The organism is Aeromicrobium alkaliterrae, assembly GCF_039529015.1.
Taxonomy (GTDB): domain Bacteria; phylum Actinomycetota; class Actinomycetes; order Propionibacteriales; family Nocardioidaceae; genus Aeromicrobium; species Aeromicrobium alkaliterrae.
Map to the genome: position 1 here is coordinate 95,695 of NZ_BAAAME010000002.1, position 55,371 is coordinate 151,065.

General features: G+C 72.1%; 56 protein-coding genes (1 of these 56 only partly in view). 28 read left to right on the top strand and 28 right to left on the bottom strand.

Annotated elements, in window-relative coordinates; translation table 11 throughout:
- Together ABD127_RS01400 and ABD127_RS01405 are read left to right on the top strand one after the other, a co-directional pair.
- Positions 1-40 carry the 3' portion of an alcohol dehydrogenase catalytic domain-containing protein gene (locus ABD127_RS01400; RefSeq protein ID WP_344196932.1) on the top strand. 878 nt of this gene lie to the left of the window's left edge, so 40 of the gene's 918 nt are visible here — the last part of the coding sequence; its start codon lies beyond the left edge, outside the window; it ends in the stop codon at positions 38-40.
- Complete coding sequence (locus ABD127_RS01405) at positions 37-1,428, top strand: MFS transporter (protein WP_344196934.1); 1,392 nt, start codon at positions 37-39, stop codon at positions 1,426-1,428. Before ABD127_RS01400 ends, ABD127_RS01405 begins: the two co-directional genes overlap by 4 nt.
- Here the strand turns inward: ABD127_RS01405 and ABD127_RS01410 are convergent.
- Genes ABD127_RS01410 through ABD127_RS01420 form a run of 3 tightly spaced genes read right to left on the bottom strand, consistent with a single transcriptional unit; the run spans position 1,362 to position 3,428 of the window.
- The gene (locus tag ABD127_RS01410) at positions 1,362-2,132 is read right to left on the bottom strand and encodes an SCO1664 family protein (RefSeq protein ID WP_344196936.1); all 771 of its coding nucleotides are present in this window, start codon (positions 2,130-2,132) and stop codon (positions 1,362-1,364) included. The genes ABD127_RS01405 and ABD127_RS01410 overlap by 67 nt on opposite strands.
- Entirely contained in the window at positions 2,129-2,710 is a 582-nt protein-coding gene (locus tag ABD127_RS01415; RefSeq protein ID WP_344196938.1) for a DUF3090 domain-containing protein, read from the bottom strand. Before ABD127_RS01415 ends, ABD127_RS01410 begins: the two co-directional genes overlap by 4 nt.
- Positions 2,711-2,720: 10 nt before the next feature.
- A complete protein-coding gene (locus ABD127_RS01420; protein WP_344196941.1) occupies positions 2,721-3,428 on the bottom strand; it encodes a histidine phosphatase family protein in 708 nt (235 codons plus the stop codon).
- Between the two features lie 29 nt (positions 3,429-3,457).
- Between ABD127_RS01420 and ABD127_RS01425 the strand changes: the two genes are divergently transcribed.
- Entirely contained in the window at positions 3,458-4,225 is a 768-nt protein-coding gene (locus ABD127_RS01425) for a crotonase/enoyl-CoA hydratase family protein (protein ID WP_344196943.1), read from the top strand.
- Positions 4,226-4,409: 184 nt separating this feature from the next.
- Here ABD127_RS01425 and purT read toward each other — a convergent pair whose 3' ends face one another.
- Positions 4,410-5,621, bottom strand: a complete 1,212-nt coding sequence (purT, locus tag ABD127_RS01430; protein ID WP_344196946.1) for a formate-dependent phosphoribosylglycinamide formyltransferase — start codon at positions 5,619-5,621, stop codon at positions 4,410-4,412.
- A 17-nt stretch (positions 5,622-5,638) separates the two neighbouring features.
- On the opposite strand from purT, the gene ABD127_RS01435 reads away from it, so the two are divergent.
- A complete protein-coding gene (locus tag ABD127_RS01435; RefSeq protein ID WP_344196948.1) occupies positions 5,639-6,067 on the top strand; it encodes an NUDIX hydrolase in 429 nt (142 codons plus the stop codon).
- Here the strand turns inward: ABD127_RS01435 and ABD127_RS01440 are convergent.
- The gene (locus tag ABD127_RS01440) at positions 6,051-6,938 is read right to left on the bottom strand and encodes a VOC family protein (RefSeq protein WP_344196950.1); all 888 of its coding nucleotides are present in this window, start codon (positions 6,936-6,938) and stop codon (positions 6,051-6,053) included. The genes ABD127_RS01435 and ABD127_RS01440 overlap by 17 nt on opposite strands.
- Here ABD127_RS01440 and ABD127_RS01445 point away from each other — a divergent pair.
- The gene (locus tag ABD127_RS01445; protein WP_344196953.1) at positions 6,937-7,713 is read left to right on the top strand and encodes an MBL fold metallo-hydrolase; all 777 of its coding nucleotides are present in this window, start codon (positions 6,937-6,939) and stop codon (positions 7,711-7,713) included. The two genes, ABD127_RS01440 and ABD127_RS01445, sit on opposite strands and share 2 nt — an antisense overlap.
- On the top strand, positions 7,710-8,939 hold the full coding sequence (locus ABD127_RS01450) for a Fic family protein (RefSeq protein WP_344196955.1): 1,230 nt from the start codon (positions 7,710-7,712) through the stop codon (positions 8,937-8,939). Before ABD127_RS01445 ends, ABD127_RS01450 begins: the two co-directional genes overlap by 4 nt.
- Here ABD127_RS01450 and ABD127_RS01455 read toward each other — a convergent pair.
- Genes ABD127_RS01455 through ABD127_RS01465 form a run of 3 tightly spaced genes read right to left on the bottom strand, consistent with a single transcriptional unit; the run spans position 8,936 to position 10,585 of the window.
- Complete coding sequence (locus ABD127_RS01455) at positions 8,936-9,097, bottom strand: hypothetical protein (protein WP_344196957.1); 162 nt, start codon at positions 9,095-9,097, stop codon at positions 8,936-8,938. The two genes, ABD127_RS01450 and ABD127_RS01455, sit on opposite strands and share 4 nt — an antisense overlap.
- Before the next feature lie 14 nt (positions 9,098-9,111).
- Positions 9,112-9,888, bottom strand: coding sequence for a sulfite exporter TauE/SafE family protein (locus tag ABD127_RS01460; protein WP_344196960.1), 777 nt, complete (start codon positions 9,886-9,888; stop codon positions 9,112-9,114).
- A 1-nt stretch (position 9,889) separates the two neighbouring features.
- Positions 9,890-10,585 carry a FadR/GntR family transcriptional regulator gene (locus ABD127_RS01465; protein ID WP_344196962.1) on the bottom strand — a complete coding sequence of 232 codons (696 nt, stop codon included), beginning with the start codon at positions 10,583-10,585 and terminating at the stop codon, positions 9,890-9,892.
- Between the two features lie 96 nt (positions 10,586-10,681).
- On the opposite strand from ABD127_RS01465, the gene ABD127_RS01470 reads away from it, so the two are divergent.
- The 3 genes from ABD127_RS01470 to ABD127_RS01480 are packed head-to-tail and all read left to right on the top strand — an operon-like array spanning position 10,682 to position 14,656.
- Positions 10,682-12,013, top strand: a complete 1,332-nt coding sequence (locus ABD127_RS01470) for an SLC13 family permease (protein ID WP_344196964.1) — start codon at positions 10,682-10,684, stop codon at positions 12,011-12,013.
- Between the two features lie 2 nt (positions 12,014-12,015).
- Positions 12,016-13,227, top strand: coding sequence for a CaiB/BaiF CoA transferase family protein (locus tag ABD127_RS01475; RefSeq protein WP_344196967.1), 1,212 nt, complete (start codon positions 12,016-12,018; stop codon positions 13,225-13,227).
- A complete protein-coding gene (locus ABD127_RS01480; RefSeq protein WP_344196969.1) occupies positions 13,220-14,656 on the top strand; it encodes a carboxyl transferase domain-containing protein in 1,437 nt (478 codons plus the stop codon). Before ABD127_RS01475 ends, ABD127_RS01480 begins: the two co-directional genes overlap by 8 nt.
- On the opposite strand, the gene ABD127_RS01485 is transcribed toward ABD127_RS01480, so the two are convergent.
- Both ABD127_RS01485 and ABD127_RS01490 read right to left on the bottom strand, forming a co-directional pair.
- Positions 14,640-15,062: a hypothetical protein gene (locus ABD127_RS01485; RefSeq protein ID WP_344196971.1), complete on the bottom strand. Its 423-nt coding sequence runs from the start codon at positions 15,060-15,062 to the stop codon at positions 14,640-14,642. The genes ABD127_RS01480 and ABD127_RS01485 overlap by 17 nt on opposite strands.
- Positions 15,063-15,075: 13 nt before the next feature.
- Positions 15,076-15,471, bottom strand: a complete 396-nt coding sequence (locus ABD127_RS01490; RefSeq protein WP_344196973.1) for a superantigen-like protein SSL4 — start codon at positions 15,469-15,471, stop codon at positions 15,076-15,078.
- 123 nt (positions 15,472-15,594) lie between these two features.
- Between ABD127_RS01490 and ABD127_RS01495 the strand changes: the two genes are divergently transcribed.
- A complete protein-coding gene (locus ABD127_RS01495) occupies positions 15,595-16,164 on the top strand; it encodes an ABATE domain-containing protein (protein ID WP_344196975.1) in 570 nt (189 codons plus the stop codon).
- Positions 16,165-16,254: 90 nt separating this feature from the next.
- Positions 16,255-17,934, top strand: coding sequence for an FAD-binding dehydrogenase (locus ABD127_RS01500; protein ID WP_344196977.1), 1,680 nt, complete (start codon positions 16,255-16,257; stop codon positions 17,932-17,934).
- Between the two features lie 136 nt (positions 17,935-18,070).
- On the opposite strand, the gene ABD127_RS01505 is transcribed toward ABD127_RS01500, so the two are convergent.
- From ABD127_RS01505 to ABD127_RS01530, 6 genes are all read right to left on the bottom strand, one after another.
- On the bottom strand, positions 18,071-18,709 hold the full coding sequence (locus ABD127_RS01505) for a helix-turn-helix transcriptional regulator (protein WP_344196979.1): 639 nt from the start codon (positions 18,707-18,709) through the stop codon (positions 18,071-18,073).
- A 130-nt stretch (positions 18,710-18,839) separates the two neighbouring features.
- The gene (hisN, locus tag ABD127_RS01510) at positions 18,840-19,739 is read right to left on the bottom strand and encodes a histidinol-phosphatase (RefSeq protein ID WP_344196981.1); all 900 of its coding nucleotides are present in this window, start codon (positions 19,737-19,739) and stop codon (positions 18,840-18,842) included.
- 17 nt (positions 19,740-19,756) lie between these two features.
- Complete coding sequence (gene rsgA / locus ABD127_RS01515; RefSeq protein WP_344196983.1) at positions 19,757-20,749, bottom strand: ribosome small subunit-dependent GTPase A; 993 nt, start codon at positions 20,747-20,749, stop codon at positions 19,757-19,759.
- A 20-nt stretch (positions 20,750-20,769) separates the two neighbouring features.
- The gene (gene aroA, locus ABD127_RS01520; RefSeq protein ID WP_344196985.1) at positions 20,770-22,053 is read right to left on the bottom strand and encodes a 3-phosphoshikimate 1-carboxyvinyltransferase; all 1,284 of its coding nucleotides are present in this window, start codon (positions 22,051-22,053) and stop codon (positions 20,770-20,772) included.
- Positions 22,054-22,095: 42 nt separating this feature from the next.
- Positions 22,096-22,572 (bottom strand): DoxX family protein, encoded by a 477-nt coding sequence (locus tag ABD127_RS01525; RefSeq protein ID WP_344196987.1) that lies wholly within the window; start codon positions 22,570-22,572, stop codon positions 22,096-22,098.
- Between the two features lie 40 nt (positions 22,573-22,612).
- Positions 22,613-24,256 (bottom strand): sigma-70 family RNA polymerase sigma factor, encoded by a 1,644-nt coding sequence (locus tag ABD127_RS01530; protein WP_344196989.1) that lies wholly within the window; start codon positions 24,254-24,256, stop codon positions 22,613-22,615.
- A gap of 178 nt (positions 24,257-24,434) precedes the next feature.
- Here ABD127_RS01530 and ABD127_RS01535 point away from each other — a divergent pair, with 178 nt between their 5' ends.
- The 4 genes from ABD127_RS01535 to rsrA all read left to right on the top strand — a co-directional run bounded on the left by ABD127_RS01535 (position 24,435) and on the right by rsrA (position 26,870).
- Positions 24,435-25,085 carry a hypothetical protein gene (locus tag ABD127_RS01535; protein ID WP_344196991.1) on the top strand — a complete coding sequence of 217 codons (651 nt, stop codon included), beginning with the start codon at positions 24,435-24,437 and terminating at the stop codon, positions 25,083-25,085.
- Positions 25,086-25,102: 17 nt separating this feature from the next.
- Positions 25,103-25,843, top strand: a complete 741-nt coding sequence (locus ABD127_RS01540; RefSeq protein ID WP_344196993.1) for an SOS response-associated peptidase — start codon at positions 25,103-25,105, stop codon at positions 25,841-25,843.
- A gap of 104 nt (positions 25,844-25,947) precedes the next feature.
- Positions 25,948-26,574, top strand: coding sequence for a sigma-70 family RNA polymerase sigma factor (locus ABD127_RS01545; RefSeq protein ID WP_344196995.1), 627 nt, complete (start codon positions 25,948-25,950; stop codon positions 26,572-26,574).
- Positions 26,571-26,870 carry a mycothiol system anti-sigma-R factor gene (gene rsrA / locus ABD127_RS01550; protein ID WP_344196997.1) on the top strand — a complete coding sequence of 100 codons (300 nt, stop codon included), beginning with the start codon at positions 26,571-26,573 and terminating at the stop codon, positions 26,868-26,870. Before ABD127_RS01545 ends, rsrA begins: the two co-directional genes overlap by 4 nt.
- Positions 26,871-26,941: 71 nt before the next feature.
- On the opposite strand, the gene ABD127_RS19050 is transcribed toward rsrA, so the two are convergent.
- The 4 genes from ABD127_RS19050 to ABD127_RS01565 form a co-directional block, all read right to left on the bottom strand.
- On the bottom strand, positions 26,942-27,016 hold the full coding sequence (locus ABD127_RS19050; protein ID WP_369797015.1) for a 50S ribosomal protein bL37: 75 nt from the start codon (positions 27,014-27,016) through the stop codon (positions 26,942-26,944).
- Between the two features lie 42 nt (positions 27,017-27,058).
- Positions 27,059-27,406 (bottom strand): thioesterase family protein, encoded by a 348-nt coding sequence (locus tag ABD127_RS01555; RefSeq protein WP_344196999.1) that lies wholly within the window; start codon positions 27,404-27,406, stop codon positions 27,059-27,061.
- A 242-nt stretch (positions 27,407-27,648) separates the two neighbouring features.
- A complete protein-coding gene (locus tag ABD127_RS01560) occupies positions 27,649-29,409 on the bottom strand; it encodes an ABC transporter ATP-binding protein (protein WP_344197001.1) in 1,761 nt (586 codons plus the stop codon).
- Positions 29,406-31,112, bottom strand: coding sequence for an ABC transporter ATP-binding protein (locus ABD127_RS01565; protein ID WP_344197003.1), 1,707 nt, complete (start codon positions 31,110-31,112; stop codon positions 29,406-29,408). The genes ABD127_RS01560 and ABD127_RS01565 overlap by 4 nt, the downstream gene beginning before the upstream one ends.
- Positions 31,113-31,169: 57 nt before the next feature.
- On the opposite strand from ABD127_RS01565, the gene ABD127_RS01570 reads away from it, so the two are divergent.
- A complete protein-coding gene (locus tag ABD127_RS01570) occupies positions 31,170-31,949 on the top strand; it encodes a siderophore-interacting protein (protein WP_344197005.1) in 780 nt (259 codons plus the stop codon).
- Here the strand turns inward: ABD127_RS01570 and ABD127_RS01575 are convergent.
- Together ABD127_RS01575 and ABD127_RS01580 are read right to left on the bottom strand one after the other, a co-directional pair.
- A complete protein-coding gene (locus ABD127_RS01575) occupies positions 31,946-33,622 on the bottom strand; it encodes an acetolactate synthase (protein WP_344197007.1) in 1,677 nt (558 codons plus the stop codon). The two genes, ABD127_RS01570 and ABD127_RS01575, sit on opposite strands and share 4 nt — an antisense overlap.
- 20 nt (positions 33,623-33,642) lie before the next feature.
- Positions 33,643-34,557, bottom strand: a complete 915-nt coding sequence (locus ABD127_RS01580) for a DUF2785 domain-containing protein (RefSeq protein WP_344197009.1) — start codon at positions 34,555-34,557, stop codon at positions 33,643-33,645.
- Between the two features lie 30 nt (positions 34,558-34,587).
- Between ABD127_RS01580 and ABD127_RS01585 the strand changes: the two genes are divergently transcribed.
- Positions 34,588-36,000: a sensor histidine kinase gene (locus ABD127_RS01585; protein WP_344197011.1), complete on the top strand. Its 1,413-nt coding sequence runs from the start codon at positions 34,588-34,590 to the stop codon at positions 35,998-36,000.
- Between the two features lie 29 nt (positions 36,001-36,029).
- Here ABD127_RS01585 and ABD127_RS01590 read toward each other — a convergent pair whose 3' ends face one another.
- Complete coding sequence (locus ABD127_RS01590) at positions 36,030-36,281, bottom strand: WhiB family transcriptional regulator (RefSeq protein ID WP_229051518.1); 252 nt, start codon at positions 36,279-36,281, stop codon at positions 36,030-36,032.
- 237 nt (positions 36,282-36,518) lie between these two features.
- Between ABD127_RS01590 and ABD127_RS01595 the strand changes: the two genes are divergently transcribed.
- The 6 genes from ABD127_RS01595 to ABD127_RS01620 all read left to right on the top strand — a co-directional run bounded on the left by ABD127_RS01595 (position 36,519) and on the right by ABD127_RS01620 (position 42,985).
- Positions 36,519-36,965: a hypothetical protein gene (locus tag ABD127_RS01595; RefSeq protein WP_344197016.1), complete on the top strand. Its 447-nt coding sequence runs from the start codon at positions 36,519-36,521 to the stop codon at positions 36,963-36,965.
- Between the two features lie 177 nt (positions 36,966-37,142).
- Positions 37,143-38,351, top strand: coding sequence for an NAD(P)-dependent malic enzyme (locus ABD127_RS01600; protein ID WP_344197018.1), 1,209 nt, complete (start codon positions 37,143-37,145; stop codon positions 38,349-38,351).
- Between the two features lie 33 nt (positions 38,352-38,384).
- Complete coding sequence (locus tag ABD127_RS01605; protein WP_344197020.1) at positions 38,385-39,350, top strand: zinc-binding dehydrogenase; 966 nt, start codon at positions 38,385-38,387, stop codon at positions 39,348-39,350.
- A 4-nt stretch (positions 39,351-39,354) separates the two neighbouring features.
- Positions 39,355-40,359, top strand: a complete 1,005-nt coding sequence (locus ABD127_RS01610; protein WP_344197022.1) for a CdaR family transcriptional regulator — start codon at positions 39,355-39,357, stop codon at positions 40,357-40,359.
- Positions 40,360-40,466: 107 nt separating this feature from the next.
- Positions 40,467-41,630 carry a glycerate kinase gene (locus tag ABD127_RS01615; protein WP_344197024.1) on the top strand — a complete coding sequence of 388 codons (1,164 nt, stop codon included), beginning with the start codon at positions 40,467-40,469 and terminating at the stop codon, positions 41,628-41,630.
- A complete protein-coding gene (locus tag ABD127_RS01620; protein ID WP_344197026.1) occupies positions 41,627-42,985 on the top strand; it encodes a GntP family permease in 1,359 nt (452 codons plus the stop codon). Before ABD127_RS01615 ends, ABD127_RS01620 begins: the two co-directional genes overlap by 4 nt.
- Positions 42,986-42,994: 9 nt before the next feature.
- Here the strand turns inward: ABD127_RS01620 and ABD127_RS01625 are convergent, their stop codons facing one another.
- Positions 42,995-43,570, bottom strand: coding sequence for a helix-turn-helix domain-containing protein (locus ABD127_RS01625; protein ID WP_344197028.1), 576 nt, complete (start codon positions 43,568-43,570; stop codon positions 42,995-42,997).
- Positions 43,571-43,635: 65 nt separating this feature from the next.
- On the opposite strand from ABD127_RS01625, the gene ABD127_RS01630 reads away from it, so the two are divergent.
- On the top strand, positions 43,636-44,295 hold the full coding sequence (locus ABD127_RS01630) for a class I SAM-dependent methyltransferase (protein WP_344197030.1): 660 nt from the start codon (positions 43,636-43,638) through the stop codon (positions 44,293-44,295).
- Between the two features lie 225 nt (positions 44,296-44,520).
- Here the strand turns inward: ABD127_RS01630 and ABD127_RS01635 are convergent, their stop codons facing one another.
- The 3 genes from ABD127_RS01635 to ABD127_RS01645 form a co-directional block, all read right to left on the bottom strand.
- Entirely contained in the window at positions 44,521-44,697 is a 177-nt protein-coding gene (locus tag ABD127_RS01635) for a DUF6104 family protein (protein ID WP_344197032.1), read from the bottom strand.
- Positions 44,698-44,700: 3 nt separating this feature from the next.
- Positions 44,701-48,477 (bottom strand): multifunctional oxoglutarate decarboxylase/oxoglutarate dehydrogenase thiamine pyrophosphate-binding subunit/dihydrolipoyllysine-residue succinyltransferase subunit, encoded by a 3,777-nt coding sequence (locus tag ABD127_RS01640; RefSeq protein WP_344197034.1) that lies wholly within the window; start codon positions 48,475-48,477, stop codon positions 44,701-44,703.
- Positions 48,478-48,641: 164 nt separating this feature from the next.
- Positions 48,642-49,655 carry a DNA glycosylase AlkZ-like family protein gene (locus tag ABD127_RS01645; protein ID WP_344197036.1) on the bottom strand — a complete coding sequence of 338 codons (1,014 nt, stop codon included), beginning with the start codon at positions 49,653-49,655 and terminating at the stop codon, positions 48,642-48,644.
- A 53-nt stretch (positions 49,656-49,708) separates the two neighbouring features.
- Between ABD127_RS01645 and ABD127_RS01650 the strand changes: the two genes are divergently transcribed.
- The 4 genes from ABD127_RS01650 to ABD127_RS01665 all read left to right on the top strand — a co-directional run bounded on the left by ABD127_RS01650 (position 49,709) and on the right by ABD127_RS01665 (position 54,080).
- Positions 49,709-50,989: a glutaminase gene (locus tag ABD127_RS01650; protein WP_344197038.1), complete on the top strand. Its 1,281-nt coding sequence runs from the start codon at positions 49,709-49,711 to the stop codon at positions 50,987-50,989.
- A gap of 195 nt (positions 50,990-51,184) precedes the next feature.
- Complete coding sequence (locus tag ABD127_RS01655) at positions 51,185-52,396, top strand: TadA family conjugal transfer-associated ATPase (protein WP_344197040.1); 1,212 nt, start codon at positions 51,185-51,187, stop codon at positions 52,394-52,396.
- A complete protein-coding gene (locus ABD127_RS01660) occupies positions 52,384-53,211 on the top strand; it encodes a type II secretion system F family protein (RefSeq protein WP_344197042.1) in 828 nt (275 codons plus the stop codon). Before ABD127_RS01655 ends, ABD127_RS01660 begins: the two co-directional genes overlap by 13 nt.
- Complete coding sequence (locus tag ABD127_RS01665) at positions 53,208-54,080, top strand: type II secretion system F family protein (RefSeq protein WP_344197045.1); 873 nt, start codon at positions 53,208-53,210, stop codon at positions 54,078-54,080. Before ABD127_RS01660 ends, ABD127_RS01665 begins: the two co-directional genes overlap by 4 nt.
- A gap of 166 nt (positions 54,081-54,246) precedes the next feature.
- Here the strand turns inward: ABD127_RS01665 and ABD127_RS01670 are convergent, their stop codons facing one another.
- Complete coding sequence (locus ABD127_RS01670; RefSeq protein ID WP_344197047.1) at positions 54,247-54,543, bottom strand: DUF3892 domain-containing protein; 297 nt, start codon at positions 54,541-54,543, stop codon at positions 54,247-54,249.
- Positions 54,544-55,371: the final 828 nt, after the last annotated feature.

Sequence of the window (55,371 nt, forward strand, 5' to 3'; positions counted from 1 at the left end):
GGAGCGGCGGACGACCGGCAAGGTGGTGCTGATCCCGTGAGTCCCTGGTCGCGCCGCTACGCCTCGACGACGATCGGGGTCTTCTCGCTCGCGTTCCTGTTCGCGTTCGAGGCGCTCGCCGTGGCGACCGTGATGCCGGACGTCGTGCGTGACCTCGACGGCCTCGGGCTGTACGCGGTGGCGTTCGCGGCCCCGCTCGCGACGTCGATCCTCGCGCTCGTCGTCGCCGGGCCGGCCGCCGACCGGCTGGGCCCGCTGCCGGTGCTCAACGTCGGCCTGGTCGTGTTCTGCGTCGGCGTGGTCGTGGCGGGCCTCGCACCGACGATGCCGGTGTTCATCGCGGGACGCCTCCTCCACGGGGCCGGCGGCGGTGCGCTCGGCATCGCGCTCTACGTCGTGATCGCCGAGGCGTACCCCGGCGACCTGCGGCCCCGGGTGTTCGCGATCCTCACGAGCGCCTGGGTGCTGCCGGCCGTGGTCGGGCCGAGCATCGCCGCCGGCGTGGCAGCGGTGGCCGGCTGGCGCTGGGTCTTCCTCGCGGTGCCGGTCCTCGCGGTCGCCGCGTGGTGGATGGTCAGGTCAGCGGGGCTGGGACGGCGGGAGGCACCCGGTCCGTCGCCGCTCTCCAGCCGCGTGCTGTGGCTCGCCGTCGCGGCCGCTGGTGGCGTGCTCGCGGTCAGTGCCGGGGGACAGCGCGGCTTCACGGGATGGTGGCTCGTCGTGGCCGGAGGTGTGGTCCTGGCGGTCGGGGCCGGGCTGCGCCTGCTGCCGCGCGGCGCGTGGAGCGGGGCCCGTGGTGTGCCGAGCATGATCGGCACCCGCGGCGCCGTGGGGGCCTCGTTCACGCTCGCGGAGGTCAACCTCCCGCTGCTCCTGGTGCTCGGCCGCGACCTCCCGCTCGTCGCCGTCGGCGCGGTGCTGACCTCGGGCGCGGTCACGTGGTGCGCCGGCGCGATGCTCGCCGCACGCTGGGAGCGACTCGCCGACAAGGTCCTGCGGGTGCGCCTCGGCGCCGCGCTGGTCGCGGTCGGCATCGCTGGCTCAGCCCTCGCCGCGGTTGCCGCAGTGCCGCTGGCCGTGCCCGTCGCGTTCTGGGGTGTCGGGGGCCTGGGCATCGGCATGGCGTTCTCGACGATCTCGGTGCTGGTGCTCGACGCCGCCGACGGTGGCAGCTACGGCTCGAGCTCGTCGGCCCTGCAGCTCAACGACTACCTCGTGACCAGCACCGTGCTGGCGCTCGGCAGCGTCGTCTTCGCGGGCTTCGTGGACTCCGCGCCCGTCGTCGGGGCGACCCTGCTGGTCGGCCTCGCGGTGGTCGTCGCGCTCCTCGCCTCGGTCACGGCTGCCCGGATCCGGCAGCCTCAGAAGGGCGGCCAGGGCACGGCGGGCATGTGGCCGGTCGGTGCGGGGAAGACCGCCTCGTCGTAGAGCCGGTCGCAGCGGGCCGCGAGGGCCTCGACCTCCTCGGCCGTGACGTGCTCGGCCAGCGCCGTGCCGAGGTCGCCCATGAGGGCGCCGCGGACGCGGTCGACCCCGGCGAGCTCCTCGGTCGTCAGCGGCTCGCCGATCCAGCCCCACAGGACCGTGCGCAGCTTGTGCTCGGCGTGGAACGTGAGTCCGTGGTCGATGCCGTGGCGGTGTCCGCCGGCCATCTCGAGCACGTGGCCGCCCTTGCGGTCGGCGTTGTTCGTGAGGACGTCGAACACGGCCATGCGCCGCAGGGCCTCGGACTCCTCGTGCACGAGCGAGACCAGGTTCTCGTCGGCGTCCAGGCCGTCGATCACGTGGTGCCATCCGTCGGGCAGGTCCTCGGCGGGCACCAGCGTGACGGCCTCCTGCGCCGGGTCGGCCTCGCACCACAGCTGCACCATGCCGGGGCCGACCGGTCCGTCGCGCAGCCAGGTGCGGGGCACGACGTCCCAGCCCGTCGCCTCCGAGACGAGGTGGGCCGCGACCTCGCGTCCGGCGAGGGTGCCGTCAGGGAAGTCCCACAGCGGTCGCTCGCCCGAGACCGGCTTGTAGACCACGGCCGTGCCGTGCTCCGCGTCGCCGATGCGCCCGACGAGCGTGACGTTCGAGGCGGAGCGGATCTGCGCGACGAGCGTCAGCTCGTCCGTGAGCAGGTCGGTCACCGGAAGCCGTCGGGCAGCTCGCAGACGTGGTCGCCCTCCATCGGCTCGCCGCAGAGCGAGCAGACCGGTCGACCGGAGGCCACGACGTCGCGGGCTCGCTTGGCGAACGCACGGGCGCTGCCCACCGGGATCGTGACCCGCAGCAGCTCGTCGGGCTCGAGGTCGATCTCGAGGATCCCGTCGCGCAGCTCGAGCGCGTCCGGCTCGAGCGCGTCGACGTCGATCTCGGCGATCGCGTAGGCCTCGACCACGAGCTGCGAGATGTTCGGGTCCCAGCCGAGGCTCATCGTGCCCGCGCGGAAGAGGTCGTCGACGGGCTCGTCGAGCGGATCGGTGTCCTCGAGCTCGACCGGCGTGCCGCTCGGCACGCTGAACGGGTTGCCGTCCTCGGCCATCAGGGTGTCGAGCACCTCGTCGATGCGATCGGCCAGGGCGGACGCCTGCTGCTTCTCGAGCGACACGCTGACGATCTCCTGGCCCGTGCGGACCTGCAGGAAGAACGTCCGGTCGCCCGGGGTGCCGACCGTGCCGACCACGAAGCGGTCGGGCCAGTCGAACGCGTGGACGGTGGGAGCCATGTCCTCCATGCTAGGAGCCCTTCGGTGGAGTCGCGCCTGGTCCTGCCCCTCCGCCGACCGCGGCGTCCTCGCTGGGCGGGGTCGCCGCGAGCCAGGACAGGTCGCCGGCGTGGGTGTTGACGCTGACCACGTGGGGGCGGGAGCGTCCGTAGCGGATGATCGTGACCGAGGCCGGATCGGCCTGCACGCGCTGGAACAGGTCGAGGTGCATGCCGTACGCGTCGGCGATGACGGCCTTGATGATGTCGCCGTGGCTCACCGCCGCCCAGACGGCCTCGGAGCCGTGCTCGGCCGTGACGGCGGCGTCGTGGGCCCGGATCGCGGCGACCGCCCGTGACTGCATCGTGTGGATCGACTCACCGCCCGGGAACGCAGCCGCCGAGGGGTGCTGCTGGACGGTCTTCCAGAGGTCCTCGCCCGCCAGGTCGGCCAGCGAGCGACCCTGCCACTCGCCGTAGTCGCACTCGGAGATCGCGTCGTCGACGGTCAGGGGTGGGCGCGTCGCCTGACGTCGGGCGATCGCCTCGGTCGTCTGGCGGCAGCGCTCGAGCGGACTGGAGACCAGCGCGACGAGCGGCACGACGGCCAGGCGCTCGCCGGTCGCGTCGACCTGCTCCTCGCCGGTCTCGTCGAGCAGGACGCCCGGGGTGCGACCGGCCAGCAGGCCCGAGGCGTTGGCGGTCGTCCGGCCGTGCCGGACGAGGATGACGGTGGCCATGGACCGAGCCTAGGCGGCACCCTGTGGGGATGAGCATCGACGTCGAGCGCCGTGGTCCCGTCACGGTCGTCACGATCAACCGCCCCGAGGTCCGCAACGCGGTCGACACCGAGCACGCGCACGCGCTCCACGCGGCCTTCCGCGCGTTCGACGCCGACGACACGTCGTCCGTGGCCGTGCTGGCCGGGGCCGGCGGCACGTTCTGCGCGGGCGCCGACCTGGGCGCGGTGAGCGAGGGCCGCATGCACGTGGAGCCGCCGGGCGGCGACGACGTGCCGGGCCCGATGGGCCCGACGCGGCTGCTGCTCGGCAAGCCCGTCGTGGCGGCCGTCGACGGCCACGCGGTGGCAGGCGGGCTCGAGCTCGCGGTGTGGTGCGACCTGCGCGTGGTCGACCCTGCGGCGGTGTTCGGCGTCTACTGCCGCCGCTGGGGTGTGCCGCTGATCGACGGCGGCACGGTGCGGCTGCCGCGGCTCATCGGGCAGTCACGCGCGCTCGACCTGGTCCTGACGGGGCGGGCCGTCGAGGCCGACGAGGCGTTGGCGATCGGGCTCGCGAATCGCGTCAGCGAGCCGGGCGCCGTGCTCGAGGCCGCGGTCGCCCTGGCGGAGGAGCTGGCGGCGTTCCCGCAGACCTGCCTGCGCCAGGACCGCCTCTCGGTCCACGAGCAGGACGGCCTCGACCTCAACGCCGCCATCGCGGGCGAGTGGGACCACGGGGTGGTGTCGCTCCAGGAGGCGACGCGGGGTGCCGCCCGCTTCGCCGGCGGCGAGGGCCGCCACGGCACCTTTACCTGACCCCCACCGGAGACGGCTGCCGAATGTGACGGCGCGCCCCGGCCGGCCGCCCCTGGTCCGGGCGGCTTGGCCGTGGACGCGGGATTGGTCGCTTCCGGTGCCCTGCCACCGCGCGATGCCGTGGGGCGGTGAGTGTTTCACCTAGGGCGGTGCCTCAGCCACCGAATGGGGCCGTCATCGGTGGCTAACTCACCGCCCCTCCCGAGGCGACGGGGTGGACGCGGGAGGCGGCCTCGGTGGCGCGGGCGCGGGCCTCGTCGGTCGTGTCGCCGCCGGCGACGGCGACGCCCATGCGGCGGCGGGTGAACGACTCGGGCTTGCCGAACAGGCGCAGGTCGGACTCGGGGACGGCCAGCGCCTCGGCGACGCCCTCGAAGGCGATGCCGACGGCCTCGAGCCCGCCGTACACGACGGCCGAGGCGCCTGGGCGGCGCAGCGTCGGGTCGACCGGCAGGCCGAGGATCGCGCGGGCGTGCAGCTCGAACTCGTTCTGCCGCTGCGTCGCGAGCGTGACCAGACCGGTGTCGTGCGGACGCGGGCTGACCTCGGAGAAGATGACCTCGTCGCCGCGCACGAACAGCTCCACGCCGAACAGCCCGCGCCCCCCGAGCGCCCCCGTGATCCGCTCGGCCTGGTCGCGGGCCGCCGCGAGGGCCGCTTCGCTCATGGCCTGCGGCTGCCACGACTCGACGTAGTCGCCGTCGACCTGGCGGTGACCGATCGGGTCGCAGAAGAACGTCTCGACCTCGCCCGAGGCGCCCACCGCGCGCACCGTGAGCTGCGTGATCTCGTAGTCGAAGTCGACGAATCCCTCGACGATGACCCGGCCGGAGTCGACCCGCCCGCCCGCGGCGGCGTAGGCCCACGCGCCGGCGACGTCCTCGGCTGATCGCACGACGCTCTGACCCTTGCCCGACGACGACATGACGGGCTTGACCACGCACGGGAACCCGACGGCCTCGGCACCCGCGGCGAGCTCCTCGGCCGAGTCGGCGAAGCGGTAGGGCGACGTCGGCAGCCCGACCTCCTCGGCGGCGAGCCGGCGGATGCCCTCGCGGTTCATCGTCAGCGCCGTCGTCCGTGCCGTGGGGATGACGGTCGCGAGACCCTCGGCCTCGATCGCCAGCAGGGCCTCCGTCGCGATCGCCTCGATCTCGGGCACCACGAGGTGCGGCCGCTCGGCCTCGACCACGGCGCGCACGGCGGCTGGATCGGTCATGTCGACGACGTGGCTGCGGTGCGCGACCTGCATCGCGGGTGCGTCGGCGTAGCGGTCGACCGCGATCGTCTCGACGCCCAGACGCTGGAGCGCGATCGTCACCTCCTTGCCGAGCTCGCCGGATCCGAGCAGCAGGACACGGGTGGCGGACGGGCTGAGCGGGGTACCGATCGACATGGGGCCATCATGGTGCCGTGAGCGCTCCCGGAGACACCCAGCCTCCTGTCATCGAGGTCGTGGCCGCCACCGTGGTCGACCCCGAGGGGCGCACGCTGCTGGTCCGCAAGCGCGGCACTCGCGCATTCATGAACCCCGGCGGGAAGCCCGAGGCGGGGGAGTCGCACGTCGACGCGCTGGTGCGCGAGCTGGCTGAGGAGATCGGCCTGCTGGTCGAGCCGTCCGCGCTGCAGCCGCTCGGCACGTTCCGCACCGAGGCCGCCAACGAGCCCGGCCACGACCTCGTCGCGCACGCGTTCCTGCTCGAGCTGGGCTCGCCCGACCACCGGGTCGCGGCCGAGATCGAGGAGTCGCGCTGGGTCGACCCGGACGCGCCGGGTGACCTGCTGCTCGCACCGCTCGCGGCCGAGATCCTGCTGCCGTGGCTCGTCAGAAGTCGGCGATGACGATCTTGTGCATCGCCATGAGCTTCGCGTAGGCGTCCGGGCGCTGCATGAGCTCGCCCAGGTTCGCCGGGACGACCTGCCAGCTCACGCCGAACTCGTCACGGCACCACCCGCACTGCTCGGCCTCGGGAACCCGGGACAACCCGGCCCACACGCGGTCGAGCTCCTCCTGGCCGTGGCACGAGACCGAGAACGACACGGCCTCGGTGAACGGGGCGTCCATCTCGACGCCGGAGTCCATCGCCGACACGAGGCTGTCGCCCAGCAGGGCGTCGGCGTACATCAGGTCGCCCGCCGCTGCCGGGCCGCTCGGCTCCGGGTAGGGCGCCTGGACGCCGACCTCGCCGCCGAGGACGTCGACGTAGTGCCGCAGGGCGGCGCCGGCCTGGCCCACGGCGTCGCCGGCGAACAGCAGCGACGGCACCACGAACGGGCGCGGCCCGGCGTCGGCCGCGGCCAGCGACAGCTGCCACGAGAAGCCGTTGCGGTCCTCGACCCAGCCGTAGTACGGGTTGAACGGGTACTCGCCCAGGTCCATCAGCACGTGCCCGCCGTCGGACAGCGCGGCCCAGACCTGGTCGACGTCGGCCCGCTCGGCCAGGGCCACCCCGAACGAGATCGACGCGTTCGGCCGGAACGCCGGTCCGCCGTTGATCGCGGTGAAGGCCGTGTCGCCGAGGCGGAAGTCCATCGTCAGCACGGAGCCGGACATCGGCTCCTGGAAGTCGAGCAGCCCCTCGGTCGGGTAACGGCTCGTGGCCGTGACCTCGGCACCTCCGGGAGCGACCGGGTCGAACAGCGCCACGTAGGACGAGATCGACTCCTCGATGTCGCGCTCGAACCACAGGTTCGGGGTGATCGTCTGGCTCATGACTGGTCCCTTCGACGCGTCGTTGCTAGCGTCGCACGACATGTTCCGGATCGGGAAGGACGAGTTCTGCGTCGAGGGCACCGCCGTCAACTGGATCCTCCTGCGGGAGGGACGTGACCTGACGCTGATCGACGCCGGGTACCCGGGCGACGTGGCCGCCCTGGAGGCCTCGATCGCCGAGATCGGACACCGCCCCGAGGACGTGCGCGCCGTGCTCGTGACGCACGCGCACGTCGACCACGTCGGCGCCCTCAACCACCTGCACGAGCGCTACGGCACGCCCGCGCTGATGCACCCCGACGAGGTCCCGAACGCGACGGGGGAGCGGCACGAGAGCGCGACGCCCACGGACGTCGCCAAGCGGGCCTGGCGGCCTGCGGTCGCCCGCTGGTCGCTGCGGATCACGCGCGCCGGGGCGACGCAGCACCCGGTCGTGGCGCACGCGGCGGCGTTCGCGGCGGACGGTCCGCTCGACCTGCCGGGCAGGCCCGTGCCGGTCCACGTCCCGGGCCACACGTCGGGCAGCACGGCGTACCTCCTGCCCGAGGCCGGCGCCGTGGCGACGGGGGACGCGCTCGTGACGGGCCACCCGCTCCTGCGCCGTCCGGGACCGCAGCTGCTGCCGAGCTTCTTCGACCACGACCCGGACCGTGCCGTCGCCGCGCTCGACGTCATCGGGCGGCTCGACGCCGATCTCGTGCTGCCCGGGCACGGTGACCCGTGGCGTGGTGACCTGGCTCTCGCTGCCACCCGGGCTGCCAGACTGGACCGGTGACGATCCCCGACGCCGACCGCCCGCTCGACTGGGCGCCGCACGTCGACGAGGTCGTGCCGTGGACGCAGACCGTCCCGCAAGGCCCGCGGGCCGACCGGGCCGTGCGAGAGATCGTCGTCCGCCGGCCTCCCACGATCGCCGGGCTGTCGATGACGCACGACCGATCGCTCAAGGTCACGATGGACTCCGCCCTCGCCGGCCTGGCCCAGCTCGACCTGACCCACGGACGCAAGCTGGGAGCACTCGACCAGCTGCTGCTGCGCACCGAGTCGGTCTCGTCGTCGAAGATCGAGAACATCGAGGCCAGCCTCGGCGACTACGGCAAGGCCCTGCACGGCGGCCGCGCCAACGCCTCGGCGGTCTCGATGGCGGCCGCCACCCGGGCGCTGGCCGACGTCATCGGCGACGCCGGGCGCACGGGGCAGCTCCGCCTGGAGGCGATGCTCGCCGCGCACCACCAGCTCTTCGAGCGGCACCCCGAGATGCACACGAAGGCGGGCAGGACCCGCACGGTCCAGAACTGGATCGGCGGCAGCGACTACTCGCCGCGCAACGCGCTCTTCGTGCCGCCGCCGCCCGACACGGTCGCGGGGTACCTCGAGGACCTGTTCGCCTTCGCGAACCGCGACGACGTGCCGGTCCTGGTGCAGGCGGCCGTCGTGCACGCGCAGTTCGAGTCGATCCACCCCTTCGTGGACGGCAACGGCCGCATCGGCCGCACGCTGATCCACGCGATCCTGCGCCGCCGCCGTGCCACCCGCAACCTCACGGTGCCGATCGCCTCGGGACTCGTCGCCCACCGCGACCGGTACTTCGACGCGCTCGCCGCCTACCGCGAGGGCCACGCGCGGCCCATGGTCGGCATGCTGACGAACGCCACGCTCGTCGCGAGCCACGAGGCGCGGCGCACGGCCACCACGATCCACGAGATCAGTCGCGAGTGGGAGGAGTCGCTCGGCGGCGTGCTCCCCGGCAGCCCGGAGCACCGGCTGCTGCGCCTGCTGGTGGCCGAGCCGATCATCACGGTCGACCTCGCCTCGCTCGGCACGGGCTACGCCGGGGCCGAGCTGCGGCACGGGATCGACCGCCTCGAGGACGCCGGCGTCCTGACCGTGAAGGGACGCCGCAGCCAGCGCATCTGGACCGCGACCGCGATCCTCGAGGAGCTGCAGGACCTGACGGTCCGCATCGAGTCGGTGACCCGACGCGTCGACGCCTCGGGCTAGTCCCGTCGGTCGTCGAGCTGCACGACACCGATCACGGCGAAGGCCACGCCCAGGGCGAGCCACGCCGTCCCGGCGCCGCGGTCCTGCGTGAAGCCGATCGTCGCGAAGCTCAGCGCGAGCAGCAGGAACACCACGGCGGACTCGCGACTCCTGCGCATGCGAACCCCTCCTCCTAGATCCAGTAGCTGACCGCCACCACGACGCCGGCGACCACGACGAGGGCACGGAACACGCCCGCCGGCAGGTGGCGCCCGATCTGCGCCCCGATCCACCCTCCCACGATCGAGCCCACTGCGAGGAGCCCGATCACGTCCCACTGCAGGGGCGCGATGAACAGGAAGATCACCGTCGCGACGACGTTGGAGGCGAACACCGCGAGCGTGCGGAGGGCGCTGATGACGGCCAGCGACAGGTCGAGCCCGAAGGCCAGCACGGCGACCATCATGACGCCCTGGCCCGCGCCGAAGTAGCCGCCGTAGACCCCGCACGCAGCGGTTCCCGCGGCGAGGGCGGGGGTCATCTCGGTGCGGTCGCCGGCCGCTGCCTCGCCCGTCGCTGCCTCCTTGCGCCGCTTGAGGTACGCCGAGATGCGCGGCTGGGTGCCGACGAGCAGGCACGCGAACAGGATGAGCCACGGCACGAGGCTCTCGAACACGTCCGAGGGCAGCTGCAGGAGCAGCAGGGCCCCGGCGATCGCGAACAGGCCGCTGAGCGCGACGACCGACCAGACGAGGCGGCGCCGACCCGCGAGCTCGCGCCGGTAGCCGAGCGTGCCGGTGACCCCGGCCGGGACGAGACCGACGGTGTTGGACGAGCTGGCGGCGATGGGCGGCACGCCCAGCGCGATCAGCACCGGGAAGCTGACCAGGGAGGCGACGCCGATCGATGAGGTCGCGATGCCCGCGCCGAGACCCGCCAGCACGATCGCCAGCTGTTCGAGCAGGGTCACGTCAGTCGTTCAGGATGGCGACGTCGCTGACCTGCATGACGTGCTGGTGCATCGCGAGCGCGGCCGCAGCCGGGTCGCCGGCGCGGATCGCGGCGGCGATGCGGCGGTGCGCCGCGAGGGACTCGCGGGGGCGTCCGGGCTGGCCGAGCGACTCGATGCGTGTCTCGAGGACGAGCTCGCCGATCTCGCGCATCATCTTGGAGAGCAGCTCCGAGCCGGCCGCGGCCGTGACCGCCGCGTGGAAGAGCTCGTCGCCCTCGACCCCGCGGCCGCCGGCGTCGATGTCGGCCTCCATCGCGTCGAGCGCCGCGTCGATCGCGTCGACCTGCTCGGGGGTGTGCCGCTCGGCTGCCAGGGCCGCGATCTTCGTCTCGAGCGCGTCGCGGGCGTCGAGGATCTCGGGCAGGCGCTTGGCGTGCGCGCGGATCGCCTCGACGATGCGCGGCGTGCCGGCGACGTCGGTCACGATCGCGCCGTCGCCGTGACGCACCACGACCGCGCCGACCACCTCGAGGGCGACGAGCGCCTGGCTGATCGTGGCGCGGCTGACTCCGAGCTGCGTCGCGAGCTCGCGCTCGGGCGGCAGGCGGTCACCGGCACGGACGCCGTTGTCGGTGATCCACTCCGTGATCTGGCCCGCGACCTGCTCGTACAGGCGGGGACGTTGCACCGGTCGGAGCGATTCCAGGCGTGACATGGCGACATCGTATTGACAAAGATCACATTGACCTATTGGCTAGGCCACTGAACCACTAGAAGTGACGCCAGTCACACGGGACGGAAGAAGGCCCTCATGGGACCGGAATGGGTAGCGATCATCGCGTTGGTCGCGTTGTTCGTCATCGGCACGCTGCTGCCGATCAACATGGGCGCGCTGGCGTACGTCGCCGCGTGGCTCGTCGGCATGTACGCGCTGGACCTGGACGAGAAGGAGATCCTCGCCGGCATCAGCGGTGACCTCGTGCTGACACTGATCGGTGTCACGTACCTGTTCGCGATAGCGCGCAACAACGGCACGGTCGACCTGATCGTGGAGACAGCCGTGAAGGCCGTCGGCGGTCGCGTCGCGCTGATCCCGTGGGTCATGTTCGGCGTCACCGCGCTGCTGACCGCGATCGGCGCGGCCAGCCCCGCCGCGTGCGCCATCATCGGCCCGATCGCCCTCGGCTTCGCCGGCCGCTACAACATCAGCCCGCTCATGATGGGCATGTTCGTCGTGCACGGCGCGCAGGGCGGCGGCTTCAGCCCGATCAGCATCTACGGCACGATCACGAACTCCGTCATGGAGGAGAACGGCCTGCCGGTCAGCGAGATGACGGTCTTCCTCGCGAGCCTGATCGTCAACCTGATCATGGCCACGATCCTGTTCTTCGCCCTCGGCGGCCGACGCCTCATGTCGCAGCGCATCGAGCCCGACGAGGAGGTCGAGGGCGGCGTCCACGCCGACGGCTCGACCGGCGGCAACCCCGTCTCGACCCGCGGCCAGGGCACCGACACGCTGATGGGCACGCAGACCTCCGGCGTCCGCCTGGAGCAGGTCCTGACGCTGCTGGCCTTCGTCGGCACCGCCGTCACGGCGCTGGTCTTCGACAAGAACATCGGCTTCGTCGCGATCACCGCGGCCGTCATCCTGGCGATGCTCTCGGGCAACCAGCACAAGGGCGCGGTCAACCAGATCGCATGGCCGACCGTCCTGCTCGTCGCCGGCGTCAGCACCTACGCCGCGATCCTGACGCAGGCCGGCTCGCCGGAGTTCGTCGGGAAGTGGGCCGCCGGCCTCGGCGCCGTCGTGATCGGCGCGCTGATCCTCTGCTACGTCGGCGGTGTCGTCTCGGCGTTCGCGTCCTCGACCGCCCTGCTGCCCGTCATCGTCCCGATCGCGATCCCGCTGATCGTCGAGGGCGGCATCCACCCGGCGATGTTCGTCGCGGCCCTCGCGGTGAGCTCGACGATCGTCGACGTCAGCCCGTTCTCGACCAACGGCGCGCTGATGCTCGCCAACCGTCCGGACACGATCAGCGAGCAGAAGTACTACTCGCAGATCATCCGCTACAGCGTGATCGTCGTGGTCGCCGGACCGCTGCTCGTCTGGGCCGCGCTCGTGCTGCCGGGCTGGGGGGCGTGACCATGGGAGGACCGCTGTCCGACCTGCTGGTCGTCGACCTGTCCCGAGCCCTCGCAGGCCCGCACGCCACGATGATGCTGGGCGACCTCGGTGCCCGCATCGTCAAGGTCGAGGCTCCGGGTCACGGCGACGACACCCGCGGCTGGGGCCCGCCGTTCCGATGGCCCGAGTCCGACGGCGACGGCCACGTGGGCTCGGCCGACGACGGCGTGCCCGAGGACCGGGAGTCGACGTACTTCCTGTCGGCCAACCGCAACAAGGAGTCGATCGCGCTCAACCTGAAGGACGACGCCGACCGCGAGGTGCTGCTGGACCTCGTCGACCGGGCCGACGTCCTCGTCGAGAACTTCCGCACGGGCGTGCTCGACCGCCTGGGCCTGGGCTTCGACACGCTGATGGAGCGCAACCCGCGCCTCGTCGTCCTGTCGATCACGGGCTTCGGCCACGACGGCCCCGAGGGCGGGCGTTCCGGCTACGACCAGATCGCCCAGGGCGAGGCCGGCCTGATGTCGATCACGGGGTCCGGCGCCGACGACCCGCAGAAGGTCGGCACGCCGATCTCGGACATCCTCGGCGGCATGTACGGCGCCTACGGTCTGCTCGCGGCGCTGCACGAGCGCGAGCGCACCGGGAAGGGCCAGGTCGTGCGCACGTCGCTGCTCTCGGCGACGGTCGGCGTCCTGGGCTTCCAGGGCACCCGCTGGACCATCGCCGAGACGGTCGGCCGCGCGGCGGGCAACCACCACGCGTCGATCTCGCCCTACGGCCTGTTCCGGTGCGCCGACGGCGCGGTGCAGATCGCGGTGGGCAGCGAGGGGCTGTGGCGCGACTTCTGCGAGGGCTTCGACCTCGACCCCGCGATGGAGGGGTTCGCCACGAATCCCGAGCGGGTCGCGCGTCGCGAGGAGGTCGTCGAGATCGTGGAGCGCGTCTTCGCGGAGTGGGAGGCGGAGAAGCTGCTGACCCGTCTGGCCGAGGTCGGCATCCCGGCCGGCAAGGTCCGCACGATCGACGAGGTCTTCGCCTGGGACCAGACCCACAGCCAGGGCCTGCTCATCGACGTGGACCATGCGACGCTGGGCGGCATCCAGCTCCCCGGGCCGCCGCTGCGGTTCTTCGACGGCGACGAGGAGACGACGAACCGCGACCACGCGGCTCCGCCGGTGCTCGACCAGCACGGCGCGTCGATCCGGGCGGAGCTGGGTCGTGGCTGAGCGCGTCTCCTCGCAGGACCTGATCGGCCTCGTCCTCGACGAGGGCTCCTTCGTCTCCTGGGACGAGCCGATCGACCGCAGCAGCTACTCGGAGCAGTACCGGGCCGAGCTCGAGCGGGCCACCGAGCGCAGCGGCGTCGACGAGTCGATCGTGACCGGCCGCGGCACCGTCAGTGGCCGGCCGGTGGCGTTCGTGCTGAACGAGTTCGGCTTCCTGGCCGGGTCGATCGGTCGCGACGCGGCCGCGCGCATCGTGGCGGCCGTCCGGCGGGCGACCGCCGAGGGGCTGCCGCTGCTCGCGTCGACCGCCTCGGGCGGCACGCGCATGCAGGAGGGCACCCCGGCCTTCGTGCGGATGGTCGACATCAGCCGCGCGATCATGGCGCACCGCGCGGCGGGGCTGCCGTACCTCGTGCACCTGCGGCACCCGACGACCGGCGGCGTGTTCGCCTCGTGGGGCTCGCTGGGGCACGTGACGGTGGCCGAGCCGGGTGCGCTGGTCGGGTTCCTGGGGCCGAAGGTCTACGAGCTCCTGAACGGCCGGCCGTTCCCGCCGGGGGTGCAGGTCAGCGAGAACCTCGCCGATCGCGGCATCATCGACGCGGTCGTGAAGGTCGAGGACCTGCCGGCCGTCGTGGAGCACGCGCTCGGGATCCTGCTGGACCCGGCGTCGGACTCCTCCCGCGAGCGGCGCCAGGGCGAGGTCCCCGCTGCAGCGGACCACGACACCTGGGCCTCGATCGAGGTCACCCGCGGTGCCGACCGTGCCGGCGTGCGCGACCTGCTGCGGCACGGCAGTGACACGACCCTGCGGCTGCAGGGCACCGACGAGGGCGAGCGTGACAGCGCGATGCTCGTGGCGCTGGCCCGGATCGACGGCGTCCCGTGCGTCGTGATCGGTCAGGACCGCACGCGTCAGACCCCCGAGTCGCCGATGGGGCCCGGCGCGCTGCGGGAGGCTCGTCGCGGCATGCGCCTGGCCAACGAGCTGGGTCTCCCGCTGGTCTCGGTCGTCGACACCCCGGGTGCGGAGCTCTCACCGGAGGCCGAGCAGGGCTCGATCGCCGGCGAGATCGCTCGCTGCATCGCGACCATGTCGACGATGCGGGTGCCGACCGTCTCGGTCCTGCTGGGGGAGGGCTGCGGTGGTGGCGCCTTGGCGCTGCTGCCCGCCGACGTCACGCTGGCCACCGAGCACGCCTGGCTCTCGCCGCTGCCGCCCGAGGGCGCCAGCGCGATCGTGCACGGCGACGTCGAGCACGCGGCGCAGATGGCGGAGCAGCAGCGGGTCTCGGTGCTCGAGCTTCGCGAGCAGGGCACGGTGCACCACGTGCTGCCTGAGCCGGCGGGGGACACCCCGGCGGCACTGGCGACGGCGGTGGCGGCCGAGATCGGTCACCACCTGCGCCGGCTCACCGCGGCCGGCTGAGCTCCTCGACCCACCCGTCCGGGTCGGCCACCCGCAGGACGGCGGCGTCGCCGGTCCCGTGCAGCTCCCACGTCAGGAGCAGCACGGGCTCGGCGAAGCTGCGCCCTCGGAACGACGTCGTGGTCGAGGCGGCCGTGACGGCCTCGAGCGGGACGACGACCTCCTGACCGGTCGTCGCCGGCACCAGGGCGACGACGTCGTCGGTGCGCACGAGCGTGCCGACGGCGGGCTTGGCGTCCCGCGGTGCCGAGGCGCGACCGAGCAGCAGGGCGACCTCGCGGTGGTGCAGCTCGCCCAGCTCCCGCAGGCGCCGGCGGGCGTGGCGGGTGGCCCACAGGGCGCGCCCGGCCAGCAGGGCCACGAGGGCGAGGACGACGAGCAGGACGACGGCGATGACGGTCAGCACGGTCTGCACGATGTCAGGGGCACTCGATCGGCAGGACCAGCAGGTAGCACTGGCGAGGCGTCGGGGTGGGAGCCGGCTGCGTCGGGGTCGACGTCGTCGGGGCTCCCGGGGTGGCCGGGTTGGTCGGGGCGGGAGCGGGGTCGTTCGTCGGGGCCTGCGGCGCCGGAGCCTCGGTCGTGGGCACCGGCTCGGTCGTCGGGACCGGCTCGGCGGCGAGGGTCGCGGGGACCGGCTCGGTCGTGGCGGGCGGTGCGGAGACCGACGGCGCGGCCGTGTTCACGGCCTCGGCGCGGGAGCCGGAGCCACCGATGGCGTCCGTCGTGAAGGCGAACATGATGAGCCCCGCGACCGCCAGGGTCGCGACGACGGCGGTGGCGACGATCCGGGAGAACCGGTTCGGCAGGAGCATGGGAGTACCTCGGACGACGACGGACGACGTCCCAGCCTAAGGCCCCGGAGACGGACGTGGAGCGGGAACCTGGAGAACTGCCCAGAATCGCTCGACGGTGAAAGTGCCATGTTACCGTCAGGCATGCCGTTCAGAGTCGCGACCGAGGGGGGCGAGGCGCGCCCGTCCCTGGTGCTCGTCAACTCCGCCGTCGCCGCACCGGACGACGCTGACGCTCTGGCTGACGTCGATACCGCAGCCGCGTGGTTCGACGCCGTGGCCTCGGCCCTTCCGCCCGGAGAGCTGGGTGACGACCTGGGCGTCGACGCCGAGTCGCTCGACGCTCTGCGCCAGGTGCGCGGCGCCGTGCGGCAGATCCTGCTCGATCGTCCTCGGGCCTCCTCGCTGGCCGTCGTCAACCGGTACGACACCGAGTCCGCCCCATCATGGGGCCTCGACCTCGACGGTCGGGGTGAGCTCCAGGTGCGGCGGCGGCTCTGGGGTCCGGGCGTCGAGTCCTGGCTGGGCACCGTGGCGGCGGACTGCATCGACCTCGTGCGCTCCGGGGGCCGCGATCGCATCACGACGTGCGCGACGCCGACGTGCCAGGTCGTGCTCGTGCCGGAGCACCACCGGCGTCGGTACTGCTCGCCGGCCTGTGCCCATCGCACCCGTCAGTCGAGGTATCAGCAGGGGCGTGCCACACGCTCGTGAGGTGCTGACGGTCAGATCTATTCTGACCGTCAATGGTGCGGGGTGAGTCGGTGATGCAGGTCACGGGCCGGATGCGGCAGGATGCGGCGCATGGCAGCAGCACGCACAACGTCCCCCCAGCAGGCCGACGTCGTCGTCGTGGGCGCAGGCCTCGCGGGTCTCGTCGCGACCGCAGAGCTCGTGGAGGCCGGTCGATCGGTCCTCCTGGTCGACCAGGAGGGCGAGCAGGGGATCGGGGGCCAGGCGTTCTGGTCGTTCGGCGGGCTGTTCCTCGTCGACTCGCCGCAGCAGCGGCGCCTCGGCATCAAGGACTCCGTCGAGCTGGCGTGGCAGGACTGGCTCGGCAGCGCACAGTTCCACCGCGAGGAGGACCTGTGGCCGCGCCGGTGGGCCGAGGCCTACGTCAACTTCGCCGCCGGCGAGAAGCAGTCGTGGCTGCGCGAGAAGGGGCACAGCGTGTTCCCCGTCGTCGGCTGGGCCGAGCGTGGTGGCGGCCTGGCGGGCGGCCACGGCAACTCCGTGCCGCGCTTCCACATCACGTGGGGCACGGGTCCGGGGCTCGTCGAGCCGTTCGAGAAGATCGTGCGCCAGGGCGTGGAGCAGGGGCTCGTGAACCTGGCGTTCCGGCACCGCGTCGACGAGCTCGTCGTGACCGACGGTGCCGTCACGGGTGTGCGCGGCGCCGTGCTGGCGCCCACCGACCTGCCGCGCGCCGAGGCGACCTCGCGCGAGGAGGTGGGGGAGTTCGAGCTGTCCGCCCAGGCCGTCATCGTGACGACCGGCGGCATCGGCGGCAACCACGACCTCGTGCGGGCCGCCTGGCCCGACCGGCTGGGCACGCCGCCGACCCACATGATCTCCGGCGTCCCGGCCCACGTCGACGGACGCATGCTCGGCATCGCGGAGTCGGCGGGCGCGAGCAGCATCAACGGCGACCGCATGTGGCACTACGTCGAGGGCATCACCAACTACGACCCGATCTGGCCGCTGCACGGCATCCGGATCCTGCCCGGGCCGTCGTCACTGTGGTTCGACGGCGGCGGCACCCGGCTGCCCGTGCCGGGACTTCCGGGCTTCGACACGCTCGGCACCCTGAAGCTGCTGCGGCAGACCGGCTATGACCACTCCTGGTTCGTGCTCACGCAGGCGATCATCGAGAAGGAGTTCGCGCTGTCGGGGCAGGAGCAGAACCCTGACCTGACGAGCAAGAGCGTCCGCGAGCTGTTGCGCCAGCGCCTCGCGAAGGGGGCGACGGGCCCGGTCGAGGCGTTCAAGGAGCGCGGCGAGGACTTCGTCGTGGCCGACACGCTCGAGGAGCTCGTGGCCGGGATGAACCGCGTGACGGGATCGGAGCTGATCGACGTCGACCACCTGCGCGGGCAGATCGAGGCGCGCGACCGGGAGCTCGACAACGACTACAGCAAGGACCTGCAGGTCGTGGCGATGCGTCAGGCCCGTTCCTACCTCGGCGACAAGCTGATCCGGGTCGCGAAGCCGCACAAGATCCTCGACCCGTCGAAGGGGCCGCTGATCGCGGTGCGGCTACACGTCCTGACCCGCAAGTCGCTGGGTGGTCTCGAGACGAACCTGGAGTCGCAGGTGCTGCGGCCCGGGGGAGAGCCGTTCGAGGGTCTCTACGCCGCAGGCGAGGTCGCGGGCTTCGGCGGCGGCGGGGTGCACGGCTACAACTCGCTCGAGGGCACGTTCCTCGGTGGCTGCCTGTTCTCCGGCCGGGCCGCCGGCCGCGCCGTCGCGGCCCGCCTCCCCTGACCCCGCCCCGAACTACCGCTCGCGAGTGAATTCCCGCCCCGTCGCGAGTGGATTCCCGCCCTCCCAGGAGTGAGTTCCCGCCCCTGGGAGGGGCGGAAACTCACTCGCCGAGGGGCGGGAATCCACTCGCGAGCGGTCAGGCGTCGTCGCCGGCGAGGACGCGGTAGAGCTGGCGACGGGTGTCGTCCAGCAGGGCGGCGGCCTGACGCCGCTGCTCGGGGGTGCCGTCGGAGGTGACCTGACGGAACGCGCCCATCAGGGACCGCAGCGCGTGGCCGAGCTCGTGCACGCCCTCGCTGCCGGCCTTGGCCGTCGCCCAGGGGATGCCGAGCTCGTCGGCGTTCTCCTCGACGAAGGTCCGGCCTGCCGCGGTCAGCGAGGCGGTCTTGCGACCGTCGACGCGCTCGAACTCGACGAGACCCTCGTCCTCGAGCTGCTGCAGGACGGGGTAGACCGAGCCGGGGCTCGGCGTCCACATCTCCTCGCTGCGCTCGCGGATCTCCTGGATCAGGTCGTAGCCGTGGCGCGGCTGCTCGGCGAGCAGCAGCAGGGCCGCCGCTCGCACGTCGCCGCCGCGGCGTCCGCGACGGCGACCGCCCCGGCCCCGGCGCCCGTCGAACGGGCCGCCGAAGGGGCCGCCGAGCGGGCCCTCCTCGCCGAAGCCGGGGAAGCGCCCCGCGTCTCCGCGGGGGTGGGGTCCACCCCGACGCGGTCCGCGCTGGCGGTGGTCGGAACGGTCGTGGTGCTGCTCGTGGTGGTGGTCGTGGGTGTTCATGTGAGGTCTCCTGAGGAGTGGGGCCGGTGCGGAGTCGCAGGGGCTCGACGCGTCGGCGATGTGTAGGTGATGCGTTAACGATATATCGGGAATGTGTCGAAGACAAGACCTGGGTGTGAGGCAGGTCTGCTCAGCGGCCGAAGTCGAGGACGTTGCCGAGGTCGTGGGACCGGTCGGAGTCCGGGTCGGGCTCCGTCTCGTCGTCCCAGCCGTCGCCCGGGGGCTCGGTGTCGGGGAAGTGGCCGAGGTAGGCCATCGCCGCGTCGTGCAGGCGCCCGTTCGTGGCGATCGCGTTGGCGCCCCACGGGCCCTCGCGTCCCGCCAGGGACGTGAAGCGGCCACCGGCCTCGCGCACGATGACGTCGAGCGCGGCCATGTCCCACAGGTTCAGCTCGGGCTCGGCGGCGATGTCGACCGCGCCCTCGGCCACCAGGACGTACGACCAGAAGTCGCCGTAGGCGCGGGTGCGCCAGCACTGGCGGGTCAGCGCCGCGAACGCCTGGGCCTTGTCGATGTCCTCCCAGCTCTCGACCGAGCTGAAGGACAGGGAGGCGCTGCCGAGGTCACCGACGCGCGAGACGCGGATCTCGCGGCCGTTCATGACCGACTTGCCCGTGAACGCGCCGCTGCCCTTGTGGGCCCACCAGCGACGGCCGAGCGCCGGGGCCGACACCACGCCGGCGACGACCTCGCCCTCCTCCTCCAGCGCGATCAGGGTCGCCCAGACGGGCACCCCGCGGACGAAGTTGGAGGTGCCGTCGATCGGGTCGATGATCCAGCGGCGGGAGGAGGTCGCGGCCCCCTCCTGCTCGCCGCTCTCCTCGCCGAAGAACGCGTCGCGGGTGCGTGCGGAGCGCAGCGTCTTGCGGAGCGCGTCCTCGACGGCCTTGTCGGCCTCGGTCACCCAGGTCATGTCGGGCTTGGTCGAGACCTCGAGGTCGATCGCGCCGAACCGGTCCATCGACAGGTTGTCGGCGGTGTCGGCCAGGACGTGCGCGAGGCGGAGGTCGTCGGCGTACGAATGGGCCATGGGGCCCACGGTAGTGCTCAGACCTGCTCGCGGCTCTCAAGGATGCGCCGAAACGAGGCGAGTCGTGCGGGGGAGAGGCGCCCGTCGGCGACGGCGACGTCCATCGCGCACTCGGGCTCGTCGACCAGGTGGGTGCAGCCGCGGGGGCAGTCGCGCGTGAGCTCGTGCAGGTCGGTGAACGCCTTGAGCACGTCCTCGACCTCGACGTGGGCCAGCCCGAAGGACCGGAAGCCCGGGGTGTCCACGATGCGCCCGCCGCCCGGGAGGTCCAGCACGACCGACCCGGTCGACGTGTGCCGGCCCCGGCCGGTCACGGCGTTGACGTGGCTCGTCGTGCGGAACGCGTCGGGCACGAGCTGGTTGACGAGCGTCGACTTCCCGACGCCGCTGTGCCCGACCAGCACGCTGATCCGGTCGGCGAGCGACGCGCGCACCTCGGCCAGGTCGGCGTCGCGCCCGATCACGAGCACCGCGACGTCGAGCGGCTCGAGGGCGGCGATCATCTCGTCGGGCGAGGCGAGGTCGGACTTCGTGAGGATCACGAGGGGATCCATCCCGGCGACGAACGCGGCGACCAGGCAGCGGTCGATCAGGGCCGGGCGCGGCGGCGGGTCGGCGAGGGCGGCGACCACGACGAGCTGGTCGGCGTTGGCCACCACGATGCGCTCGATCGGGTCGTCGTCGTCGGCGGTGCGGCGCAGCACGGTCGTGCGCGGGAGCACCTCGGCGATGCGCGACAGGGTGCCCTCGGCGCCCGTGACGTCGCCGTCGAGGCGTACCAGGTCGCCGACCACGACCCCGCGGATGCTGCGGGCCTTCGCCGCCGTGATCGCGTCGCCGGTGCCGTCGGCGCGGTCCTCCTCGAGGCGCACCGAGTAGCGGCCGCGGTCGACCGTGACGACGCGTCCGAGCGGCAGCCCGGAGTAGTCGGGCCGCTCCTTGGTGCGCGGTCGCGTGCGGCGCCGTGGCCGCTCGAACCGCGCGTGGTCGTCATCGTCGTGGCGCCCCATGGCTCAGTGCTCGCCCGCGCTCATGCGTCGACCAACCGCTCCCAGACGGGCGCAAAGTTGGGATACGTCTTGACCGTCGTGACGACGTTCTCGACGAAGACGTCCGGCACCCGCAGCGCCAGGACGACCGCAGCGTGGGCCATCCGGTGGTCGTGGTACGTCCGGAAGACGTCGCCGTGCAGGGGGCGGGGCCGGATCTCGAGCCCGTCGTCGAGCTCGTCGACGTCGCCGCCGAGACGACGGAACTCGGTCGCGAGGGCGGCGAGCCGGTCGGTCTCGTGACCCCGCAGGTGGGCGATGCCGGTCAGGCGGGACGGCGTCTCGGCCAGTGCGGCGACCGCAGCGATGACGGGCGTGAGCTCGCCGACGTCGCCGAGGTCCAGGTCGACGCCCGCCAGCTTCTTCGGGCCCGTCACGACGAGGTCGTCGCCGTCGAGCTCGGCGGTGCCGCCGAAGGCGACCGCGAGCCGGCGCCAGACGTCGCCGGGCTGGTCGGTGGACGACGGCCAGTTGCGCACCCGCACCTCGCCGGCCGTCACGAGGGCGGCCGCGACGAAGACGCCGGCGTTCGAGAGGTCGGGCTCGATCTCGGTGTCGAGCGCCCCGACCGGACCCGGGGCCACGGTCCAGCGGTGCTGGTCGGTGGGGGTGTCGATCTGCACGCCCCGGGCGCGCAGCTGCTCGACCGTCATGGCGATGTGCGGGGCCGAGGGCAGGGTGGGGCCGACGTGCGTGAGGTCGAGGCCGCGAGCGAACCGCGGCGCTGCGAGCAGCAGGGCCGAGACGAACTGGCTGGACGCCGAGGAGTCGATCGAGATCGGGCCGCCCTCGACGCCTCCGGTGCCGTGGACCGTGAAGGGGAGGGTGCCCCGGCCCCCGTCGTCGACCTCGACGCCGAGCGCGCGCAGCGAGGAGATCGTGACGTCCATCGGACGCTCACGGGCGCGCTCGTCACCGTCGAACGTCACGGGGGCCGCGCCCAGGGCGGCGAGCGCCGGCACGAACCGCATCACGGTGCCCGCGAGACCGCAGTCGATCGTGACGGGGGCGGCGAGCGACGGGTCGATGGGGCGCACGGTCCACTCGATGCCGTCGCGGTCGACCGACGCGCCCAGCGCGGTGAGCGCGCCGATCATCAGTGAGGTGTCCCGCGAGCCCAGGGCCCGCGTCAGCACCGACGGCCGCTCGGCGACGGCCGCGAGCACGAGCGCGCGGTTGGTCAGCGACTTCGAGCCCGGCACGATGATCCGGCCGACCACGGGTTCTCTCGGCGTGGGAGCCAGCCACGGCAACGGTTCACTCATCGCGGGTCAGCGTAGCGCTCGCCGACCCCCGGTGCGGTGGCGTCAGCGCGAGATGGCGTCGGCGACCGTGTCGGCCGCCTCGACGACCTTGTCCTTCGCCCGGCGCACCAGGATCTTCTTGTGCGGGTCGGGATCGAGGGTCGACATCAGCAGACCACCGAGCATCGACACGTTCTTGAAGAAGTGCACCTGCTGGTTCGAGCGGGCGGCGGCGTCGGGCTCGGCCCAGAACCGGTGGCCCTGCACCGTGGCCGGGGTGAGGTTGCCCGCCAGCACGAGGGCGGACAGCCGCGGGAAGCGCCCGGTGGCCAGCGCGGCGCCGGCGACGATGTTGACCGCGCCGTGGACGCGCACCACGTTGGTCGGGGTCACGGGCAGCTGCGGCGCCAGCGGGGCGACGGCGTCGGCGACGGGCTGCGCGGCCGGCGCGAGGGCCTTCGCGTGACGCAACGAGTTGATGCCTCCGACGACGAACATCGAGGCGAGCATCGGGCGGGCCACCGTGCGCAGAACAGTCATGGGACTTGTCTACCGCATCCCGCCCACTCGGCAACACGTCCTAGAACAGCAGCAGGAATCCCGGGCTCGCGAACGATGCGGTGTCGTTGGCCGTGTTGGGGTCCTCGTCGGCGACCATCGTCAGCGTGCCGGAGGGGCGCAGGCCCGCGAACGTCAGCCGCAGGTCGGTGCTGCCGCCCGCGGGCACGGTCGTCGTGCAGGTGACCGAGGTGGTCCAGCGCTCCGGGGTGGCCGTGCAGGTCCAGTCGCCCGAGACCGACCGGAACAGCGTGGAGCGCGTGAAGTCGACGCGGACCGAGACCGTGCGGTCGGCGGGCACGCCGTCGGTCGTGGTGCCGGTGATCGGGATGGTCATCGTGCGCTGGAACAGCGGGCGGTCGTTCACGACCGAGGCGACGCCCAGGGCGAAGTCGGTGCCGACCACCGGGGGCGGTGGGGGCTCGACGGGCTCGATGGGGTCCGGGTCGGCCGGCTCGGGCTCGACCGGATCCTCGGTGGCCGTCGGCTCGGGGGACGGCGTCGGTTCGGGCGTGGCCGAGGGGCTCGGCGTGGCGGTGGGGCTGGGCGTGGGCGCCGGCATCGTCACGGTCGGCGTCGGCGTCGGCAGCCGGATGCCGTCGTCGGTGGGGTCGAACGACGGGTCCTGGATGGGGGAGAGCACGGCCGTGGTCGACGGGCTCGTGACCGCCGAGGTCGTGGCGACGACTCCGACCGTCGCGGCGCTCGCGAGCGCGACCGTCGCGACTGCGGCCGGCGCCGAGGAGAGCACGCTGGTGCCCACCGCGATGCGAGCGGGTGCGGAGGCGACGCGGACGGTCTCGACGAGGATCGTCTTGGTCGACATCGCGAGGCCGGCAGCAGTGCCTGCCCCGAGCACACCGGCGCCGCCGAAGGTCGTGACGGCTCCCAGGTAGCCCGTCGCCGCGCTGCCGAGCAGGATCGGTCCGAGCACGGCGCCGAGGCTCGAGTTCACGTCGCGCAGCTCGAGGTACAGCCCGGTGCACCGGGCGCAGGTGTCGAGGTGCTCCTCGATTTTGCGGGTCTCGCGGGCGGCGAGCCCGTGGCGGACGTGGGAGCCGAGCTTGCTGGTGGCGTCGCGGCACTCCGAGTCGAGCGTGGGAGCGAGGTGCTGCTGCAGGTAGGCGCGGCGCAGGCCCTCACGGGCGCGGTACGCCAGCGCGGAGACGCTGTTGGGGGCCATGCCGAGCAGCGGCGCCACCTCGGCGGGACTCTGGCGCTCGACGTCGATGTGCCACAGCACGAGCTGCCACCGCTCGGGCAGTGACCGGAACGCCTCGCCGGCTGCGCCGCGCTCGAACTCCATCGCGGCGGGGTCGACGAAGTCGACCGGCTGGTCGAGGGCGGCGTCGTCGTCGGTCGTGCGCTCGCGCTTCGACGAGCGGATGCCGTCGATGTGCAGGCGGCGCACGGAGGTCAGGAGGTAGGCGCGGAAGGCCTCGTCCGGCCCGCCGCCGCGCTGCAGCACGCCGAGGACCTTGAGGAACGCGTCCGAGACGAGGTCGTCGGCGCCGAGCCCGGAGACGAGCTGACGAGCGAGTCGCTCGGCCGCAGCGCGGTGGCGCTCGAACAGCACGCCGTACGCCTCGGTGTCGCCGGCGCGCACGGCGGAGATCAGGTCGGCATCGCTGACCTGACCTGGTGTCGCCGTATCGGAAACGCTCACGAAACTCCCTCCTCCGGCTCAGTTAACGACCGGTGCGCCCTGCGTGTCACGGGGAGCACGAAAGTAGGGCCGAAAGTCCCACGCCTCACGCCTGCGAAAAAAGTCTCGCGAAGTCGCGTCACGACCAGGCCACGTCGCCGTTCCATCCCCGAGAACAGCACGAGCGAGGAGGGACCGGATGAACGACTACGACGTCGCGACAGCCGCGTTCGCCCGCGCTGTGAACAGCGGTCGGCCGTCCCTGGTCGACGTTGCACTCGAGGTGGGAGCGAGTGCAGCGTCGCAGGGCGTGCCGCTGGTGGAGGCGATGGACGCCGTCGCCGACCTCAGCCCCGGCCGCGAACCCCCGTACGTGGCAGTCCGCTCGGTGGCGCAGGCGTGGATGGGGAGCGCCCCGCCTCCCGTCACCGACGCGGACTGTCATGACCCCCTGACGTCGCTGGCCTCGGTCCCGCACCTGCGGACCCGCCTCGACGACGTCTACCGGCAGGCGGGACATCGCGGTGGGGAGCCCGCGGTGTCCCACGCGCTGGTCGTGGTCGAGCTCGGCAGCAGGGGAGCGCACGAGCTCGAGGACGCCCTGCGGGGGCTGGAGGTCGCGCACGCGCTGGAGGTCGCGTTCCCGGCGCACGAGACGGTCGCCCGTCTCGCGGCCGACCGGTTCACGGCCCTGACGCGCAGCGAGGACGCCGACCTGCTGGGTCTGACGGTCCTCGGGAGGCTGCTGTTCGAGGCCCTGACGGACGCCCCGGAGCCGCGCGTGTGGGTCGAGCGCCTGCCGCGCGACCCGGACGCGATCACGTGGTTGCTCTCGCGTCTGACGGCCTGATCTGGTCTGCTGGACTCATGTGCGGTCGCTATGCCACGACACGGACGGCCCAGAGGCTGACCGACGACTTCTCGGCCGACCTCGCCGTCGCCGAGGACGCGATCTCGGCCGACTTCAACATGGCACCGACCAAGCAGGCGCCCCTGGTCATCGCGCGTGCCGCCGCCGACTCGTCCGCCGTCACGCGGGAGCTGCTGACCGCGAAGTGGGGTCTCGTGCCGAGCTGGGCCAAGGACCCCTCGATCGGCAACCGCATGATCAACGCCCGCTCCGAGACCGTCGACGAGAAGCCGTCGTTCAAGCGGGCCTTCGCCAAGCGTCGGGCGGTCGTGCCGCTGGACGGCTTCTACGAGTGGTACCAGGGGCCCGACACGGGATCCGGGAAGCCGCCGAAGCAGCCGTTCTTCATCACGGGCCACACCCCTGACGGCGGCGGCGAGGGTCTCGGGGTCGCCGGCCTCTACGAGTTCTGGAAACCGAAGGACGGGGGCGACGCCGTCGAGTGGCTCGTGACGTTCACGATCCTCACGACCGCCGCCGAGGGCGAGGACGGGCGCCTGCACGACCGGGCCCCGTGGCTCGTCGCTCCGGAGCACCTCGACGCCTGGCTCGACCCGGCGCCGCACGGCAAGGACGAGCTGTTCGCGCTGCTCCACCCGGCGACACCGGGGCGGCTCCAGGCCTGGCCCGTCTCGACGGCGGTCAACAACGTGCGCAACAACGGCCCCGAGCTGCTGAAGCCCCTCGCCGCCGAGTAGCTGCGGAATAGGTCCCGCACACCGGTCGTTGTGATCGGTGTAAAGGAGGGCCCATGCTCGTCTGTGACGCACCCGAACGCACGAGGCCGGTACGATCGACCTCAATGGATGACATCGACCGCACGGCCGACACGGTCAGTGCCGACGAGAGCCCCGAGCAGCGCCAGGCGCGGTTCGAGACCGACGCCCTGCCGTTCCTCGACCAGCTGTACTCGGCCGCTCTGCGGATGACCCGCAACCCGGCCGACGCCGAGGACCTGGTGCAGGAGACGTTCGCCAAGGCGTTCTCGTCGTTCCACCAGTTCCGCCCGGGCACGAACCTCAAGGCGTGGCTGTACCGGATCCTCACGAACACGTACATCAACTCGTACCGCAAGAAGCAGCGCCAGCCCACGCAGGTCAGCGAGGACATCGAGGACTGGCAGATCGCGGCTGCGGCGGCGCACACCTCGTCGGGCCTGAAGTCCGCCGAGATGGTCGCGCTGGAGCACCTGCCCGACTCCGACGTCAAGGACGCGCTGCAGGCGCTGCCCGAGGACTTCCGCTACGCGGTCTACCTCGCCGACGTCGAGGGATTTCCGTACAAGGAGATCGCCGAGATCATGGACACCCCGATCGGCACCGTGATGTCGCGGTTGCACCGTGGCCGTCGCCAGCTGCGCGAGCTCCTGGCCGACTACGCCCGCGACCGAGGCATGGCCGTGGCGTCCTCGAAGGAGGTGTCGTCATGAGCTGTGACGGACCCGACTGCAGCGACGCCCTGCAGAACCTGTACCTGTTCATCGACCGCGAGATCGACGACGCGTCCTGCGAGGACGTGCAGGCGCACCTCGACAGCTGCAGCGACTGCCTGACCGAGTACGACCTCGAGCAGGTCGTGCGGTCGCTGGTCTCGCGCTCCTGCCAGGAAGCCGCTCCGGAGCCGCTGCGCCAGAAGGTGCTGCAGTCCATCCGCGCGGTGCAGGTCGAGATCGACGGCACGCGCGTCACGCGCACGAGCTACACCGAGACCCGCATCATCGAGTGAACCTCGGCCCGCACGGGCCTGAGACGACGAAACCCCCGCCAGGTGCGGGGGTTTCGTGGATCACGCGTGAGTCACGCGTTGGGGCGCTTGCCGTGGTTCGCGCCCTTCTTGCGACGAGCGCGCCGCTTGCGACCGGTCTTACCCATGGTGGGCCTCCTCGAAGAATGGACCCCCCATGATCGCACACGTCACAGGCGCGACCCGAATCGCTCCCGGTCGACGATCGCGCGGGTGACCGTGCCCGACGCGACGACGGTCTCGCCCTGGCGCGCCTCGACGGTGAACGTGGCGGCCCGGTCGGTCTGCTCGGTGATCGTCGCGGTGACCTCGATCGTCGCGCCGACGGGTGAGGGCGCGAGGTGGCGGACGTCCACGTGGGTGCCCACGCTCGTCAGGTGGGGCTCCAGCTCGAGCGCTGCCACGGTGGCGGCCTCGCACCACGCCACGACGACCGGGGTGCCGAGCACCTCCAGGTCGCCGCTGCCCACGGCGAGCGCGGTGTCGTCAGCGGTCACGGTCCGGGTGAGGGAGGCCATGGGGGGAGCCTAGCGATCCGTTCTCGGTGGCTGAGGACAAGCGGCATGGACCAGGGACCCGGGGCACCGGTTCGGGTCACCCGACCGCCCTCCACCAGATATGCGCACTAGTTCGGCATCTCAGGGCCGAATCCGCCGAACTAGTGCGCACACATCGTGAGGGAGCGGGGAGCGGAGGTGCCGCCGCGCTGGTCGATGCCTGCTTGTCCGTCACCGATCCACGCCCGCAGGCGAGCGAACCCCTACGCTCCCGACCAGGCGTTCCAGAGGGTGGCGTAGCGGCCGTCGGCGGCGACGAGCTCGTCGTGGGTGCCGAGCTCGATGATGCGGCCGTGGTCCATCACGACGATGCGGTCGGCGGTCTGGGCCTGGGTGAGGCGGTGGGCGACGACGATCGCGGTGCGGCCGCGGACGACGTTGCCGGCGGCGACCTCGAGCTCGCGGGCGCCCGCGGAGCCGGCCTCGGCCGTGGCCTCGTCGAGCACCACGACCGCCGGGTCGCGGAGCACGATGCGGGCGAGGGCGATCTGCTGCGCCTGGGCGCTCGTGAGCGCGTGGCCGAAGCTGCCCACGCGGGTGTCGAGGCCGTCGGGCAGGGCGCGCACCCAGCGATCGGCGACGACCACCGTCAGCGCCGCCATGACCTCGGCGTCGGTGGCGTCCGGTGCGGCGAGGGTGAGGTTCTCGCGCAGCGTGCCCGTGAGCACGTGGACCTCCTGGCTCACCACCGCGACGTGGCGACGCACGGTGCCCGGGCCCAGGTCGGCGATCGACCGACCCGCCAGCAGCGTGCGGCCGGCGGTGGGCCGGGTGATGCCCGAGACGATCGAGGCGACGGTCGACTTGCCCGCGCCGCTGGCCCCCACGATCGCGACGCGCTCGCCCGGCTCTACGACGAGGTCGACGTCGTGCAGGACCGGGGTCCCGGGCTCCCACTCGTGGCCCACGCCGAGCAGCTCCAGGCGCGCCGGGGCGTCGAGGGGCTCGGAACGCTCGTCGTGCTCGGGCAGGAGCGCCACCCCGGCCAGCCGGGTCAGCGAGGCACCCGACGACTGCACGTCGTCGAAGACCATCAGCAGACCGCCGATGGGGTTGAACAGGCGGTGGAAGTACAGGGCTGCCGCCGTGGCCGCACCGATCGTCACGACGTCGCCGCGCACCATCACGAAGCCGGCCACGAGGATGATCAGCACCCCGATGCACTCGGCCCGGTTGGTGCGTCCGCCGTAGCGCATGAGCATCCAGAACGTCGCGATCGCGAGTCCGCGGGCGTTCGAGGAGGTCCGCTCGACCTCGCCGACGGCCTGCTCCTCGCGCGCGAAGGCGCGGATCGTCGGCGCGTGCTCCAGGGTCGCCATGAGCGACTCGGCCCGTTCGCCCTGCGCCACCCGCTCGGCGCGGTAGATGGGGCCGGACCGCGGCAGGTACCAGCGCAGCGACGTCACGTACCCGGGGATCGCCAGCAGGCCCGCGAGCCCCAGGCGCCAGTCGAGCGCGAACAGCCCGCCTGCCGTGAAGACGATCGCCATCAACGAGGTCAGGAGCAGCGGCACGGCCTCCTCGAGGGACTTCGTCACGGTGCGCACGTCGTCGCCCACGCGCGCCATGACGTCGCCCGCACCGGCTTCCTCGAGGCGCCCGGCGTCGAGGTGCAGCGCGCGGTCGAGCACGGTCTCGCGCAGCTCGGCGAGCACCGGGATCGTGGCCTGGGCGAGCGCCGCGACCGCGATCGAGGCCGCGACGGCACCGACCACGGCGGCGACGACGATCGCGACCACGGGGCCGACCAGGTCGGACGACTCGCCCCCGCCCTGGACGAGGTCGACGATGTCGCCCAGCGCGCGCGGCGCGACGATGCCGGCCGCACCGGTCGTCAGGAAGCCGAGGGCCGCGAACGTCACGGCCAGGGGCCGGCGCCGGAAGTGCCGCACGAGGAGGCGCACCGTCTCCCGGCCGGTCGCGATGGGCAGGAGCTGCCGCGCGGGGCGCTGCGGCTCGCTCATCGGAGCACCTCCTCGCGGTAGTCGGGGTGCTCCTGCAGGTCGTGGTGCGTCCCGCTGGCGACGACGCGGCCCTCGCGGATCCAGACCACGGTGTCGGCGGCGGCCAGCAGGGTCGGCGACGAGGTGACGACGAGGGTCGCGGTGCCCGCGTCACGCCGCGTGCGAAGGCCCAGCGCGATCTGCTGCTCGGTCACGGCGTCGATCGCGGTCGTCGGGTCGCGCAGCACCAGCACCGGAGGAGCGACGGCGAGCGACCGCGCGATCGTGAGCCGCTGGCGCTGACCGCCGGAGAGGCTGCTGCCGCCGATGCGCACGGCGTGGTCGAGCCCGTCGGGGTGCGCCTCCACGACGTCGTGGGCGGCCGAGGCGGTCAGCACCGCGTCGAGCTCGGCGTGGTCGAGGCGGGCGTCCGGGTCGATCGCGGCGCGCACCGTGCCCTCCGGGGGCGTCGCGGCGTGGGGGACGACGAGAAGGGCACCGCGTCGGTCGCCACGCGCCAGCTGCTGCAGGTCGACCCCGCCGAGACGCACGATGCCGCTCTCGGGGCGCGTGGTGCCGTCCAGCAGGGCCACGATCGTGTCGGCGCTCTCCGGGCCGTCGGTCGTCACGGCGACGAGGTGGCCGGGGGAGCAGGTCAGGGCGACGTCGACGAGCGGACCGACCGTCACGCCCTCGAAGCACACCTCGCGCGGTGCGTCGTCGGGCAGCCGCTCCGGACCGTCGAGCACGTGCGACCCGGTGGCCAGTGCCTCGTGCAGGCGCTTCGCCGACGCGCGGCTGGCCGCGAACTGGGCCGACAGGTCGCCGAGCAGCTTGATGGGCTCGGCGAGGAACTGGGTCAGGCCGACGATTGCGACGAGCTCGCCCAGCGACAGGTCGCCGTCGATCGCGCGCGTGCCGGCCAGCAGGGCCACGAGGGCCAGGAACAGGCCGGAGACGAGCGTCGTGAGTCCGGACATGTAGCCCCAGGAGCGGGCGGTCACGATGCTGGAGCGGCGCGCGGCGCGGCTCGCCTCGCGGTACCGGCCGCTCGCGGTGCGCTCGGCGCCGATGCCCTTGAGCGGGCGGATGCCGGCGATCAGGTCGCCCGCGATGCCCGCGACCCGGGCGATGGCGGCCTGCTCACGGCTCGTGCGGCGGGCGATCGCGGGCGAGACGAGCTGGGTGATCGCGACCGTGACGGGCAGGCCGAACAGGATCACCAGCGCCAGGGTCACGTCGGTGCGGGCGAGGTAGATCGCCGTCGCGAGCACCGTGACGATCGAGGCGGCCGTGAAGGCGACCTGGTACACGAGCTCGGAGACCTTCTCGGCGTCGGCCGTCGCGAGCGAGAGCCACTCGCCGGCCAGGCGTGGGTCGTCGACCGGCTGCACGGCCTTCTCGGCCACCTCGACCCGCAGCCGGTGCGACTCGTCCTGCAGGGCGCGCATCAGGAACAGGGCCCCGTAGCGGTAGCCGTAGCTCAGGCACAGGAAGATCACGACGATCGCGGCGCACGCCAGCAGGAACGGCCCGAGCGAGCTGGTCTCGATGCCGACGTCGATCGTGACACCGATCATGACCGGCACGAGGGCCTCGCACAGCTGCCACACGACGATCAGCGGTGTTCCCATGGCGACGAGGCGCTTGTTGCGCGTGACGGGACCCAGCAGGATGCGCCGGGTGGAGCGAGGCGGACGCGTCGTCACCCCTCGATCACCCACCAGATGAGGTTACCCTCACCTGCGCGTCGTCCGGCCCGGCGGGGGCACAATGGCGGCGTGCCAGGTGCAGGGATCCGGGAGCTCACGGTCGTCCGTCGTGAGGCCGTCACGCCGCGGATGGTCCGCGTGGTCCTCGGCGGCCCAGGGATGGCCGGGTTCACCAGCACCACGCCCGACGAACACGTGAAGCTCGTGTTCCCGGACCCCGACGGCACGACCCGTCCGCCGGAGCTGGCCGAGGACGGCGAGACGCTCGTGTGGCCCCGACCGTTCCCGCCGTTCCGCGAGTACACGATCCGGCGGTTCGACCAGGCAGCGAACCAGGTCTGGATCGACTTCGTCGTCCACCCCGGTGGGCTCGCCTCCGACTGGGCGCAGCGCGCGGAGCCCGGCGACACGCTCTGGGCGGCCGGCCCGCGCTCGGGCGAGGCCGTCCCTGCTGAGTCGGGCGTGCACGTGCTGCTGGCCGACCACACCGCGCTCCCCGCCCTGGCGCGCTGGCTCGAGGAGGTCGCCGACGGCGTGCACGTCGACGTCGCCGTCGTCGTGCCGGACGCGGGTGAGGAGCAGCCGCTCGCGACCCGCGAGGGGGTCACGGTGACCTGGTACCACGGCGACGCGAGCGACGGGTCCGCCGACGACCTCCTCGGGGGCCACCTCGAACGGCTCGACCTGCCGACCGACGAGTCCGCCTACCTCTGGGCCGCCGGCGAGGCCGGGATGCTCAAGCCCGTTCGCCGCTGGGCGCGCGCCCACGGCTTCGCCCGCGGCACGTGCGACATCGCGGGCTACTGGCGCCGCGAGCGCACGAGCAGCGTGACCACGACCCGCCGCTAGATCCCGAACGTGGCCCGCGGGTAGGCCGCGTCGACGTCGGTCAGCACGTTGACCAGGTACGGGATGCCGGAGGCGAAGGCACGGTCGATAGCCGGGCCGATCTCGTTCGGGTCGGTGACGAGCTCGCCGCCACCGCCCAGGGCCGTGACGACCTGGTCGTACCGGGTGCCCGGTGCCAGGTCGGCCGCGACGTCGTAGCCGTAGAGCATCTGCATCGGGCCCTTCTCCAGGCCCCAGGCGCTGTTGTTGCCGACGATCATGACGACCGGGAGGTGGTGACGAACCAGGGTGTCGACGTCGATCAGCGACATGCCGGCGGCGCCGTCGCCGAACAGCAGCACGACCTGGCTCGAGGGCCGGGCGATGCGGGCGGCGATCGCGGCGCCCAGGCCGGCGCCGAGGCATCCGTACGGTCCGGGGTCGAGCCACCCTCCGGGGCGCTTCGGCTCGACGAACTTGCCGGCGAACGACACGAAGTCGCCGCCGTCGCCGATCACCACGGCGTCGTCGGCCAGGCGCGGCAGGAGCTCGCCGTAGATGCGGGCCGGGTGGATCGGGTCGGCCGAGGCGGTCAGCAGGGCGTTGTCGCGCTCGACGCCCGCGGCGACCTGGGTCTGCAGGTCGCCGAGCCAGGCCGACCAGTCGGGCTTGCCACCGCTGGCCGACTGCAAGCGCGTGAGCACGCCGTCGAGGACCTGCGTGAGGTCGCCCGAGGCGCTCGCGGCGAGCTCGGCGTGGGTCGAGACCTGGGCGGGGGAGTCGGCCAGGTGGACGACCTTCGCCGGCGTCGTGTCCTCCTTGCCGCCGAACACCCCGTAGCCGAGGCGGAAGTCGAGCGGCGTGCCGACGACGATCACCAGGTCGGCGCCGTTGAGGGCGGCCGACCGGGCCTTCGTGACGAGCTGCGGGTGACCACCGGGAACGATGCCCCGGCCCATGCCGTTCGCGATGACGGGGAGGCCCGTCTCCTCGACCAGGCGCAGCGCCGCGACCTCGGCGCCGTCGGCCCAGACGTCGGTGCCGATGATCAGCAGCGGCTTCGCGGCGGCGCCGAGGAGACTGGCCACCGTCGCCAGCGCGTCGCCGTCGGGCTCGATCGCGGCGACGGCTCCGGCCGCCGTGTGGCGCGGCGCGACGTCGAAGAACTGGTCCATCGGCACGTCGAGGAACGCCGGCCCGCGGTGCGACGACCCGGCCACGCGGAACGCCTCGTCGACCGTGGGGCCGATGTCGGCCGTCGTGTGGGCCGTGGTCGAGAGCGCCGTGACGGTCTTCAGGATCGGCGGGTGGTCCAGCTCCTGCAGGCTGCCCTGGCCCCAGCGGTTGGCCGGCGCGCGTCCGCCGATCACCACGAGCGGGGACCCGGCGAACTGTGCCTGGGCGATCGGGCTGACGCCGTTGGTGACGCCGGGGCCGGCGGTCAGGACCGCGAGGCCGGGCTTGCGGGTCAGCTTGCCGATCGCCTCGGCCGCGAACACGGCCGACGGCTCGTGCCGCACGTCGATGATCGGCATCGGGGGCTCGGCCTTCACGGCGCCGTCGTACATCGGGAAGACGTGCGCCCCGGAGAGCGTGAACATCGCCTCCACGCCGTGCGCACGTGCGACCTCGGTCGCGATGACGCCGCCGTGGACGGGCTCGGTGGTGGGGTCTGCCTGCGAAGCCTCGGTCATGTGACGCAGATTACGTGAGGCTAGGGCACCGGCGTGCGCGAGGTGGGGCGGTACAACCAGGGGCTCTCGGCGCGGATCTGGTCGAGCACGGCGAGCAGCAGGTCGGCGCGGTCGGTGGGCTGCTCGGCGAACAGGGCGGCATCGCCCCGCAGGTCGGAGCGTCCCTGCACGCCCAGCGCGAGCTGCAGGTGCAGGGCGCGCATGAACGCCGACGTGTTGCGGGCCTCCGTCGTCGGCCACTCGACCTCGAGGTGCCCGCGGGTCGGCGGCGGCCGCAGGCCCGCACCGAGCCGGGCCAGCCACGGCTCGACGAGCGTCGTGTCGAGGGCGTTGCGGTGCAGCAGGGTCATGACCGCGAACGCGAGACGGTCGTCCTCGCCGTGGCGCCAGGTGTAGGCCGTCGGAGCCAGCACGCGGTCGGCGACGACGTCGAGCAGCACCGTGAGCTCCAGCGCGCCGAAGTGGCGCGACCGTGCGAGGGCGGCCAGGAGGTCGGCGCCGTGCGCGATCGCGTGCGCCCACCCCATCTCCGGGATCCAGCCCCGGTGGTCGAACTCGCGGACGTACCAGCTCGTCGCGGCGTCGCCCCAGGCCAGCACCGTGGGCGCCTGCACCAGGTGCACGTCGTTGTCGCGGCCGACGATCTCGGCGAGCATCAGCGCGCTGTAGGAGCGCCGGATGACCGAGGAGTCGCCGTCGCGACCGAGGCCGAACCCCAGGCCCGACACGATCCCGTCGCCGAGCCCGGCGAGCAGGTCGTCGAACACGCCGCGCTGCAGCCACGCCGTCAGCACGGGGTAGGCGATCTCCTCGCGGACACGAGGCTCCGGGTCCCCGAGCATCTGCACCAGCTCGGCGGTCATCTCGTGGAGCGGCCGGTCGTCGGGCACGTCCATGCCGCGGGAACGCACGGACTCCCAGGTCGACTCGGTCATCGGCCCCATCGTGCCACGTAGTCTGGCGTCGTGGGCCAGCTCGAGGACATGACGCGATCGCGCACCGCCGTGACCGCGAGCGACGCGCGCTGGCTCCACGCGCTGGTCACGGACTGGCAGATGATCGCCGACCTCGCGTTCTCCGACCTGGTCCTGTGGGTGCCCGAGGCGGAGGAGACCGGGGTGTGTGCGGTCGCGCAGGTGCGGCCCACGACGGGCCCGACCGCGCTGCTGGAGGACGTCGTGGGCCTGTCCCTCGCGTCAGGGGCGGCCCCGCTCGTGGAGCAGGCGCTCGCCACGGGGCTGACGGTCGAGGGCGACGGCCAGCAGTTCGTGCCGGTGCGCCGCGGCGCGCGGGTGGTGGCCGTGGTCGAACGACGCCGCGAGGCCCCCGGCCTGCGCAGCGCGGGAGCCCTGGAGTCGGCGTACCTCGACGTCGCGACCGACCTGCTCGAGATGATCCGTGCAGGTGAGTTCCCCGAGCACGCCGACCCGGCCTCGGTCGTCGACATGCTCCGCGTCGGCGACGGCTTCGTGCGCACCGAGGCCGACGGCACGGTGCGCTTCGCGAGCCCCAACGCGCTCTCGGCCTACCGGCGGCTCGGTCTGGTCGGCGACCTGATCGGTACCCGGCTGGTCGTCGTGACGGCGGGCCTGATGGACCGCCGCACCCCCCGGCACGCCGTGCCCGGCCTGCTGGTCGGGGCCGAGGGAGGCTCCGGCGAGCTCGAGAACGCCGCGGCGTCGCTGCACGTGCGCCGCATCCCGCTGCGCTCGAGCGGCGAGCCGGCCGGCGCCCTGATCCTGCTCCGCGACGTCACCGAGCTGCGGTCTCGTGAGCGCGAGCTGATGACCAAGGACGCGACGATCCGCGAGATCCACCACCGGGTCAAGAACAACCTGCAGACCGTGGCGGCGCTGCTGCGGCTGCAGGCGCGCCGGATGTCGACCGACGAGGCGCGGCACGCGCTGCAGGAGGCCGAGCGGCGCGTGGGTTCGATCGCACTCGTGCACGAGACGCTGAGCCAGTCCTTCGGCGACGTCGTCGACTTCGACGACATCGCGGACCGGCTGCTGCGCACCGTGCTGGACGTGGCGGGGGAGCGGGCGATCCACGCCACGCGCATCGGCTCGTTCGGGTCGCTCTCGGGCGAGATCGCGACGCCGTTGTCGATGGTGCTGACGGAGCTGATCCAGAACGCGGCCGAGCACGCCTTCGGCGACGACGGCGGTCAGATCACGGTCGCGGCCAACCGCATCCGTGACCGGATCCGCCTGCGGGTCAGTGACGACGGCGTCGGCATGCCCGAGGGCTTCCGCACCGGCGACAGCCTGGGGCTGTCGATCGTCACGACGCTGGTGCAGACCGAGCTCGACGGCACGCTGACCTTCGAGTCACGCCCGAGCGGCGGCACGACGGTGTCGATCACGCTCGACGCATAGGCCGCTCCGAGGAGCGGGGACCGCGAGGGTCAGGCGGTGCGGATGCGGGCGCGGGCGTTGCGGCGCTTGAGCGCGCGGCGCTCGTCCTCGGAGAGGCCGCCCCAGACGCCGTGGTCCTGGCCGGACTCGAGGGCCCAGGCGAGGCACTGGTCACTCACGTCGCAGCGACGGCACACGAGCTTGGCCTCTTCGATCTGCATGATCGCGGGCCCCGTGTTGCCGATGGGAAAGAAGAGCTCCGGGTCCTCGTCGAGACATGCCGACTTGTGACGCCAATCCATGGCGGATGCTCCTTCCCGAACATTCGGGTAGCGATGTGAAGAGTAAAGTGCGGCGCGAGGGTTGCTGTCCAGATGCTGGAGCAAGAAACCCGGGTGAACGCGCTCAGTCATCATGCTTTCAACATTCCGGACTGTTTACAAGGATGTAGCAATTCCGGTCGTGTTCGATCCATCACACAAGGGGTGCCTCACTCGGTCCCGCGGGGGCTCCGCCGGGCCGTTCCGTAGGCTGGAGCGGTGTCGAACCCCTGGCCTCCGACCGCGCGTCGGTTCCTGACCGTCGCTGCGCTGGTCGTGGCGCTCGAGGCGTTCGCGGTCATCGCCTTCGCCGTGGTCGAGCTGTCGTCGCTGGACTCGGGTCGCCTCGGGGTCGGGGTGAGCTCGGCCGTGTTCTTCGTCGCGTACGGGGCGCTCCAGCTCACGGCCGGGGTGCTGCTGCTGCGGGGTCGCACCGGCGCGCGCGGACCCATCGTCGCGACCCAGCTGCTGCAGCTCGGCATCGCCTGGAACCTGCGGGGTGCCGATCCGGACACCGTGGTCGTGCCGAACCTCGCGCTGCTGGTCGCGCTCGCTGCGGGCGTCGTCCTGGTGTGCGTCCTGGCACCCCCGGTCAACCGCTCGATCATGGAGCGGGAGGCGGCCGAGGCCGCCGAGGCGTCGGGGGAGACCTCCGGCGACGCCTGACGAGGCCTGTGAGACGATGACGGACGGGCACGACCTGCCCCGTTGGCGCTCCAGATCTGGCGCGCCGCCCGCTCCGCCGAGGCTCGATCCCTCCGGTGTCCCGAGCCGGCCGTGGGGCCCGTCCTCCACGTCTCACCCTGTCTCTGCCCGAACCTTCTCCAGACTCGAGCCGCACTCATGGTTGCCTCCCACATCGACACCGATCTCGACCTCACCAGCCCCGTCGACCCCGACGACCCGATCTTCGCGCTGCACCGCGGCGGGAAGATGGCGATCGCGGCGACCGTGCCCCTGCGTGACGCCGACGACCTGTCCATGTCCTACACGCCCGGCGTCGCGAAGGTCTGCGAGGCGATCCACACCGATCCCGAGGTCGCCCACGAGTACACCTGGGTCTCGAACACCGTCGCCGTCGTGACCGACGGCACCGCGGTGCTCGGCCTCGGCGACATCGGTCCGGCGGCGTCGATGCCCGTCATGGAGGGCAAGGCCGTCCTGTTCAAGCGGTTCGGCGGCGTCGACGCGATCCCGATCGCGCTCGACACGACCGACGTCGACGAGATCGTCGAGACCGTCGTGCGCCTCGCGCCGTCGTTCGGCGGCATCAACCTCGAGGACATCTCCGCGCCCCGGTGCTTCGAGATCGAGCAGCGCCTCATCGAGCGCCTCGACATCCCGGTATTCCACGACGACCAGCACGGCACGGCCGTCGTCACCCTGGCCGCGCTCTACAACGCGGTGCGCCTGACCGAGCGTGACATGAGCGGCCTCAAGGTCGTCATCTCCGGTGCCGGCGCCGCGGGTGTGGCGATCATGAAGATCCTGCAGGCCGCGGGCGTCCGTCGGATCCAGGTCACCGACCGTTCCGGCGTGATCCACCAGGGCCGCACCGACCTCAACTCCGCGAAGCAGTGGATCGCCGACCAGTCGGCCGAGTACGCGCGCCCCGGCACGATCGTCGACGCGCTCAACGGCGCCGACGTCTACATCGGTGTCTCCGGCGGCACGACGCCCGAGGAGGGCATCGCCCAGATGGCGCCCGACGCGATCATCTTCGCGATGGCCAACCCGACGCCCGAGGTGCACCCGGACATCGCCCACCGCTACGCCCGCGTCGTGGCCACGGGTCGCTCGGACTACCCGAACCAGATCAACAACGTGCTGGTGTTCCCCGGCATCTTCCGGGGCGCCCTGGACGTGCGGGCCACCCGCATCACCGAGAACATGAAGCTGGCCGCCGCGCAGGCCATCGCCGACCTCGTCGGCGACGACCTGCACGAGGGCTACGTGATCCCGTCGCCGTTCGACCCGCGCGTGGCCCAGGCCGTGTCGCGCGCCGTGACCGACTCGGCGCGCCGTGAGGGCGTCGCCCGCCGCCCGTACTGACCCTCGTCCCGACCTGCCCCTCCAGGAGGCCACGTGTTCGCCGTCTACGCCGGAACCATCAACCCCGACGACCCGCTGGCCGGTCTCGTCGTGGGGGAGCAGCCGGACCCGGAGGTCCCGGACGGCTGGACGACCGTGACGGTCAAGGCGGCCTCGATCAACCACCACGACGTGTGGAGCCTGCGCGGCGTCGGCCTGCGGGCCGAGTCGCTGCCGATGATCCTCGGCTGTGACGCGGCGGGCCACGACGAGGACGGCAACGAGGTCCTCGTGCACGCCGTCATCAGCGACCCGTCGTGGCGCGGTGACGAGACGCTCGACCCGAAGCGGTCGCTGCTGTCGGAGCGCCACCCGGGCACGTTCGCGGAGAAGGTCGCGGTGCCGCGCCGCAACGTGATCCCCAAGCCCGCGGGCCTGTCGTTCGCCGAGGCCGCGTGCCTCCCGACGGCGTGGCTGACGGCCTACCGCATGCTGTTCACGCAGTCCGACCTCAAGCCCGGCGACGCGGTGCTGGTGCAGGGCGCCGGCGGCGGCGTCGCGACGGCCCTGATCTCGCTGGCCCGCGCGGCCGGCTTCCGCGTCTACGCGACGAGCCGCGACGAGGACAAGCGGGCCAAGGCTCTCGAGATCGGCGCGCACGAGGTGTTCGAGTCCGGCGCCCGTCTGCCGGTCAAGGTCGACGCGGTCATGGAGACCGTCGGTGCGGCCACCTGGTCGCACTCGGTGAAGTCGATGCGCCCCGGCGGCACGATCGTGATCTCGGGCGCCACCTCGGGTGACGCCCCGCCGGCCGAGCTGACGCGCATCTTCTTCCAGCAGATGCGGGTCCACGGGTCCACGATGGGCACGCGCGACGAGCTGCACGCGCTGGCCCAGTTCCTCGACGTCACGGGCCTGCGCCCCCTGATCGACTCCGAGATCCCGATGGAGCAGGCCGCCGACGGTCTGGCCAAGGTTATCGACGGCTCGCTGTTCGGCAAGATCGTCCTGACGAGGTGACGTCGTGACCGGTGCGGCGGGCCCGTCTCCGCTCAGCAGCGAGTTCGCGCAGGAGATCGTGGACACGCTGGCCCCGCACTCGGTCTACAACGTCAACATCATGGACGAGCACGGCGTCATCATCGCCTCGCTCGACCCCGATCGGATCGGCACCTTCCACCAGGCGGCCCAGCAGGCCCTGGCCGAGGACCGCGTGCTCAACGTCGACCAGCCCGCTCCGGGTTCGAGCGACCGGCCCGGCGTCAACGTCCCCCTGCGGGTCGGCGGACGGCTGGTCGGTGTCGTGGGTCTGACGGGAGAGCCGAGCCGGGTCGCGCCGGCCGCCCGGTTCGTCGGAGTCGCCGTCGAGCTGTTGATCAGCCGGGAGCTCGAGCGGGAGCGGGCCGTCGCCCGGCAGACCCGGTCGCGGGACTTCGTCGCTGCCCTCGCCTCGGGCACGAGCAGCGTCGCCGAGCTCGCGGGCCGCGCCGAGGCACTCGACCTGCGACCGCCGTGGACGCTGTTCGTGGAGTCGCCCGCTCCGGAGCAGGGCCGCGTCCCGTCGGCCGAGGTCACCACGATCCTGCACGGAAGCCGGTGGACCGTGGCTCCGGTCGACGTCGCCCAGCGCTACCGGCAGCAGCCGGGGACCCGGCTGCTCCGCATCGACGTGGCGGACCTGTCGGAGCTGGTGACCAGGGCCGAGGAGGCACGGGCGATCTCGGACTCGGTGGCCCTGATGCCCGAGGCCGCTGACGACCGCTGGAGGTGGGACGTCGCGCTGGCCGTCGCACGACTCGGGCCGCGCTCGCGGGAGCGCCTGGCGGCGCGGGTCGTGGAGCCGGTCTGGTCCGAGACGGTCCTGGTCCTGGCCGAGAGCCGGTCGCTGCGCGACGCGGCCGCCGAGCTGCACGTGCACCGCAACACCCTCGGTCATCGCCTGACGCAGATCGAGCGCGCGACCGGGGTGGACCCTCGGCAGGCCGCGGGGCTCTTCACGCTCCTCATGGCGGTCTACGCGGGGCGCTGACCTCACGCCTCGGTGCAGCACTCTGCACAGGATGACGTCGAAAGTTTCGCTGAGGTGTGGGCGTTTGGCCGTATCTGGACTGTGACCTGCGTCTCTACGCTGTCGAGGTGCTCCGCATCGTCGCGATCCCCGACTCCTTCAAGGGCAGCCTCCGCGCTGCCGACGTCGCCGCGTCCTTGGCGTCCGGCGCGAGGGCGGGCGCGGCCCAGGTCGGGGTCCCGGTGGACGTGGCTGCCCTGCCCTTCGCCGACGGTGGAGAGGGGGCGCTCGACGCGATCGTCGACGCCTGGGGGGTCGTGGTGCGGGAGGTCGCGACGACCGACGCGCTCGACCGTCCGGTCGTGGCCCGTCTGGGCGTGTCGCCCGACGGTCGGACCGCGGTCGTCGAGGCCGCCGACGCCAACGGCCTGCCGCAGGTCAGCGACGTGCCGCTCGAGCCCCTGCGGGCCTCGACCCGTGGTCTCGCGCCGCTCGTGCTGGCCGCCTGCGACGCTGGCGTCGAGGAGATCGTGCTGTTCATCGGCGGCTCGGCCACGACCGACGGCGGTGCCGGACTGCTCGTGGGGCTCGGCGCCGACCTGCTTGACGCGGACGGCCACGCGGTGGCGGCCGGGGGTGGTGGCCTGCTCCGACTCGATCGCCTCGACCTGTCCGGGCTCGACCCGCGGGTGCGCGGCCTGCGGTGGCGCATCGCGTGCGACGTCACCAACCCCCTGACGGGCCCCCGCGGCGCGGCTGCGGTCTTCGGCCCGCAGAAGGGCGCCGACCCCGACCAGGTGCGTGAGCTCGACGCCGGCCTGGCGCGCCTCGCGCGGGTCCTGGCCCACGAGACCGTCGTCGATCACGACGACCGGCCTGGCGCGGGGGCAGCCGGCGGCCTCGCCGCGCCCCTGGTGGCGCTGTTCGGGGCTGAGCTCGAGCCGGGCTGGGAGGTCGTGGCCGACGCCGTCGGAGCCCGCGAGCTCCTGGCGAACGCCGACCTGGTCCTGACCGGCGAGGGACGCCTCGACACGCAGTCGCTTGCGGGAAAGGTCGTCTCGGGGGTGCGCGCGATGACCCCCGCGAGCGTTCCCGTCGTGGCCCTCTGCGGTGAGGTCGCCGTCGACGACGCCACCCTGTCCGCCGCCGGGATCACGCTGGCCCTCAGCATCGCGCGCGGTCCCGAGACGCTCGACGAGCTCACGGCCGGCGCCGCGGAACGCCTGGCCGACCTGGCCCTCGGGGTCACTCGCTTCTACCTGACCGTCACCGTTGAAAAGGACATCCTGTGATCGACCTTCTGATCCTGCTCGTGCTCGTGGCCGCCATCGTGCTGGTGACCGCACGGTTCAAGCTGTCGCCCTTCCTCGCCCTGCTGGGCGCCGCGTTCATCGGAGCGTTCGCCTACCGGATCTCGACCGGCGACGTCATCACGACGATCACCACGGCGTTCGGCAACAACCTCGGCAACATCGGCCTCGTGATCCTGTTCGGCACGATGATCGGCGTCGTGCTGGAGCGTTCCGGCGCCGCGATCGCGATGGCGGACGCCCTCATCAAGGTCCTCGGGACCCGCTTCCCGAACCTCACGATGTCCGTCATCGGCTACATCGTGTCGATCCCGGTGTTCTGCGACTCCGGCTACGTCATCCTGAACTCGCTGCGCAAGGCGATCACGCTACGCACCGGCGTCTCGGCGCTGTCGACCTCGATCGCCCTCATGACGGGTCTCTACGCGACGCACACCCTCGTGCCCCCGACGCCCGGGCCGCTCGCCGCAGCAGACGCGATCGGGATCACCGAGCAGCTCGGCCTGCTGATCGCGATCGGCCTGCCGGTCGCCGCCGTCGCCGCCGCGGCCGGCCTGTTCTTCGCGAGCCGGTTCACGCACCGCGAGTTCGAGATGCTGCCGGCGCAGGGCGACGACCTGGCCGACCACACCTACGAGGAGCTGCGCGCCAGCTACGGCACGCTGCCCTCGGCCGGGATGGCGTTCATGCCGATCCTGGTGCCCCTCGCGCTGATCTGTGCCGGCTCGATCGTGAAGCTGCCCGCCCGTCCGATCGGTGAGGGTGCGGCGTTCGACGTGCTGTCGTTCCTCGGCACGCCCGTCGTGGCGCTCGTGATCGGCCTGGCGGCCGCGACCCTGCTGCTGCGCGGCGCCGGCAAGCTCGAGCGCTTCAACGACAACATCAACGAGTCGATCCGCGTCGCCGCCCCGATCCTGCTCATCACGGCCGCGGGTGCGGCCTTCGGCGCAGTGCTGGCGGCGTCGCCGATCACGGACTTCCTGGCCGACAACCTCAGCGACCTGGGGCTCGGTCTGCTCGTGCCGTTCATCATCGCGGCAGCGCTCAAGACGGCGCAGGGGTCGTCGACGGTCTCGCTCGTCACGACGTCGGCGCTCGTCGCGCCGCTGCTCGGATCGCTGGGACTGGACTCGCAGATGGGCATGGTCCTGACGGTGCTGGCCATCGGTGCCGGCGCGATGGTCGTGTCGCACGCCAACGACTCGTACTTCTGGGTCGTGTCGCAGCTCAGCCGGATCCCGGTCGCCACGGCCTACAAGACCTTGACGGTCGCCACGCTGGTCGAGGGCCTCGCGGCGTTCGCGACGATCTGGGTCATCGGCGTGATCGTCCTCTGATCGAGCCGCCTACTGCCCGGAACGGACGTGCATCCGCTCGCCCTGGGGCCCGAACAGGCCCAGGATCTCGGTCGGGATGTCGCCGCGGTTGGCCACGACGTGCGGGGTGCGGGTGTCGAACTCCACGACCTCGCCGGGTCCGACGTCGGTGACCCGCCCGGCGAGCTCGAGGTGCAGACGACCTGAGAGGACGTAGACCCACTCGTAGCCCTCGTGCACGCGAGGCTCGTAGGGCTCGGGTGGGTCGTGCGGCGGGATGATGATCTTGAACGCCTGCAGCCCGCCGGGGCGACGGGTGAGCGGGATGAACGTACGGCCGTGGCGCACGACCGGTTTCGCGCGAACGCGCGGATCACCGGTCTCGGGCGCGCCGACGAGCTCGTCCAGCGGCACCTGGTGCACGCGCGAGAGGGGGAGCAGGAGCTCCAGCGTGGGCCGCCGCTGGCCCGACTCGAGGCGCGACAGGGTGCTGACGGAGATGCCGGTGTCGGCGGCGAGCTCGGCCAGGGTGGAGCCGCGAGCGACGCGCAGCGCCTTGAGCCGCGGACCCACGCCGTCGAGGACCTGCTCGATCTGGTCGTCCATGCGGGCAGTTTGCCACATCGGCAAGAAATGTTGCTCGTTCGGCAGGGTTGGGTCAGGCTCGTTCCATGAGCGAGCACCAGCACGACCACGACGACGCCCCCGACTACTTCGAGCAGGCCGGGTGGGACGAGCGCTACTCCGGCCCCGACACGATCTGGAGCGGGAACCCCAACCCGCAGCTCGTCACCGAGGTCACCGGGCTGACCCCGGGCACGGCGCTCGATCTCGGGTCCGGCGAGGGCGGTGACGTCATCTGGCTCGCCCAGCAGGGATGGACCGTGACCGGCGCCGACTTCTCGCCCGAGGGACTCGCGCGGGCCGCTCGTCACGCCGAGGAAGCCGGCGTGGGGGAGCGGACGAGCTGGTGGCGGGTCGACGCGCGGACCTTCGCCGAGGATCACGAGCAGGCGGGTTCGCCGACGTTCGACCTCGTGACCACACACTTCCTCCACCCGGGAACGTCGATGGTCGAGGTCGTGGCCGAGCTGACGAAGGCCGTCGCCCCCGGTGGTCATCTGCTCGTCGTGGGCCACGCTCCCTCGGAGGTGTTCACCCACCACTCGCCGAAGCAGCAGGCCGCTATGTGGCACGCCGAGGACATGCTCGCAGCCCTCGGCGAGGACTTCGAGACCCTCGTCGTCGAGCAGCGCCCCCGCCGCGTCGAGCGTGACGGCCGCGTCGTCGAGATCGACGACGCCACCCTCCTGGCGAGGCGGATCGCGTAGCCACGCACCGGTGGTTGAGGTGCCCCCTTCGAGGCTCCTTCGTCGCACCTCAGGTGGCGGAGACGTTCCGGGCCCTGAGGTGCGAGGAGGAACGACGAGCCTCGAAGGGCATGCCGCCGGACCTCCCGTGGCTCGCGCCTCGGGTAGCCGACCGGGTCTCGTCAGCCGACGCGCTGCGCGCGTGTCGCGCTCGACCTGACTCGGAGCTTCCCTCGCAGGGCTCGGTCAGTCCTCGTCGTCGTCCAAGCGCGCGAGCCAGGTGGCGAAGCGCTCGATCTCGACCTCGAACTCGGGGTTGACGTCGACGAACTCCGACAGCCGCTCGGCGAGCCACGCCAGGGTGACGGTCTCGTCACCCCGGCGCGACGCCAGCTCCTCGATCCCGCGATCGGTGAAGTACACGGCTCAGCCGAACGCGCGGCCGAGCAGCTCGCGGGCCTCCTCGACGTGGCGCGGGTGCGAGCCCACGGCCGTCGTGGAGGACTCCGGACGCGTGACGCCCTTGAGCGGCAGGCCGTCGAAGGCGCCCGTGAAGTGGTGCTTCACGTGCGGCCAGGCGCCCTGGTTCTCAGGCTCGTCCTGGACCCAGCGGACCTCGTTGAGCTTCGGGTAGCGCGCGAGCTCGGCCGCCAGCTCGGCCGCGGGACGCGGGTAGAGCTGCTCGACCCGGACGATCGCGGTACGGGTGTCCTCGCGCTTCTCGCGCTCGGCGATCAGCTCCCAGGTCAGCTTGCCCGTGACCAGCAGCACACGCTCGACCTGGTCGGGATCGACAGTCGTGTCGCCGATGACCGGCTTGAACGTGCCGCTGGTGAACTCGTCGGGCTGCGACGCCGCGGCCTTGCTGCGGAGCATCGACTTGGGCGTGAAGACGACCAGCGGACGGTGCTCAGCCTCCAGCGTGTGCTTGCGCAGCAGGTGGAAGTACGAGGCCGGGCTCGACGGCTGGGCGAGCGTGATCTCGTCGTTCGCCGCGAGCGCCAGGAAGCGCTCGATGCGGGCCGACGAGTGGTCCGGGCCCTGGCCCTCGTAGCCGTGCGGCAGCAGCAGCACGACGCCGGACTTCTGGCCCCACTTGGTCTCGCCCGAGCTCAGGTACTCGTCGATGACCGACTGGGCGCCGTTGATGAAGTCACCGAACTGCGCCTCCCACAGGGTCAGCGCCTCCGGACGCGCCACCGAGTAGCCGTACTCGAAGCCGAGCGCGGCGTACTCGCTGAGCAGCGAGTCGTAGATGAAGAACGGAGCCTGCTCCTCGGCGATGTTGGACAGCGGGGTCCACTCGTCGGCGTTGGTGCGGTCGATGATCGTCGCGAAGCGCGAGGAGAACGTGCCACGACGCGAGTCCTGGCCCGCCATGCGCACCGGACGGCCGTCGAGCAGCAGCGAGCCGAACGCGAGGATCTCGCCCGTGCCCCAGTCGATGGGGCCGGCCGTGATCGACGCGGCGCGACGCTGCAGCTGGGGGAGCACCTTCGGGTGGACCGTGAAGCCCTCCGGGACGTTGGTGTACGCGTCGGCGACGGCCTTGAGCACCTCGGGGGTGATCGCGGTCTCGAGCGCGCCGGAGATCTCCGGCTTCTCGGGGTAGTCGGGCGTGCGCGAGTAGTCGGCCGGCGCGTGCTCGGCGTCCTTGACGTCCTTGAAGTTGCGCTCCAGGCGGGCCTGGTAGTCGTTCAGCGCCGCCTCGGCCTCCTCGAGCGTGATGTCGCCACGACCGACGAGGGCCTCGGTGTACAGCTTGCGCACCGACTTCTTCTTCTCGATCGTGTCGTACATCAGCGGCTGGGTGAACGAGGGGTCGTCGCCCTCGTTGTGGCCACGGCGGCGGTAGCAGATCAGGTCGATGATGACGTCCTTGTGGAACGTCTTGCGGTACTCGTAGGCGAGCGCCGCGACCCGGATGCAGGCCTCGGGGTCGTCGCCGTTGACGTGGAAGACCGGCGCCTGGATCATCCGGGCGACGTCGGTGCAGTACGTCGAGGAGCGCGACGACGAGGGGCTCGTGGTGAAGCCGACCTGGTTGTTGACGATGACGTGGATCGTGCCGCCGGTGCGGTAGCCGCGCAGCTGCGACAGGTTCAGCGTCTCGGCGACGACACCCTGGCCGGCGAAGGCCGCGTCACCGTGGACGAGGACCGGCAGGACCGGGAACTCCTCGCCGCGGTTGAGCACGTCCTGCTTGGCGCGGGTGATGCCCTCGAGCACCGGGTCGACGACCTCGAGGTGCGACGGGTTGGCCGCGACCGAGACCTTGATCGTGTCGCCGTGCTCGGAGGTGAACTCGCCCTCGACGCCCAGGTGGTACTTGACGTCGCCCGAGCCCTGCACCGTGCGGGGGTCGATGTTGCCCTCGAACTCGCGGAAGACCGCGCCCGGGCTCTTGCCGGCGATGTTGACCAGCACGTTGAGGCGGCCGCGGTGGGCCATGCCGATGCAGACCTCCTCGAGGCCGTCGCTGGCTGCCTCCTCGCAGATCTCGTCGAGCAGCGGGACCGTGGTCTCGCCGCCCTCGAGGCTGAAGCGCTTCTGGCCGACGAACTTGGTCTGCAGGAAGGTCTCGAAGGCCTCGGCCTCGTTGAGCTTCTCGAGGATGCGGAGCTGCTCCTCGCGCGGGGGCTTGGTGTACCCGCGCTCCATGCGCTCCTGGAACCAGCGGCGCTCGGCCGGGTCCTCGATGTACATGTACTCGGTGCCGACCGTGCGGCAGTACGAGTCGCGCAGGATGCCGAGGATCTCGCGCAGCTTCATGTAGCGGCGCTCGCCGCCGAACGACGGGCCCGTGGGGAACTCGCGGTCGAGGTCCCACAGGGTCAGGCCGTGCGAGGCGGTGTCGAGGTCGGGGTGGCGACGCTGCTTGTACTCCAGCGGGTTCGTGTCGGCCATGAGGTGGCCGCGCACGCGGAACGCGTGGATGAGCTCGAGCACGCGCGCCTGGCGGTCGATGTCGTCGTCGTGGCTGACGGCGATGTCCTGGGCCCAGCGGATGGGCTCGTAGGGGATGCGCAGGGCGGTGAAGATCTCGTCGTAGAAGCCCTCGGCGCCGATCAGCAGCTGGTGGACGCGCTTGAGGAACTCGCCCGACTGCGCACCCTGGATGACGCGGTGGTCGTAGGTCGAGGTCAGCGTCATCATCTTGCTGATCGCCATCTGCGCGAGCGTGTGCTCGGAGGCGCCCTGGAACTCCGGCGGGTACTCCATCGAGCCGACGCCGACGATGACGCCCTGGCCGGCCATGAGGCGCGGCACGGAGTGGTTGGTGCCGATGCCGCCGGGGTTGGTCAGCGAGACCGTGGTGCCCTGGAAGTCGGAGACCTCGAGCTTGCCGTCGCGCGCCTTCTTGACCATGACCTCGTAGGCCTGCCAGAACTGCGCGAAGTTCATCGTCTCGGCGGCCTTGATGCTCGGGACGAGCAGCTGACGCGTGCCGTCCTTCTTCTGCAGGTCGATCGCGAGGCCGAAGTTGACGTGCTCGGGCTTGAGCTGGACGGGCTTGCCGGCCTCGTTCGTCTCGTAGCCGGTGTTCATCTCCGGCAGCGAGGCGACGGCGCGGACCACGGCGTAGCCGATGATGTGCGTGAACGAGACCTTGCCGCCGCGGGCGCGGGCGAGGTGGTTGTTCATGACCGTGCGGTTGTCGAACAGCAGCTTGACCGGCACGGAGCGGACCGAGGTGGCGGTCGGGACCGCGAGGCTCGCGTCCATGTTCTGCGCGGTGCGCGCGGCGGCGCCCTTGAGGACGACCTTCTCGACCTCGCCCGGACCCTCGGCCGGCGTCGCGGTCGCGGTGGGCGACGTGGCGGCGGTGGTGGACTTCACGACCGACGGTGCGGCCTTGGCGGCGGGTAGTTTGCTCGAGCCGTCGGGCACGGTGCCGTTGGACGCGGCGGGGGTGGCGGTGACCGGGCTGGTCACGGTGGGCTCCTTCTTGGGAGCCGTCGCCGCCGTGGCCTGGTTGGCGGCAGCAGTCGCGGTGGCGGTCTGCTTCGGCGTCGCGGCGGCGGGGCTGTCGCTCGGCACGCCGTTGGGGGTGCCGCCCTTGGCGAAGAAGTCCGCCCACTCGCCGTCGACCGACTTCGGGTCGGCCTGGTAGCGCTCGTACATCTCCTCCACGAGCCACTGATTGGTGCCGAAGTCAGGCAGTGAGGAGTTGGAGTTTTCAGTGGTGGAGGACTCGGCCACGGCCCAGATCGCCTCTTCCGGATAGCGCGGTGAACACGGGGGTTGTTGTAGTCACCTTAACGCGCCCGACATGCGCCAAGGTTCCGGGTCTCGGTGTCGTGACGACGCTCACCGATCGCCGTTCCCGCAGCGGTTTTGTACCCGTCAGTAGGGCGTGTTCGCGGTCACGCGGCGAAGGCTCTGAAGCGCTCGATCTGCTCGTCGAGGAGCGTGCGCTCGGCGGCCGTGAGCGGCCGGTCGGGCGACACCTCGACGTCGACCTGGTCCTTGCCGACGGTGCGCTTCCAGTGGCCCTGCAGACGGCCGCCGAGGAACAGCAGGCCGGTCGCGAACATCGCGGTGTCGTAGCCGGGGCCCGCGTCGGCCTTCACGTCGCCGTCACGCACGTGGGAGATGACCTCGTCGAAGTTGGCCAGCAGCAGCACCGGGGGAACCTCGACCCGCTGCGGCTCGCCGAGCGACCACAGCTCCTGACCCGCGAGCGTGACCGGCTGGAGCCCGGCCAGCTCGATCGCGTGACGTGCCTGGCGCACCGTGAGGCTCGACCACCACGCGAGGTCGTGGGCGGTGACCGGGCCGTGGCCGCGCGCGTAGGTGCGAGCGATCCAGGCCAGCGCGTCGTCGTGCGACGGCAGCGGACCGAGGTCGAGCGCGTGGTACTCGTGCTGGCCGGGGCGTCGCTCGCCGCCGATGTCGCCGCGCAGCTCGGCGGCCATGACGACGTGGGCGAGGCGGTCGCCCTTCTCCTCGTGCCCGGCGTCGCGCAGCCGCTCGGCGATCAGGGTGCGGGTGCAACCGGGGTTCTCGCGCACGACCTGCGTGACGACCTCGCTGGCGGCCATCAGCTGCGCCTCCTCGAGCCCGGCGCGACGCATGTGCGAGACCAGCTGGCCCATGACGCGGTCGGCGGTGGCGGCGATGACGTGGGGCAGGTCGGCGGCGTGGACGTAGTGCCACGTGGTGCGCAGGGCGTGGGTGCGGACCACGTCGCGCGGCCACAGGCCGTCGAGGACCTGCTCGAACGTGGCGCCGCACCGCATCCCGACCGCCCACGGGGCCCACAGGTGCTCCTGGGACTGGACCGCGCCGAAGTGCCGGACGACCTCCTCGGGACTGTCGAGCGTGGTGCCGGCCAGCAGCTGCGGGCCGAGACGCCAGGGGGCGAGGTCGGATCTCATGGCCTCATCCTGCCGCGTGGTCCGGACGTTTCCGAGCGTGACAGCATCACGTCATGAAGGCACCGATGAATGACTACCTCGCCGAGCTCCTCGAGATCTGCGGCGAGGACGACGGTGAGGTGGCCGACTACATCCCCGAGCTGGCCACGGCCGATCCCGACCGGTACGCGATCGCGATCGCGACGCTCGACGGTCAGGTGTACAGCGCCGGGGACGCCGACGTGGAGTTCACGATCCAGTCGATCTCCAAGCCCTTCACCTACGCGCTCGCGATCACCGACCAGGGCTTGGACGGGGTGCTCGAGAAGATCGACGTCGAGCCGTCGGGCGACGCCTTCAACGAGATCTCGCTCGAGCCGTCGACCGGCCGGCCGCGCAACCCGATGATCAACGCCGGGGCCATCGAGGCGCACGCGCTCGTCGCGGGTGACGACGCCGACGGACGGTCCGAGCGGATCGTCGAGCTCTACTCCCGTCTGGCCGGCCGCGAGCTGTCGGTCGACGAGGACGTCTTCGAGTCCGAGCTGTCGACGGCCGACCGCAACATGGCGATCGCCTACATGCTCAAGACGGTCGGCACCCTCGACGACGACCCGGCCGAGGTGGTGCGTGGCTACACCCGCCAGTGCTCGGTGTCGGTCACGGTGGAGGACCTCGCGCGCATGGCGTCGGTGCTCGCCGCGAACGGGGTGGCGGCCGACGGAACGCGGGTGCTCGAGACGTCGGTGACCCGGCAGGTGCTGAGCGTCATGGCGACGTGCGGCATGTACGACGCGGCGGGGGACTGGCTCACGACGGTGGGCATCCCCGCGAAGAGCGGCGTGGCCGGCGGGCTGATCGGCGTGCTGCCGGGCCAGGTCGGGATCGCCGTGTTCTCGCCGCGGCTCGACGAGCACGGCAACAGCAGCCGGGGGGTGCGGGCGTTCGAGCGGCTCTCGGCCGACATGGGTCTGCACCTCATGGAGGCTCCGGAGTCGGCGCGGTCGGTCGTCCGCACGCCTAAGTCGCAGGAGGAGGGCAGGCCGTCGGTCCACGAGGTCGCCGGTGACCTGCGCTTCATCGAGGCCGAGCGCGTGCTGCGCGGGCTCGAGGGGGAGCCCGAGGGTGACGGCGTCGTGGTGATCGACCTCCACCGCGTCCACCGCATTCACGACGTGGCCCGCCGCATGCTGCTCGAGGGCGTCCGTCGCCTGCGGATGGACGGCCACGAGATCCGCCTCGTCGACCCCGACGGCCTCCTGCCCGACCCCGACGTCGACGTCAGCGCCGACGGCTCCGGCGACCAGTACACCCCCGAGGTCTTCGACGACCTCGACACCGCCCTCGCCCCCTGAGGTGCGACGAAGGAGCCTCGAAGGGGGCACCGCAACCACGCGCTGGCCACGATTCTGCTACTGATCACTAGCATTTCCTGGCTTTTCCCCAGATTGCAGCCTCGGGTGGTTGCAGGGTTCCCGGCCTCCGGTCCAGGGTTTCGGCACATCGACGACTCCGGGGGGATGACGGTGGATCCTGCGACGACGCTCAGCATGCGTGTGCGCGACCTGGTGCGGGAGCGCCGGATCGACCCGCGCGCCGATCCGGCTGGGGTGCGCCAGGCGGTGCTCGACGTGGTGGAGGATCACGAGCGCGCCAGCCTGACAGGCGCGGTCCGCACGATCGACGAGACCGACGCGGAGGTGGCGCGGCTGGTCTCCGACGTCGCAGGGCTCGGGGTCCTGCAGCCTTACCTGGACGACCCGTCGGTCGAGGAGATCTGGATCAACGCCCCTGACCGGGTGTTCGTGGCGCGCGGTGGGCGGCACGAGCTGACCAGCACGATCCTGACCACCGACGGGGTGCGCGAGCTGGTCGAGCGGATGCTGTCGGCGACGGGCCGCCGCCTCGACGTGAGTCAGCCGTTCGTCGACGCCAGCCTTCCCGGGGGCCATCGGCTGCACGCCGTGCTCGACGGGATCTCGAAGGGCTTCACCGCGGTCAACGTCCGCAAGTTCGTGGCCCGCGCGCACGACCTGGACGCGCTCGTCGACCTCGGCACCCTCGACCCCGCCGCCGCGCGGTTCCTGCGCGGCGCGGTCGTCGCGGGCCTCAACATCGTCGTCTCCGGCGCAACCCAGGCCGGCAAGACGACGCTCCTCAACTGCTTGGCCGGCGCGATCCCCGGGCACGAGCGCATCGTCTCGGCCGAGGAGGTCTACGAGCTGCAGATCACGCACCCCGACTGGGTGCAGCTCCAGTGCCGTGCGCCGGGGCTTGAGGGCACCGGTGGCATCGACCTGCGGGCGCTGGTCAAGGAGTCGCTGCGCATGCGGCCGACGCGGCTGATCATCGGCGAGGTCCGGGCGGCGGAGTGCCTCGACCTGCTCCTGGCCCTGAACTCCGGGCTCCCCGGCATGGCGTCGATCCACGCGAGCTCGGCCCGCCAGGCGCTCGCCAAGCTCAGCACCCTCCCGCTGCTCGCGGGCGAGAACATCGGCACCGGGTTCGTGCTGCCGACCGTCGCCAGCACGGTCGACCTCGTGGTGCACACCGCGATGGACGCCGCGGGCCAGCGGGCGGTGCGCGAGGTCGTCGCCGTCACGGGGCGGATCGAGTCGGGCAGCATCGAGAGCGAGGCGGTCTACGAGCGGCGCGGCGGTGAGCTCGTGCGGGGGATGGGCCGCCCCGTCCGCACCGAGGCGTTCGAGCGGGCCGGCCTCGACCTCGACTCGCTGCTGGGAGGTCGGTCGTGGGAGCGCTGATCGGGCTGCTGATCGGCCTCGGCCTGGCCCTGATCGGCTCGTGGTGGACGACTCCTGACGAACCCCGCATCCACCGGCGGCGCAGCGCACCCGCGCCCTCACGCGTCGCGCCGCGCGACGTCGGGATGGCGGTGGGATGCGCCGCGGTCGCGACCGTTCTCGTCGCGGGTGTCACGGGTGCCGCGACGATCGGACTCGGCGTGGGCCTGCTGGCGGCGATGCTGCCGAGTGCGGTCCGACGCGCACGTCGCGAGCGCCGACTGCGCGAGCGCCGCGCTGCCTGGCCCGACGCCGTCGACCACCTGGCGGCGGCCGTGAGGGCCGGGATGTCGCTGCCGGAGGCCGTCGCGGCGCTCGGGCGGCGAGGTCCCGAGCAGCTGCGCCCCTACTTCGACCAGTTCGGGCGCGACCACCGCGCGTCGGGCCGCTTCGACGACGCGCTCGACCGGCTCAAGGCGCGGCTCGCCGATCCGACGGGCGACCGGGTGGTCGAGGCGCTGCGGCTGACCCGTCACGTCGGCGGGCACGATCTTGGCCGCGTGCTCCGGTCGCTGTCGGGGTTCCTGCGCGACGACCTCCGCACCCGCGGCGAGCTCGAGGCGCGCCAGTCGTGGACCGTGAACGGCGCCCGGGTCGCGGCCGCGGCGCCGTGGCTCGTGCTGCTCAGCATGGCCGGGCGCCCCGAGGTGGTGGAGCGCTACTCGACGCCGACTGGCGCCGTCATCGTGCTCGGCGGCGCCGTGGTGTGCGTCGCCGCCTACCGCCTGATGATCCGCATCGGGCGCCTGCCCACCGAGCGCCGGGTGTTCGCGTGAGTCCCGCCGTGGTCGGCGGGCTGCTGGCCGGGTCGCTCGCGGTCGGTGTCGTCCTGGTCGTCGCCGGATGGCTCGGCACCCGACGGCCCGCGCTGATCGACCGCGTCGCCCCCTACGTCCGCGACGTCCGCCCACCGGCGCCCGCAGACCCCGGCCGCACCTCGTGGGCCGACCAGGCGCGGCGCTTCGCCACGGCGGTCGCGGACGCCATCGGTGGGCCGGCCGACGTGCAGCGCCGGCTCGACCGCCTCGGCTCGTCCCTGCGCGTCGAGGACTTCCGCCTGCGCCAGCTGCGGTGGGCCGGAGCTGCTGCAGCTGCCTCGATCGGCTTGTGCCTCCTCGTCGCGGCCCGGCGCCCGGCGCAGCCGATCGCGCTGCTCGTGTTCTGCCTCGCCGCCACCGTGATGGCCGCGTGGTGGTGCGACCACGACCTGACCCGCCGCGTCACCGATCGCGAACGGGCGATGGAGCAGGAGTTCCCGACCGTCGCCGACATGCTCGCCCTCGCCGTCGCCGCGGGGGAGAGCCCGGCGGCCGCCGTCCAGCGCGTCTCCACGATCGCTCACGGCGAGCTGTCCGAGGAGCTGCAGCGGGTGATGGGCGACGTCCACGCCGGTGGCACGGTCGCCGACGCCTTCGACGCGCTCGCCTCCCGCACCGGCGTCGGCAGCATCTCTCGCTTCGCCGAGGCGCTGGCCGGAGCGATCGAGCGCGGAACGCCCCTGGTCGACGTGCTGCACGCGCAGTCGGCCGACGTCCGCGAGTCTGCTCGCCGGGCGCTCATCGAGTCCGGAGGACGCCGCGAGGTCCTCATGATGGTGCCGGTCGTCTTCGCGATCCTGCCCGTCACGATCGTCTTCGCCTTGTGACATTTAAGGGGATTTTGTTCCTGCTTGCTGTTGCAAGCGGCTGCATGACGGGTTCTCTCCCGCGAGGTCTTGGCGCCTGATGCCGTCGCGGTGAACCTTGCAATGACGGACATTCTCCGACGCGTTAGGGGCCCCGAAACGATGCTCGGGGCCCCCGCGGCCTACCTCAGGAGGCGCTCCAACTGCAGAGTCGGAGGTTGTCCAGGTTGTTGGCGGTGGTGCGGTCGGGCTCGGACTTCAGCGACCCCTTGCCACATCCGCACCACAACTTCTTGACCCAGGCAGTGTTGCCGTCGGCGTCTGCGGTGTAGAAGCGGTCGCCGTCGTCCATGGCGGTCCAGACCTCGCGCACGGTCATGCGCTTCTTGGCCTTCTTGGGGTCGCTGCCGATGCCAACGGCGACGATGTGGCCAGAGGTGCTGCAGCCGGTCTGCTCGCAGCAGACGATCCGGTGGTCACTCATGGTTGAACCTCTCTGAACCGACACGGTCGACCGAACCCGTCGACCTCCAGCATCTGACCGGAGGATGACGAGACAGCCTTACCGCTGTAAGCTCTGAGAACACCTGACCCGCGAAAGTTTGGTGTCCCAAGGCCCCAGAGGCGGACCGTCGACCCCTAGTTGGTTGAGATGGTCTCCACCCTGGGGCCTTGTCACGTTCGAGGCCAACGTAGCCGATCTGGCTCGCGCCCGCAACCCCGCGACCTGAAGGAGTGCCCTCAGACGGCCTCTGAGGGCCCTCAGGGCGCCGATCCGGGCCTGGAGAGGGTCTAGACCCTCTTTGATCCGCTTAAGAGCCTCAGAACGGATATTTCGACTTTGCTGGACCTGACTGCAGTGGTCGAGTCCCCGCTTCTTGTCGGTGGCTCGTGGTATACGCGCGCACTACGGTCTATCTACCTACTACGTACGTAGATAAGAGGTCTGGTGGTGTACTCCTCGCTGGACTATGGACTACGCCCCTCGCCCGGTGCGATCTCCAGGAAGCAAGTCGACTCGCCGGGAGTTTCGCTTTTTTTGGGCGCGGTTGTGACGCGTCTGTCCACAGGTTCTGGAGGTCGGAAACGCGACGTGAGAGCACAATCGAGAACCGACGATGATCGTTCGCCAGGACTTGCGGAGCACCTCCGTGATTGGGCACGAGATGAAGATCGGGATCAGGTACTGAGACCTTGACCGGGGCGCGGTGAGCCCGTCACTCGGGCAGGGGCGGGATCGTCAGCCTGTACACACTTGCCATGCGCGAGGCCCCGGCGCCGCGGGCAACTTGGAGTACCCAGCCCCTTTCGC

Excerpts from the sequence above, each read along its gene's own strand:
- ABD127_RS01415 (WP_344196938.1), bottom strand. The coding sequence starts at position 2,710 with ATGGCTCCCACCGTCCACGCGTTCGACTGGCCCGACCGCTTCGTGGTC.
- ABD127_RS01420 (WP_344196941.1), bottom strand. The coding sequence starts at position 3,428 with ATGGCCACCGTCATCCTCGTCCGGCACGGCCGGACGACCGCCAACGCC.
- ABD127_RS01425 (WP_344196943.1), top strand. The coding sequence starts at position 3,458 with ATGAGCATCGACGTCGAGCGCCGTGGTCCCGTCACGGTCGTCACGATC.
- purT (WP_344196946.1), bottom strand. The coding sequence starts at position 5,621 with ATGTCGATCGGTACCCCGCTCAGCCCGTCCGCCACCCGTGTCCTGCTG.
- ABD127_RS01445 (WP_344196953.1), top strand. The coding sequence starts at position 6,937 with ATGACTGGTCCCTTCGACGCGTCGTTGCTAGCGTCGCACGACATGTTC.
- ABD127_RS01440 (WP_344196950.1), bottom strand. The coding sequence starts at position 6,938 with ATGAGCCAGACGATCACCCCGAACCTGTGGTTCGAGCGCGACATCGAG.
- ABD127_RS01455 (WP_344196957.1), bottom strand. The coding sequence starts at position 9,097 with ATGCGCAGGAGTCGCGAGTCCGCCGTGGTGTTCCTGCTGCTCGCGCTG.
- ABD127_RS01465 (WP_344196962.1), bottom strand. The coding sequence starts at position 10,585 with ATGTCACGCCTGGAATCGCTCCGACCGGTGCAACGTCCCCGCCTGTAC.
- ABD127_RS01470 (WP_344196964.1), top strand. The coding sequence starts at position 10,682 with ATGGGACCGGAATGGGTAGCGATCATCGCGTTGGTCGCGTTGTTCGTC.
- ABD127_RS01475 (WP_344196967.1), top strand. The coding sequence starts at position 12,016 with ATGGGAGGACCGCTGTCCGACCTGCTGGTCGTCGACCTGTCCCGAGCC.
- ABD127_RS01490 (WP_344196973.1), bottom strand. The coding sequence starts at position 15,471 with ATGCTCCTGCCGAACCGGTTCTCCCGGATCGTCGCCACCGCCGTCGTC.
- ABD127_RS01495 (WP_344196975.1), top strand. The coding sequence starts at position 15,595 with ATGCCGTTCAGAGTCGCGACCGAGGGGGGCGAGGCGCGCCCGTCCCTG.
- ABD127_RS01500 (WP_344196977.1), top strand. The coding sequence starts at position 16,255 with ATGGCAGCAGCACGCACAACGTCCCCCCAGCAGGCCGACGTCGTCGTC.
- ABD127_RS01505 (WP_344196979.1), bottom strand. The coding sequence starts at position 18,709 with ATGAACACCCACGACCACCACCACGAGCAGCACCACGACCGTTCCGAC.
- hisN (WP_344196981.1), bottom strand. The coding sequence starts at position 19,739 with ATGGCCCATTCGTACGCCGACGACCTCCGCCTCGCGCACGTCCTGGCC.
- rsgA (WP_344196983.1), bottom strand. The coding sequence starts at position 20,749 with ATGGGGCGCCACGACGATGACGACCACGCGCGGTTCGAGCGGCCACGG.
- aroA (WP_344196985.1), bottom strand. The coding sequence starts at position 22,053 with ATGAGTGAACCGTTGCCGTGGCTGGCTCCCACGCCGAGAGAACCCGTG.
- ABD127_RS01525 (WP_344196987.1), bottom strand. The coding sequence starts at position 22,572 with ATGACTGTTCTGCGCACGGTGGCCCGCCCGATGCTCGCCTCGATGTTC.
- ABD127_RS01535 (WP_344196991.1), top strand. The coding sequence starts at position 24,435 with ATGAACGACTACGACGTCGCGACAGCCGCGTTCGCCCGCGCTGTGAAC.
- ABD127_RS01540 (WP_344196993.1), top strand. The coding sequence starts at position 25,103 with ATGTGCGGTCGCTATGCCACGACACGGACGGCCCAGAGGCTGACCGAC.
- ABD127_RS01545 (WP_344196995.1), top strand. The coding sequence starts at position 25,948 with ATGGATGACATCGACCGCACGGCCGACACGGTCAGTGCCGACGAGAGC.
- rsrA (WP_344196997.1), top strand. The coding sequence starts at position 26,571 with ATGAGCTGTGACGGACCCGACTGCAGCGACGCCCTGCAGAACCTGTAC.
- ABD127_RS01555 (WP_344196999.1), bottom strand. The coding sequence starts at position 27,406 with ATGGCCTCCCTCACCCGGACCGTGACCGCTGACGACACCGCGCTCGCC.
- ABD127_RS01560 (WP_344197001.1), bottom strand. The coding sequence starts at position 29,409 with ATGAGCGAGCCGCAGCGCCCCGCGCGGCAGCTCCTGCCCATCGCGACC.
- ABD127_RS01575 (WP_344197007.1), bottom strand. The coding sequence starts at position 33,622 with ATGACCGAGGCTTCGCAGGCAGACCCCACCACCGAGCCCGTCCACGGC.
- ABD127_RS01580 (WP_344197009.1), bottom strand. The coding sequence starts at position 34,557 with ATGACCGAGTCGACCTGGGAGTCCGTGCGTTCCCGCGGCATGGACGTG.
- ABD127_RS01590 (WP_229051518.1), bottom strand. The coding sequence starts at position 36,281 with ATGGATTGGCGTCACAAGTCGGCATGTCTCGACGAGGACCCGGAGCTC.
- ABD127_RS01600 (WP_344197018.1), top strand. The coding sequence starts at position 37,143 with ATGGTTGCCTCCCACATCGACACCGATCTCGACCTCACCAGCCCCGTC.
- ABD127_RS01625 (WP_344197028.1), bottom strand. The coding sequence starts at position 43,570 with ATGGACGACCAGATCGAGCAGGTCCTCGACGGCGTGGGTCCGCGGCTC.
- ABD127_RS01630 (WP_344197030.1), top strand. The coding sequence starts at position 43,636 with ATGAGCGAGCACCAGCACGACCACGACGACGCCCCCGACTACTTCGAG.
- ABD127_RS01645 (WP_344197036.1), bottom strand. The coding sequence starts at position 49,655 with ATGAGATCCGACCTCGCCCCCTGGCGTCTCGGCCCGCAGCTGCTGGCC.
- ABD127_RS01650 (WP_344197038.1), top strand. The coding sequence starts at position 49,709 with ATGAAGGCACCGATGAATGACTACCTCGCCGAGCTCCTCGAGATCTGC.
- ABD127_RS01655 (WP_344197040.1), top strand. The coding sequence starts at position 51,185 with ATGCGTGTGCGCGACCTGGTGCGGGAGCGCCGGATCGACCCGCGCGCC.
- ABD127_RS01670 (WP_344197047.1), bottom strand. The coding sequence starts at position 54,543 with ATGAGTGACCACCGGATCGTCTGCTGCGAGCAGACCGGCTGCAGCACC.